The organism is Aquibium microcysteis, from assembly GCF_014495845.1.
In the GTDB taxonomy this organism is placed as follows: Bacteria; Pseudomonadota; Alphaproteobacteria; order Rhizobiales; family Rhizobiaceae; genus Aquibium; species Aquibium microcysteis.
The window spans coordinates 5784821-5839924 of record NZ_CP061080.1 but is presented as its reverse complement, the minus strand read 5'-3'; the positions used below and the strand labels follow the sequence as shown (position 1 = coordinate 5839924).

At 69.9% G+C, this 55104-nt stretch carries 58 protein-coding genes and 3 pseudogenes (2 of these 61 only partly in view); 12 read left to right on the top strand and 49 right to left on the bottom strand.

Translation table 11 applies throughout. From position 1 onward, the window contains the following. The 18 genes from IAI54_RS27530 to IAI54_RS27445 all read right to left on the bottom strand — a co-directional run. Positions 1 to 97 carry the beginning of a hypothetical protein gene (locus tag IAI54_RS27530; protein ID WP_187970211.1) on the bottom strand. 203 nt of this gene lie to the left of the window's left edge, so the window shows 97 of its 300 coding nt (coding positions 1–97); the start codon lies at positions 95 to 97; its stop codon lies off the left edge, out of view. Between the two features lie 73 nt (positions 98 to 170). Then, entirely contained in the window at positions 171 to 407 is a 237-nt protein-coding gene (locus IAI54_RS27525; RefSeq protein WP_187970210.1) for a hypothetical protein, read from the bottom strand. A gap of 83 nt (positions 408 to 490) precedes the next feature. Beyond that, the gene (locus IAI54_RS27520; RefSeq protein WP_187970209.1) at positions 491 to 4393 is read right to left on the bottom strand and encodes a baseplate multidomain protein megatron; all 3903 of its coding nucleotides are present in this window, start codon (positions 4391 to 4393) and stop codon (positions 491 to 493) included. A gap of 3 nt (positions 4394 to 4396) precedes the next feature. After that, positions 4397 to 4840, bottom strand: a complete 444-nt coding sequence (locus IAI54_RS27515; protein ID WP_187970208.1) for an NlpC/P60 family protein — start codon at positions 4838 to 4840, stop codon at positions 4397 to 4399. Between the two features lie 7 nt (positions 4841 to 4847). Beyond that, entirely contained in the window at positions 4848 to 5738 is an 891-nt protein-coding gene (locus IAI54_RS27510; protein WP_187970207.1) for a DUF2163 domain-containing protein, read from the bottom strand. Then, a complete protein-coding gene (locus IAI54_RS27505) occupies positions 5735 to 6385 on the bottom strand; it encodes a DUF2460 domain-containing protein (RefSeq protein WP_187970206.1) in 651 nt (216 codons plus the stop codon). The genes IAI54_RS27510 and IAI54_RS27505 overlap by 4 nt, the downstream gene beginning before the upstream one ends. 40 nt (positions 6386 to 6425) lie before the next feature. Continuing rightward, on the bottom strand, positions 6426 to 7001 hold the full coding sequence (locus IAI54_RS27500) for a phage tail tape measure protein (protein WP_187970205.1): 576 nt from the start codon (positions 6999 to 7001) through the stop codon (positions 6426 to 6428). A gap of 90 nt (positions 7002 to 7091) precedes the next feature. Then, complete coding sequence (locus IAI54_RS27495; protein ID WP_235679186.1) at positions 7092 to 7262, bottom strand: rcc01693 family protein; 171 nt, start codon at positions 7260 to 7262, stop codon at positions 7092 to 7094. A gap of 53 nt (positions 7263 to 7315) precedes the next feature. Next, positions 7316 to 7714: a gene transfer agent family protein gene (locus tag IAI54_RS27490; protein WP_187970204.1), complete on the bottom strand. Its 399-nt coding sequence runs from the start codon at positions 7712 to 7714 to the stop codon at positions 7316 to 7318. Continuing rightward, the gene (locus tag IAI54_RS27485; protein WP_187970203.1) at positions 7711 to 8121 is read right to left on the bottom strand and encodes a phage major tail protein, TP901-1 family; all 411 of its coding nucleotides are present in this window, start codon (positions 8119 to 8121) and stop codon (positions 7711 to 7713) included. Before IAI54_RS27485 ends, IAI54_RS27490 begins: the two co-directional genes overlap by 4 nt. A 295-nt stretch (positions 8122 to 8416) precedes the next feature. Then, the gene (locus IAI54_RS27480) at positions 8417 to 8986 is read right to left on the bottom strand and encodes an acyltransferase (RefSeq protein WP_210321189.1); all 570 of its coding nucleotides are present in this window, start codon (positions 8984 to 8986) and stop codon (positions 8417 to 8419) included. Positions 8987 to 9130: 144 nt separating this feature from the next. Beyond that, positions 9131 to 9835, bottom strand: a complete 705-nt coding sequence (locus IAI54_RS27475) for a hypothetical protein (protein WP_187970201.1) — start codon at positions 9833 to 9835, stop codon at positions 9131 to 9133. A gap of 154 nt (positions 9836 to 9989) precedes the next feature. After that, complete coding sequence (locus tag IAI54_RS27470; protein WP_187970200.1) at positions 9990 to 10397, bottom strand: DUF3168 domain-containing protein; 408 nt, start codon at positions 10395 to 10397, stop codon at positions 9990 to 9992. Then, on the bottom strand, positions 10378 to 10569 hold the full coding sequence (locus IAI54_RS27465) for a hypothetical protein (RefSeq protein WP_187970199.1): 192 nt from the start codon (positions 10567 to 10569) through the stop codon (positions 10378 to 10380). The genes IAI54_RS27470 and IAI54_RS27465 overlap by 20 nt, the downstream gene beginning before the upstream one ends. Continuing rightward, complete coding sequence (locus IAI54_RS27460) at positions 10566 to 10901, bottom strand: phage head closure protein (RefSeq protein ID WP_187970198.1); 336 nt, start codon at positions 10899 to 10901, stop codon at positions 10566 to 10568. The genes IAI54_RS27465 and IAI54_RS27460 overlap by 4 nt, the downstream gene beginning before the upstream one ends. Beyond that, the gene (locus tag IAI54_RS27455) at positions 10901 to 11470 is read right to left on the bottom strand and encodes a head-tail connector protein (protein ID WP_187970197.1); all 570 of its coding nucleotides are present in this window, start codon (positions 11468 to 11470) and stop codon (positions 10901 to 10903) included. The genes IAI54_RS27460 and IAI54_RS27455 overlap by 1 nt, the downstream gene beginning before the upstream one ends. 251 nt (positions 11471 to 11721) lie before the next feature. After that, positions 11722 to 12972 carry a phage major capsid protein gene (locus tag IAI54_RS27450; protein ID WP_187970196.1) on the bottom strand — a complete coding sequence of 417 codons (1251 nt, stop codon included), beginning with the start codon at positions 12970 to 12972 and terminating at the stop codon, positions 11722 to 11724. A gap of 25 nt (positions 12973 to 12997) precedes the next feature. Beyond that, positions 12998 to 13567, bottom strand: a complete 570-nt coding sequence (locus IAI54_RS27445) for an HK97 family phage prohead protease (protein WP_235679185.1) — start codon at positions 13565 to 13567, stop codon at positions 12998 to 13000. Positions 13568 to 13843: 276 nt separating this feature from the next. On the opposite strand from IAI54_RS27445, the gene IAI54_RS27440 reads away from it, so the two are divergent. After that, a complete protein-coding gene (locus IAI54_RS27440; protein ID WP_187970195.1) occupies positions 13844 to 14041 on the top strand; it encodes a hypothetical protein in 198 nt (65 codons plus the stop codon). Between the two features lie 106 nt (positions 14042 to 14147). Here IAI54_RS27440 and IAI54_RS27435 read toward each other — a convergent pair whose 3' ends face one another. The 6 genes and pseudogenes from IAI54_RS27435 to IAI54_RS27410 form a co-directional block, all read right to left on the bottom strand. Continuing rightward, entirely contained in the window at positions 14148 to 14471 is a 324-nt protein-coding gene (locus IAI54_RS27435) for a DUF6107 family protein (RefSeq protein ID WP_187970194.1), read from the bottom strand. Between the two features lie 125 nt (positions 14472 to 14596). After that, a pseudogene (locus IAI54_RS27430) lies at positions 14597 to 15739 on the bottom strand (phage portal protein); the annotation flags it as partial. A gap of 98 nt (positions 15740 to 15837) precedes the next feature. Further along, complete coding sequence (locus tag IAI54_RS27425; protein ID WP_187970192.1) at positions 15838 to 17166, bottom strand: DNA-packaging protein; 1329 nt, start codon at positions 17164 to 17166, stop codon at positions 15838 to 15840. Beyond that, a complete protein-coding gene (locus IAI54_RS27420) occupies positions 17087 to 17734 on the bottom strand; it encodes a hypothetical protein (protein WP_187970191.1) in 648 nt (215 codons plus the stop codon). The genes IAI54_RS27425 and IAI54_RS27420 overlap by 80 nt, the downstream gene beginning before the upstream one ends. A 289-nt stretch (positions 17735 to 18023) precedes the next feature. Beyond that, entirely contained in the window at positions 18024 to 19076 is a 1053-nt protein-coding gene (locus IAI54_RS27415; protein ID WP_187970190.1) for a sensor histidine kinase, read from the bottom strand. After that, entirely contained in the window at positions 19060 to 20568 is a 1509-nt protein-coding gene (locus IAI54_RS27410; protein ID WP_187970189.1) for an ATPase domain-containing protein, read from the bottom strand. Before IAI54_RS27410 ends, IAI54_RS27415 begins: the two co-directional genes overlap by 17 nt. Before the next feature lie 466 nt (positions 20569 to 21034). Here IAI54_RS27410 and IAI54_RS27405 point away from each other — a divergent pair, with 466 nt between their 5' ends. The 6 genes from IAI54_RS27405 (at position 21035) to IAI54_RS27380 (ending at position 26206) form a co-directional block, all read left to right on the top strand. Next, on the top strand, positions 21035 to 21283 hold the full coding sequence (locus tag IAI54_RS27405; protein ID WP_187970188.1) for a hypothetical protein: 249 nt from the start codon (positions 21035 to 21037) through the stop codon (positions 21281 to 21283). A gap of 173 nt (positions 21284 to 21456) precedes the next feature. Beyond that, entirely contained in the window at positions 21457 to 21885 is a 429-nt protein-coding gene (locus IAI54_RS27400) for a hypothetical protein (RefSeq protein ID WP_187970187.1), read from the top strand. 174 nt (positions 21886 to 22059) lie between these two features. Beyond that, a complete protein-coding gene (locus IAI54_RS27395) occupies positions 22060 to 24213 on the top strand; it encodes a transglycosylase domain-containing protein (RefSeq protein WP_187970186.1) in 2154 nt (717 codons plus the stop codon). 46 nt (positions 24214 to 24259) lie between these two features. Beyond that, positions 24260 to 24841 carry a DUF1214 domain-containing protein gene (locus tag IAI54_RS27390; RefSeq protein ID WP_187970185.1) on the top strand — a complete coding sequence of 194 codons (582 nt, stop codon included), beginning with the start codon at positions 24260 to 24262 and terminating at the stop codon, positions 24839 to 24841. Then, positions 24838 to 25380: a DUF1254 domain-containing protein gene (locus IAI54_RS27385; protein ID WP_187970184.1), complete on the top strand. Its 543-nt coding sequence runs from the start codon at positions 24838 to 24840 to the stop codon at positions 25378 to 25380. Before IAI54_RS27390 ends, IAI54_RS27385 begins: the two co-directional genes overlap by 4 nt. Before the next feature lie 130 nt (positions 25381 to 25510). Next, entirely contained in the window at positions 25511 to 26206 is a 696-nt protein-coding gene (locus tag IAI54_RS27380; RefSeq protein ID WP_187970183.1) for a DUF1013 domain-containing protein, read from the top strand. 22 nt (positions 26207 to 26228) lie between these two features. Here IAI54_RS27380 and IAI54_RS27375 read toward each other — a convergent pair whose 3' ends face one another. Then, positions 26229 to 26420 carry a hypothetical protein gene (locus IAI54_RS27375; RefSeq protein WP_187970182.1) on the bottom strand — a complete coding sequence of 64 codons (192 nt, stop codon included), beginning with the start codon at positions 26418 to 26420 and terminating at the stop codon, positions 26229 to 26231. Between the two features lie 195 nt (positions 26421 to 26615). Between IAI54_RS27375 and IAI54_RS27370 the strand changes: the two genes are divergently transcribed. Further along, entirely contained in the window at positions 26616 to 27860 is a 1245-nt protein-coding gene (locus IAI54_RS27370) for a DUF2336 domain-containing protein (protein WP_187970181.1), read from the top strand. A 225-nt stretch (positions 27861 to 28085) separates the two neighbouring features. Here the strand turns inward: IAI54_RS27370 and IAI54_RS27365 are convergent, their stop codons facing one another. The 11 genes and pseudogenes from IAI54_RS27365 to IAI54_RS27315 form a co-directional block, all read right to left on the bottom strand. Next, positions 28086 to 28433: a DUF1491 family protein gene (locus IAI54_RS27365; protein WP_187970180.1), complete on the bottom strand. Its 348-nt coding sequence runs from the start codon at positions 28431 to 28433 to the stop codon at positions 28086 to 28088. Between the two features lie 106 nt (positions 28434 to 28539). Beyond that, entirely contained in the window at positions 28540 to 29043 is a 504-nt protein-coding gene (locus IAI54_RS27360) for a TIGR00645 family protein (RefSeq protein ID WP_187970179.1), read from the bottom strand. A 213-nt stretch (positions 29044 to 29256) separates the two neighbouring features. Then, positions 29257 to 30210, bottom strand: a complete 954-nt coding sequence (locus IAI54_RS27355; RefSeq protein WP_187970178.1) for a DUF6635 family protein — start codon at positions 30208 to 30210, stop codon at positions 29257 to 29259. 60 nt (positions 30211 to 30270) lie between these two features. Further along, positions 30271 to 31326 carry a TerC family protein gene (locus IAI54_RS27350; protein WP_187970177.1) on the bottom strand — a complete coding sequence of 352 codons (1056 nt, stop codon included), beginning with the start codon at positions 31324 to 31326 and terminating at the stop codon, positions 30271 to 30273. A gap of 303 nt (positions 31327 to 31629) precedes the next feature. After that, positions 31630 to 33306 (bottom strand): ABC transporter permease, encoded by a 1677-nt coding sequence (locus IAI54_RS27345; protein WP_187970176.1) that lies wholly within the window; start codon positions 33304 to 33306, stop codon positions 31630 to 31632. A gap of 109 nt (positions 33307 to 33415) precedes the next feature. Then, the gene (locus IAI54_RS27340) at positions 33416 to 34402 is read right to left on the bottom strand and encodes an ABC transporter substrate-binding protein (RefSeq protein ID WP_187970175.1); all 987 of its coding nucleotides are present in this window, start codon (positions 34400 to 34402) and stop codon (positions 33416 to 33418) included. Positions 34403 to 34510: 108 nt separating this feature from the next. Further along, a complete protein-coding gene (locus IAI54_RS27335) occupies positions 34511 to 34942 on the bottom strand; it encodes a PIN domain-containing protein (RefSeq protein WP_187970174.1) in 432 nt (143 codons plus the stop codon). Continuing rightward, positions 34939 to 35240, bottom strand: a pseudogene (locus tag IAI54_RS27330) (hypothetical protein). The gene IAI54_RS27335 and the pseudogene IAI54_RS27330 overlap by 4 nt, the downstream one beginning before the upstream one ends. 67 nt (positions 35241 to 35307) lie before the next feature. Further along, positions 35308 to 38679 carry a caspase family protein gene (locus tag IAI54_RS27325; RefSeq protein ID WP_187970173.1) on the bottom strand — a complete coding sequence of 1124 codons (3372 nt, stop codon included), beginning with the start codon at positions 38677 to 38679 and terminating at the stop codon, positions 35308 to 35310. A 238-nt stretch (positions 38680 to 38917) separates the two neighbouring features. Next, positions 38918 to 39823 carry a peptidoglycan-binding domain-containing protein gene (locus IAI54_RS27320; protein ID WP_187970172.1) on the bottom strand — a complete coding sequence of 302 codons (906 nt, stop codon included), beginning with the start codon at positions 39821 to 39823 and terminating at the stop codon, positions 38918 to 38920. Further along, a complete protein-coding gene (locus IAI54_RS27315; RefSeq protein ID WP_187970171.1) occupies positions 39798 to 41588 on the bottom strand; it encodes a sensor histidine kinase in 1791 nt (596 codons plus the stop codon). Before IAI54_RS27315 ends, IAI54_RS27320 begins: the two co-directional genes overlap by 26 nt. Positions 41589 to 42026: 438 nt before the next feature. Between IAI54_RS27315 and IAI54_RS27310 the strand changes: the two genes are divergently transcribed. After that, entirely contained in the window at positions 42027 to 42329 is a 303-nt protein-coding gene (locus IAI54_RS27310) for a DUF5330 domain-containing protein (RefSeq protein ID WP_187970170.1), read from the top strand. A 180-nt stretch (positions 42330 to 42509) separates the two neighbouring features. Further along, positions 42510 to 42938, top strand: coding sequence for a SufE family protein (locus IAI54_RS27305; RefSeq protein WP_187970169.1), 429 nt, complete (start codon positions 42510 to 42512; stop codon positions 42936 to 42938). A gap of 109 nt (positions 42939 to 43047) precedes the next feature. On the opposite strand, the gene IAI54_RS27300 is transcribed toward IAI54_RS27305, so the two are convergent. Next, complete coding sequence (locus IAI54_RS27300) at positions 43048 to 43854, bottom strand: DUF6456 domain-containing protein (RefSeq protein WP_235679184.1); 807 nt, start codon at positions 43852 to 43854, stop codon at positions 43048 to 43050. Beyond that, a complete protein-coding gene (locus tag IAI54_RS27295) occupies positions 43851 to 44156 on the bottom strand; it encodes a helix-turn-helix domain-containing protein (RefSeq protein WP_187970168.1) in 306 nt (101 codons plus the stop codon). Before IAI54_RS27295 ends, IAI54_RS27300 begins: the two co-directional genes overlap by 4 nt. 499 nt (positions 44157 to 44655) lie before the next feature. Between IAI54_RS27295 and IAI54_RS29355 the strand changes: the two are divergent. After that, a pseudogene (locus IAI54_RS29355) lies at positions 44656 to 44754 on the top strand (cytoplasmic protein); the annotation flags it as partial. 97 nt (positions 44755 to 44851) lie between these two features. On the opposite strand, the gene IAI54_RS27290 reads toward IAI54_RS29355, so the two are convergent. The 9 genes from IAI54_RS27290 to IAI54_RS27250 all read right to left on the bottom strand — a co-directional run bounded on the left by IAI54_RS27290 (position 44852) and on the right by IAI54_RS27250 (position 52047). After that, entirely contained in the window at positions 44852 to 45280 is a 429-nt protein-coding gene (locus tag IAI54_RS27290) for a Ros/MucR family transcriptional regulator (RefSeq protein ID WP_187970167.1), read from the bottom strand. 299 nt (positions 45281 to 45579) lie between these two features. Continuing rightward, positions 45580 to 45930: a monovalent cation/H(+) antiporter subunit G gene (gene mnhG / locus IAI54_RS27285; RefSeq protein ID WP_187970166.1), complete on the bottom strand. Its 351-nt coding sequence runs from the start codon at positions 45928 to 45930 to the stop codon at positions 45580 to 45582. Then, positions 45927 to 46268, bottom strand: coding sequence for a cation:proton antiporter (locus tag IAI54_RS27280; protein WP_187970165.1), 342 nt, complete (start codon positions 46266 to 46268; stop codon positions 45927 to 45929). Before IAI54_RS27280 ends, mnhG begins: the two co-directional genes overlap by 4 nt. Then, positions 46265 to 46738 carry a Na+/H+ antiporter subunit E gene (locus tag IAI54_RS27275; RefSeq protein ID WP_187970164.1) on the bottom strand — a complete coding sequence of 158 codons (474 nt, stop codon included), beginning with the start codon at positions 46736 to 46738 and terminating at the stop codon, positions 46265 to 46267. Before IAI54_RS27275 ends, IAI54_RS27280 begins: the two co-directional genes overlap by 4 nt. After that, entirely contained in the window at positions 46735 to 48303 is a 1569-nt protein-coding gene (locus tag IAI54_RS27270) for a Na+/H+ antiporter subunit D (RefSeq protein WP_187970163.1), read from the bottom strand. Before IAI54_RS27270 ends, IAI54_RS27275 begins: the two co-directional genes overlap by 4 nt. A gap of 7 nt (positions 48304 to 48310) precedes the next feature. Then, the gene (locus IAI54_RS27265; protein ID WP_187970162.1) at positions 48311 to 48688 is read right to left on the bottom strand and encodes a Na+/H+ antiporter subunit C; all 378 of its coding nucleotides are present in this window, start codon (positions 48686 to 48688) and stop codon (positions 48311 to 48313) included. Beyond that, positions 48688 to 49107 carry a Na+/H+ antiporter subunit B gene (locus IAI54_RS27260; RefSeq protein WP_187970161.1) on the bottom strand — a complete coding sequence of 140 codons (420 nt, stop codon included), beginning with the start codon at positions 49105 to 49107 and terminating at the stop codon, positions 48688 to 48690. Before IAI54_RS27260 ends, IAI54_RS27265 begins: the two co-directional genes overlap by 1 nt. A gap of 1 nt (position 49108) precedes the next feature. After that, positions 49109 to 51454: a putative monovalent cation/H+ antiporter subunit A gene (locus IAI54_RS27255; protein ID WP_187970160.1), complete on the bottom strand. Its 2346-nt coding sequence runs from the start codon at positions 51452 to 51454 to the stop codon at positions 49109 to 49111. A 224-nt stretch (positions 51455 to 51678) separates the two neighbouring features. Continuing rightward, a complete protein-coding gene (locus IAI54_RS27250; RefSeq protein ID WP_187970159.1) occupies positions 51679 to 52047 on the bottom strand; it encodes an SH3 domain-containing protein in 369 nt (122 codons plus the stop codon). 107 nt (positions 52048 to 52154) lie between these two features. Here IAI54_RS27250 and IAI54_RS27245 point away from each other — a divergent pair, with 107 nt between their 5' ends. Then, positions 52155 to 54272, top strand: coding sequence for a S9 family peptidase (locus tag IAI54_RS27245; RefSeq protein ID WP_187970158.1), 2118 nt, complete (start codon positions 52155 to 52157; stop codon positions 54270 to 54272). A gap of 260 nt (positions 54273 to 54532) precedes the next feature. On the opposite strand, the gene IAI54_RS27240 is transcribed toward IAI54_RS27245, so the two are convergent. Continuing rightward, positions 54533 to 54760, bottom strand: a complete 228-nt coding sequence (locus IAI54_RS27240; RefSeq protein ID WP_187970157.1) for a DUF433 domain-containing protein — start codon at positions 54758 to 54760, stop codon at positions 54533 to 54535. Between the two features lie 133 nt (positions 54761 to 54893). Then, positions 54894 to 55104 carry the end of a cytochrome c gene (locus IAI54_RS27235; protein ID WP_187970156.1) on the bottom strand. 713 nt of this gene lie beyond the right edge of the window, so the window shows 211 of its 924 coding nt (coding positions 714–924); its start codon lies beyond the right edge, outside the window; its stop codon occupies positions 54894 to 54896.

Sequence of the window (55104 nt, the reverse complement as noted above, 5' to 3'; positions counted from 1 at the left end):
GCGGAGCCAGCGGCAGCTGCGCGTGTCCGGGCGTCGCCACCGCCAGAAGCATGAGCGCGGGCACGAGGCGCCGCAAGGGAGCAAGGTGATGTTTCATGCCGCCTTGATAGTCCGTCGCCTCTGAACGGGGCATGAATGGCCCGGTCCCGTGGTTCGTTTCGGCGACATCATCACCTCCCGCTTGCGCCGCCTGCCCGCGGCTGACCGATCCTGCTCGTCGCGACGATCCGACCCCACAGCGCGACGACGCCCGAAATGGCGGCCGCGACCTGCAGTATCGTATCCGTCGCGGCCGAATTGTCGAGGCCGGCGATCGGCAGGCCCAGCACGCCGCCCAACGTGGTCGCGATCGTGACGATCGAGGCCCAGACGGTACGCGAGAGATACCAGGGTTTCTGTTCGGTCATTGCACGTCTCCTGTTCTGGCTGGAAATCGGGAGCGTCCGGAGGCGCCATCGCAGCAGGCGGCGCATCGTTCTCGCGAAAGGTCTCATGGCAGTCCGACCGTGAGCGTCGCGGGCAGTCCCGCAAGGCCGCCCGGCCGCTTCCTCTGGCGCACGGTCACGACCGCCGGTCCGCCGCCGGGAAAATCCGCGGTGATCGCTGCTGAGTCCCATGTCCAGGCCGGCGCGGTCGTTTCGGCCGACCGCTTCATCGTGCCGCCCGACGTCCGCACCTCGACGAGATAGGCCTCCGCCTCCTCGCCCAGCGGGATCTCGTCGGCGTCCCAGCCGTCGGCACCGATCCGGCCGCGGCGGATCCAGGTCAGCGCGAGGTCGCCGCCGACGGTCCAGGTCGCGCGCAGGTGCACCGGAGACAGCGGCTGCGCCGCCCGCAATCCGCCGGTGGCCGTCTCGACCGCGAACACGTCGCTCTCCAGCTCCGCGCCCGCCGGCCCGACCCGCCAGTTGAGGGACAGCCCGGCTTCCGCGGGCTTCAGCCCCGCTGACGGCACCGCGCCATCCAGCAGCACGAAGGGCGCGCCTTCCGCGGCACCCGAACGCATCGCGTCCTCGGTTCCCAGCTGCCCGCGCAGCAGGCCGCGGAGCCGCCACTCTTCCGGCGCGACCTCCTCGGCCGTCGCGAACTGCACCACCTCCCAGGCCCCGCTCTGCGACAGGATCGCCGCCGCGTTGCCGCCATTGAGCTGCTGCAGCGCCGATATGCTCTGCAGCGCGCCACCGGAGAGGGAAACGTCGATCGTCGTACCCCGGTCGAACCGTCCGGCCACGCCGGGTCCCAGCGGCCCGGTCAGTTCGCCGAGCCGGGCCGCGTCCGGCAGCGTCGTCCGCTGCTCGAAGCCGCTGTCTTCGGGGGACACCTGCACGATCTGGCTGCGCCACGGTCTCGCCCAGGCGGCGATGCGCAGTTCCCGCCAGGGCTCGTCGATGCCAGACGTCAGCGGCAGGTCGATCAGGTGCAGCGCCGGCGCGGCGAGCGGCGGGGCGGTCTCGTGGGCGGCATCGCCGAGCGTGGGGGCGATGCGGGCGGGCGCGAGCCGGTCCACCCGCACGGCCTTCACCTGCCGCACCAGCCCTTCGTCGATCTCCGTCACCACCAGATCGTCCGCGCCGAAGGCGGCCGGCAGCCGCACCAGCGCGCCCGGACGCACCCGCCGCTCGCCCGCCGGAAGCGAAAACGCGATCTCCTCGCGCTCGCGCCAGCGCCGCTTCAGCCAGTCGGCCGCCAGCGCCTCCGCCACCGGCGGCTCCAGGCAGCCGGCAAATCCCAGCCGCTCCTGTCCGGGATCGGCCGCGCCGTCGCGCCGGCGCCGCGCCGAACCGGCCTCGTGGTCGCTCAAGGGGTCGCGGAAGGCGACGATCACCTCGCCGGGCAGCGCGTGGTCGGGCGCGCGCACTGCCGTCACCGTGGCGCCCTCGTCCGGCTGCACCAGCGCCTCGAGCGCCAGCGCGGGACCCGACGCCGCTCCTCGCCGCCGTGCCGACACGCGGCCGTCCTCGAAGCGCAGCGACAGCCCGAACAGGTCGGCGATGGGCTCGATCGCCGCGCGCGGCGAGGTCGGTTCGGATATGACGTAGCCGCTCGCCCAGGCGCTCGCGCCGTCCGTCTCGCCCGCGTCCAGGCCGTGGTCCGCCAGGATCGCCGCGACGAGGTCGCCGGACGACGGGTTGCCCAGCCTTCCGTTCAGCCAGTGGCCGGCGAGCCAGTTGCCGCCGTCGCCCCAGACGTCGGAAGCCAGCGGAAAGGCCGGGAAGGGCCGCGCGTCCCAGGCCCAGAGGTAGATCCGCTGCGGGTCGACCATGCGGCTGCCATAGACGGGCGAGAGCGGGTTCGCCTCCGGGGCGAAACCCGGCGCCGCGGGATTCCAGAAGGAGAGGTGCGCCTCGATGAAACGGCGCTGCGCGAGGTCGTCGCGCCCGCCATGGGAGAAATGCGGCAGGCCGCTCTCGCTCGACTTCGGATCGGAAAAGACGTTCGGCTGGTTCGGTCCCTTGTCGATCGCCGGACAGCCGAGTTCCGTCAGCCAGATCGGCTTGCCGCCCGGCGTCCAGGCGGTCGGGCCTGCCGCCTCCACGCCTCCGGGCCGGTCGAAATGCGGGTTCGCCCACCAGTTCCAGAGGTCCTTGAAGCGGAACACCCAGGCATTGCCATGGGCGCCGTCCGCGATCGGGGTGCGGATGCGTGCACGGCGGTCTGCGTCGTCGGCGTAGAACCAATCGTAGCCCTCGCCGCCGCTGAGCGCCGCCCGCAGTGCGGCCGGATCGCTCGGACCTGCGGCACCGTCCGGGTTCGAGCCGTCATGGTCGCCGTCGCGCCAGTCGGCGAGCGGCATGTAGGCGTCGATGCCGACCGCGTCGATCGCCCCGTGCGCCCACAGCGGGTCGAGGTGAAAGAAGACGCTGCCGGAGCCGTCCTGCGGCTGGTGCCCGAAATACTCGCTCCAGTCCGCGCCGTAGGTGAGCTTCGTTCCCGCCCCCAGCATCGCCCGCACGTCCGCCGCGAGGTCGCACAGCGCCTCGACCGCCGGGTAGCTGTCGGCCGCGCCGCGCACCGTCGTCAGCCCGCGCAGTTCCGAGCCGATCAGGAAGGCGTCGACGCCGCCGGCCAGCGCGGCCAGCTTCGCCTGGTGCAGCACGAAGCGGCGATAGCCCCAGTCGGCTCCGCCGCCGGAAAAGTGCACGTGCCCGCCGGCAAGCGAGAACTGCCCTGGCGTCGCCGTGCCGAAGAAGGCGTCCACCTGCGCGCGCGCCGTAGCCGTCCCATCGACGCTGCCCGGCCGGCCGGCCGCCGGATGGCAGGTGATGCGGCCGCGCCAGGGATAGGCCGCCTGTTCGGCCGCGCCATGCGGGTCGGGCAGGCCGTTGCCGGCCGGCACGTCCATCATCACGAAGGGATAGAGCGTGACGGCAAGGCCCCGCGCCTTCAGTTCCCCGATCGCCGCCACGATCGAGTCGTCCGACGGCGAACCGCCATAGGCCGCGCGCCCGCCGGCCTGCGAGACCACCGGCGCCGCATCGCCCGTCACGTCGCCGACCCGCCACCGGGCCGCGACGGCCGGCGCGTCCCGATCCGTCACCGCCGGACGGATGCGGCAGGCGCCCGCGCGCAGATCGTCGCCGAACCAGGCCACCACCAGGGCGATGTGCTTCAGGTTCGGGCATAGCGCCTGCAACTCGTCGAGCGAGGCGGAAAAGTCCGTCGCCGCATGCAGCACGTGCCGGTTGACGATCGTGTCCTCACCCTTGCGGCGCTTGTGGCGGACCGCTTGCGGCGCGTAGCCGAATTCGGTCGAGCCGGGGATCAGCACCATCGCCGATACTTTGTCGCCGAGCCCGCCCATGGGCCGGATCACCTCGAACTGCAGCTGCGGCAGCCGGTTGCCAAACGCGTCGAGCGGCAGCCGCTCGAACACGACATAGGCGGTGCCGCGATAGGCCGGCGCGTTGCCGATGCCCTGCTTCGCCTCGATCAGCGGATCGGGCAGCTGGTCTTCCGTACCCCGATGCAGCCGCAGCGTCACCGCGTCGAGGTCGAGTTCCCGGCCGTCGGCCCAGACCCGGCGGATGGCCGCTACCGGTCCCTCGCACAGCCCGAAGGCGGCATTGGCGAAATAGGAATAGCTCGTCACCTTCGGCCCGCCCTTCGAGCCCTGGCGGCTGGTCTCCCTCGCCTCCTCGAAGCGCGTCGCCCAGATCAGCGTCGCGCCCAGCCGCGCCGTGCCGTAGAGCCTCGGCATCGGCGCACCGTCCTCGGCCGTCAGCACCTGCGCGGAGCCGAGCCGCGGCCCCTCGATGCGCCGCGTCGAGTCGATCAGCGCCCGGTCGATCAGATAGCCGCCGATCGCGCCCGCCGCCGTGCCGATCGCGGCACCGGTCGCGCCGAGCAGGCCGCCCAGAGCGGCGCCGGCCGCCTGCAGGATGATGGTGGCCACGTCTCATTCCTCCGGTCTTTCGGGAAAGGCGAAGACGCCGGCGATGCGGCGGCGCCATTGCGGCACAAGCGGCGACACCGTCACCGCATGGCCTTCGTAGGCGTGGACGAACCGGTCCGGCGCGACCAGGATTCCGGCGTGCTTGGCCGCGTAGTGCGGCTTCCAGCGGAACACGAGCAGATCGCCGGGCACCATCGCGGCCAGCGGCTTCTCGGCGCAGTGCCGCCGCGCCGCCTCGATCAGCGGATCGCCCTTGCCCGCCTCGCTCCAGTCGCGCGCATAGACTCCGGGATCCTCCGGTTCGGCGGCATAGACCGCCCGCCACACGCCGCGCACGAGGCCCAGGCAGTCGCAGCCGACGCCCCTGCGCGTGCCCTGGTGGCGGTAGGGCGTGCCCGTCCAGGCGAGCGCCTCGGCAACGATCGCCTCGTCGATCGGTCGGGTCATGGCAGCCTCACGGCACCAGCGGCGCGCCGTCGAACACCTGGCCCTCGGTCGCGTAGCCATAGGCCGCGTCGTTGCCGGGCAGGTGCGGAAAGCCGCGGAAGTTCAGGTGGTTGGCGAATTTCGCCTTGCAGGTGGCAAAGCGCTTGTCGCAGCCCGCCACGACCGTGAAACCGTCGCCCGGCACCGGCAGGCCGGCGTCGTCGCGCCATAGCACGAGGTCGGTCCCCTCGCCCGAGACACGATGCGACAGCACCCGCACCGTCGCCCCGGTCGACGCCCCGCTCGTCGCCGTCAGCCGCCCTTCCGCGAACCAGCCGGAAGGAAACGCGTCGAGGCCGTCCACCCGGATCGTATCGGCCGAAACGAGCGCCGCGACGGTTCCGTCGGCGCTGAAGGCCGGATCGTCGAGGTCGACACCGCAGCGCTCGTCGCCCAGCTCCGCGTCGCAGGCGCGGCGGAACCAGCGTCCGCCGATCCGGTCGAGCGCCGCTTCCGGTCCGTCCAGTTCGGCCACGAAGCGGTTGTCGGCCCGCGTGATGCGCCCCACCGTCTGGGTGCGGATCGTCCCGGCCTGGTCCGGCGCGCGCCAGTTGACCAGCAGCGTCTCCACCGTCGCACCGTCCCAGCGGCCGGCGGCGATGTCGTCGGCGGTGATCGTCGCCGCGCTGATCGCGCCCTCGATCTCCACCGTGTCGGCAGCAAGCCCCAGCGTCTCGCGCGCCTCGCTCGCGGTGAAGCCGCTCTGCGGCTCGAAGGACGTGCCCGCCACCGTCAGCGGCCGGTCGTGGTCGGTGAACCCGCTGACGGTGCCGTCGCGCCGCGTCACCCGCCAGCAGTGGCTCAGGCTCGTCACCTCCCGCGCCAGATGCGCTGCGAGCGTTTCGGGGATGTCGCTCATGGCAGGATCTCGATCAGCGGAATCGTTGGGATCTGGCCGGCGCGGAAGCCTGCGAGGCTCACCGTCAGCCGCTCGGCATCGAAGCGCACGGGCACGTCGAAGGCAAAGCCCGCCGTCACCGCCGCTCCGCCGACCGGCACATGGCCGGCCACAAAGGTCACGCCGCCGGTCGTGTGGTCGACGCCGAACTGCGTCCCGGCCAGCTGCTCGATCCCCTCGACCGCGACCCGCACGCTGCCGGCCACCGGCTTGGCCACGGGCCTTCGATAGGCGTCGGCACCGTCCCCGTAGGTCTTCGACAGCTGGAAGACCGCAGACGTTCCGTCCCCGGTGCCGATCGGCTGGTCGGTCGCCGCCGGCGTCTCGTGCGGCCGGCACGACTTCATGTCGAACGGGTCGCGGAAGCGGAAGCCGTGCAGCGAGCCGCGCCGCGCCTCGAAGAAGGCGACGACGTCGTGCACGTCTTCGAGCGATCGCAGACCGGTCCCGGCATCGTAGCTTCGCCGCGAATCGGCAAAGCGGGCGTTGCGCCGCTCGTGCCCGGAGGTCAGGAGCACGATCTCGTTGCGCCGCGCCGGCCCGCCGGTCGCGCCGAAGGAGACGGCGACCGGGAACAGCACCTCGTGAAAGGCTTCGAATCCACTCATCGGCTGCTCCCCGCTTTCATGGCGCCGGCACCGTCCCGGCTCACAGCGTCCGCGCCCCGCGCGCCACGGCCCGCGCGATCATCCCGGTGATCTGCGCCTCCGACTTGCGGAAGGACGGCGCGTCCGGCGTCGAGACGTTGAAGACGACGCTCACCGGCGCGGCGCCGCCGCCCGCCGAGACTCCGAGCCGCCCGTCCGGTCCGCGCGACAGCGGCATGATCGCCTCGGCACCCGCCTCCCCCATCAGCCCGATGTTGCGGCCGGCGGGAAAGTAGGTCGGCGCGGACACGATGCCGCCGTCGGCGAAGGGCGTCATACGCCCCGGCACGCCGCCTTTCTCGAAGGGCAGCAGACCGGCCAGCCCGCCGAAGATCGACGAGACGGCCGAGCCCGCGAGGTTGCTCAGCGGTTGCAGGCCCTGGCTCAGCGCCATGCCGGCGAGGTTGAGCCCGATCCGGCGCAGCACGTCCTCCAGCGCCTTGCCCTGCACCACAGCGCTGGCGAACCCCTGCGTCAGCTGGCGTCCGAAGCTGTCGGACAGCGCGGTCAGGTTCGACAGGGCCCTGTCGACGGCACTGGTATCGATCTCGAACGAGATCTCCGGTCCCTCGGTCATGGTCGGTCCTCGCGATGGTCGGAAAGGGTGGGGAAATCGTCGATGGCGGCGGGATGAACGGGGGCGGGCGGCCTCCGGGTCGGGACCCCATCAGGCCCGCTCCGGCCCATCCGGAAAGCGCCGCATCAGCGCAGCGAGGTCGTCGCGCCGCGGTGCGCCATGCGTGCTCGCTCCGGGTCCGAGCGCCGCCGCCAGTTCGCGCGGCGTCATCGCCCAGAAGGCCTGCGGCGAAAGCCGCATCGCGCCGAGCCCCGCCGCCATCGCCGCCTCCCAGGGGAAGGGCTCGGGCGCCGGGATCGCCGTGCGCGATGCGGCTAGCGAGGGTTTGCGCCGGCGTCTCCGCCGAGGGCATCGCGACCGGCGGTGCCCGGCGCGCCTTCGTCGGCAGCGGCCGGCTTCGCCGCCCCGAAGGTTGCGGCGAGCAGGTCGGCGACGATCGCCGCGAAGCCCGCCGCGCCGCCCTCGGTCGTCATCGCCATGACGTCCTCGTCGGCCACGGCCGCACCGCCCCCGCGCAGGCCGGCCCCGATCACCCGGGCGATGTCGCGCGCCGACAGCCGGCCGGACGAAAAGCGCGCCACCAGCGCCGACAGGTCCTCGGCCGCGAAGGCGCCTTCGAGCTCGGCCAGCGCGCCCAGCGTCAGGCAGAGCCGCATGCGCCTGCCGTCCAGTTCGGCGACGATCTCGCCGCGTCTCGCATTGGCGTGGGTCATGCCGCGAACCCCAGCGGTCCGGCCGATTCCAGCGCGATCTCGAACGTCACCTCGCCGTCGTGGTTGCCGGAATATTCGAGCGCCGTGATCTGGAACGGCCCTTCCACGGTCCCGAAATCCGGGATCACGACCTGCCAGGCCGCGATCTCGCCGCCGAAGAAGCGCGTGCGGATCGCCGCATCGGAGGCCGCGTCCTTGAAGATGCCGGCGCCGCTGACCGACGCCCGCTGCACCCCCGAGCCTGCCAGCAGCTCGCGCCACCGACCGGCCGAGTCCGCGTCGGTCACGTCCGCCGTCTCGGCATTGAAGGCGAGCCGCTTCGACCGCAGCCCCGCCACGGTGACGAACCCGCCCGCGCCCGTCGTATCGAGCTTCAGCAACAGGTCCTTGCCCTTCTGCGCAACCATGCGCGCACTCCTTTCGTGGTGATGGATGGGAGGGGAGATCGTCGTAGCGAAGCGCCGGACGGCGATCCGCGGCACGGTCATCGAAGGCGCGCGCATTCCCCTCCCCCTTGCGGGGAGGGGTCAGGGGTGGGGGTGGCGGCCGATATACCCGACGCCTTGCATGGGGGCGCTGGCCTCAGGCGAAAGCCGCTGACAGCGCATGTACCGCAGGCCGCCGACGCGCGGGCAGCCGGAAATCGGGCGACTGCCCGGCATCGTCCTGCCCGGGGGGCCGCGACCGCCCCGGCCGGCACGGCTACGTCAGCGCCGGCTCCCGCGCCACCGTCAGGGACTTTTCAGCGGCCAGGAGCTTCCTGGACCGTTCCTTGATCCTTCGCGCCGGCGCACCGGCATAGATGCCCCAGGGATCGAGGCTGCGGTTCACCAGCGACAGAGCGCCGACCGCGCTGCCGTCGCCGATGCTGCAACCCGGCAGCACCACGGATCCCGAGCCGACGATCACGTGGCGGCCGATGCGGATGCAACCGGCCTTGGGGACGAGCAGGGCATGCGGCACGGTCGGGTTCGTCAGACATTCGCCGGAATAATCGTCGGAGACCGAGTACAACCGCACGGCCTGGGACAGACCGGAAAAGTCTTCCAGCACGACGCCTGCGCCGGCATAGATGTCGGCATGGGACGCGATGTGGACATAGCTGCCGATCCTGAGGCTTCCACCCGCGGCACTCAGCACGCAGAAAGCGTCGATGCGCACGTTCGAGCCGAATTCCATCCTCTCGACGTCGACGAGAATGGCCTTTTCGTGAACGCGAACGTTTGCGCCGACGGACCGAACCCCGAGATCGACGAGATCTTCCCTCTGCAAGTATCTCCCGCCGTAGACCTTCATCGCGTGCGTCCCCTCACACGCGAAAAACATATCAGACAACCCTGAGGTGCGCAAGATACTTCAAAATACCGGAGCGTTCCGACAATTACACGGCGCAGCCCTGCTGCCGGACCTGCACCCTCATGCACCCGGAATGCAGACCCCCTCATACCCCCGCCCGATGGCCGTACCCATCCTCGACGGACGGGCCGGCGGGCGGCAGGCGACGACGGTCAGGCCGCCGGGATTGCCGGGCAGCGACGACAGCGCGGCATCGCCCGGATCGAAGCGGGCGGTCTCGCCGGGGCCGATGGTGAAGCTCTGCGCGCAGGGGGCGGGGTTCACTTCGCCCGGCATGCACAGCCCCACGGTGATCGGCTCGTCGCAGACGTTCGTCGCCTCGCGCGGCTGCACCTGACCCTTCATGCCGCGCGTGCAATGATTCACGTCGTCGCGCAGAGACGGGCGCTGGTGGACGCCCGTCACCGCGTAGAGCAGCGGCGGCACCAGCACGGCCACCGCGCCGCCGATCAGCAGCCCCGCCCAGAGCGGCACACGCGTCGGCCTGGCCTTGCTGTTGGCGACGAACAGCACGGCGAAACCGGCCCAGGCCCCCAGGAACAGCTGGCCCGACGTCACGACAGGAAGAGCCGGCAGCCAGGCGGTCGCACGCCATGCATCGGCGAGAGCGTACAGTGCGGGTGTCGCGACATAGGCCCCGGCCGCGCCGATCAGCACGAGCATTACGATCGACAGACGCGGCTTCCTGGCCTGCTGGCGCAGCACGACGACCGACAGCGCCGTGACGATGCCGATCAGGACGGCGTTGGGAAGAAGCTCCGGCATGGCTGCTCTCCTTGGCCGGGCACGATGCTGCACCCGACGAAGACCTGCCACAGGATGACGCTATGCTCAACGCGGGCACGACTCGGCGAAATCTCCGGTTCGATCCGGAGGCGCCAGGACGGATCACGGGGATGACCGGGCCTGCCCGTGCCCCTTACAGCACCTCCACCAGCGCCCGGAACCGCGCCAGCCCGTGGTGCACCGCCAGATCCTCGTCGTAGCGAACCTCGGAGAACTCGAGCCGCATCGACACCAGCGCTGCACCATCGAGCGGCAGCGGACGGTCGTCGAGAAGGGCTTTGATGCGCTCCAGGATCGCGAGCGTCTCTGCCTTGCCCTGCGCCTTCGACCAGACGTGCAGCGAGAACAGCTGCTCGACGCCGCTCTCGGTGCCGGTGCTCCAGTCGTAGAGGCTGGTGCGGCCGAAGGTGACGTAGGGAAACGGCGTACTGGCCGGCACCCGGTCGAAGATGCGCGCTCCGCCCGTCAGCGCCGACAATTGCGCATCCTGCGACAGCGCGGCGAAGATCGCCTTCTGCAGTTCAAGCCCCGAGCCGCCCATCGCTCCCTCCCTTGCGGCGACGGCGGCGCCTGCGCGCCACCAGCCGCCGGACCGCCGCGTTGCGATCGCGCGGCTGCTGCAGGCCCGGATCGAACGCCTCCAGACGGTCGTGCGCCAGCGCCATCAGCGTACGCGAAAGCCCGTTCATCGTCACCCGCAACGCGATCTTCATCGTCCCTCCTCCCGCACGCGGCAGATCAGGAATCGCCCCGTTTCGTCCGGATCATGCACCGTTTCGATCGAGAACCGGCGGTCGCCGGCTGCGAAACGCATGCCGCTGCGCATGTCGGCGCGGGCGCGCAGCGTCACGACGTGCGTTACGATCGGCAGCGACTGGTCGGCTCCGAAGCGCGGCGCCGCCGCCACCGGCTCCAGCGCCGCGTGGACCGTGGCGAGGGCCGTCCAGCTTTGGGTGAAGCCGCCTGCGCCGTCGGGCACGGGCGTCATCGCCTCCAGCGTCAGAAGCCGACGCAGCCGGCCGGGATCGATCCGCCGGACGGGCATCACAGCCGCCGTCTCCGCCAGCCGTCGGTCAGGCGGCGGAACCCTTCGGGAATGGACACCGGCCGGTCATCCGTGCCCCATGCGGCGCGGAACTCGTACCAGTGCGCCACCAGGAGCAGCATGGCGCGCTTCAGCACGTCCGGCACGTCGGGACCCGCCTCGCCGAAGCCGGCCCGGAAATCGATCTCGACGCCATTGAGGGGCGCACCGGGCGCCGGCCTCGTCTCCACCCACAGCCGTGCCGGCCGCGACAGTCCGTCGAGCCGGTAGCCGGCCGGATCCATCACGGTCGCCTCGCCGTCGGCGCCGCGAAGGGTCACCGAAAGAACCTGCTTCACCGGATGGCGCGTCAGCGGCACGATGCCTCCGGCCGGCCAGGCGTCGAGTACGAGCCGCCAGTCCTGGTCGATCATGGCGACGCCGGTCTGCGTCTCCACCTCCTCGCGGGCGGCGCGGATCAGGCCGGCGAGCAGCTCGTCCTCGTCGTCGGCTGCGAGGCGCAGATGCGCCTTGCAGTCGGCGAGCGTCAGCGGCTCCGCGCCGGGCGGAACGGTTCGAATGAGCGCCATGGCGGCCATCTCCGGCTGGGTTCGTGGCAGAAGCGGACGGCGCCGCAGCGTCTTGCGGGCCGCGATCGCCTGATGGAACGAAGGCGACCCGCGCCGCCGCGAGTCGCCTCCGCCGTCGGGAGGACCAGGGAGCCTCGGCGATATCCGGGAGGCAGGACGACAGGGTTGCCCTTCGCGCCTCGCAGACGTCCCGAAGCCGGCGCACCCGGGGCGGTGCATGTCGCCCCGGGCGCCCTTCGACGCCGCGGTCCTCAGGCTGCGCCGAAGGTCAGGAGCTTGATCGCGTTGAAGTCCTGCACGCCGCCGCCGACGCGCTTGGTCGTGTAGAACAGCACGTAGGGCTTGACCGAATAGGGATCGCGCAGCACGCGCACGCCGGTGCGGTCGACCACCAGATAGCCGCGCGCGAAGTCGCCGAAGGCGATCGGCGCAGCGTTGGCGGCGATGTCGGGCATGTCCTCCGCCTCGACGAGCGGAAAGCCCATCAGCATCGCCCTGCCGCCCGGCTGGGCCGGCGGCTGCCAGAGGTAGTTGCCGTCGGCGTCCTTCAGCTTGCGGATCGTCGCCTGCGTGCGGCGGTTCATCACGAAGGCCGCGTTCTGGCGGTAGGCGGCCTTGAGCGCATAGACCAGGTCGATCAGGACGTCGGACGGATCGGATGCCGGCAGCGCGCCGGACACGCCGGTCGCGATGGTGCCGATCTTGCCCCATTCCCAGGCGCTCTCGGCCACGCGGGGATAGTTCAGGAAGCCCTGTGGCTTGTTGGTACCGTCGCCGTTGACGAAGGCGGCACCCTCCTGCTCGGCGAAGGCGGTCTCGATCTCGGCCGAGATCCAAAGGTCGAGGTCGACGGCGGCGTCCTCCAGCAGCGAGGCGGTCGCCGCCGGCATGGCATAGAGCTCGGCGGTCGGGAACTGCAGTTCCGCCAGCGTCGCCGACGCCGTCTGCGGGCGCGCCGCCGTCTCGGCGACCCAGCCGGTCGCCGGCCCGGTCAGCGAGTACGGCTTCTTCAGCACCGCGCCCGACACCGGCCGCACCGACGCGATGCCGCGGATCGGCGAGATCTGCGCTAGCCGCCTGCCGATCGCCGCCTCGAGCTCGTCGGGCACCAGGTAGCCGCCGTCCTGGCCGGAACCATAGGACATCGCCTTGGATTCCAGCCCGCGCAGATGGCGGTCGTCGCCGGAGCGGACATAAGCCTCGAAGGCCGACGCATGGTCGGATTTCATGGTCAGCCCGTCCGGCCGGCCGAGGATCGGCCGGTTGAGGCGCAGGATCGCCTGGTCCATGGCGCGCTTGTGCTCGTCCAGCGAACGCGCGATGCGGTCCACCTTCTCGGCGGTCACGACGTCGGGGGCGGCCTTGCGTTCCACCTCCGCGAGCCGCTGGTCGTTCGCCTCCTTGAAGGCCTCGAAAGCCGTCCAGACCTCCGAGAAGGCGGCGTTCAGCGCGCCGCTGCCGGACACGGCCTTGTTTTCCAGTCCTTCGTTCCATTCAACCATGTGAATGTCTCTCTATCGTTGGGTTTCAGTTGCGCGACGCGGCGAAGGCCGCGGCGCGGGTGATCGCTTCCATCGCTGCGGGCGTGGCCCCTGGTCCCCGCAACGGGGAAAGGCGCGCGCCCGTCAGCATCGGGAAGGTGACGATGGAGATCTCCCAGAGGTCCGCCTCCAGGATATGCCTCAGCCGCGTATGCGGGTCGGTCCGTGCTCGGACGGTGCGAAAGCCGATCGACAGCCCGTCGACCGCTCCGTCGAGGATCAGCGCGGCGAGCGCGCCTGCCGCGCCATCCGTCAGGCGGCCCTGGACGGCGAGGCCGCGGGCGTCCTCGCGCAGGCTGGTCCACACCCCTACCGGCCGCGCCGGGTCGTGCTGGAACAGCATGCGGATGCCGCCGGCACCGCGCTTCGAGAGCGCCGCAGCGAAGGCGCCCGCCTCCACCACGTCGCGCGACAGATCGGCCACGCCGAACAGGCTCGCATACCCGGCGATCCGCAGGCTTCCTCCCGCCGGGAAGGTCGTCGCCGGATGCGCCGCCGTCGCCGGCTCGTGTGCAGACACGCGCTTGCGCGCGATGGCCATCGCCTGTGTGGTCATCGGTCCTGCTCCCTGGAACTGGTCGGCCGGAGGGGATTTCCTCGGACCTTCGCGGAACGGTCGTGCAGCGCGTTGGCGAGGGCGGCACCCGGCGCGCCCGGCCCTGTCCGCCGCCCTTTCGCCCTGCACGCTCCGCGCACCGCAGGGATCCCTGCGAAAGTCGCATGGAGGGCGGCGATTCCCCCACTTGCACAGCATTGTTGGCAAGGAAACGATATGATATCGATCGGGGGTGTATCAGCGGCCTCGGCAACCGGGGCGAGAAGGCAAGGTCGCATGAGCTACCGTGACTGGTCCGCCGGATGGCGTCACTCGCGCATGTGCGGCGCCGCACTCGTGGGGACGGGCGTCATGGTCAGGCGGCTGCGTCTCGATACCGGACAGGTCCGTCCGGCCCATGTCCGCATCGCCGCCATCGGCGTCAGCCTGCTGATATGGATTCTGCTGATCGGTCTCGTCGTCTGGATCTGGTGAGCCGGCGCCGGCTGCGCCCGTCGGCAAGGCCGCATCGAGGCCCTGAATGGCACTGCCGCCGGGTGATGTCGTCGGCATGCCGCCGACGATCTGCCCGCGCGCTGCCTCAGCGGTCTTCCGGCCACCGGCCGCCGCGCCTGAACGCCCGCATCACGAAACCCAGCGCCCACCAGGCGGTGAGGCTCGCCGACGCCGCGCCGAGCAGCATGGTCTCGGCCGGACCGATCGCCCCCGCGATTCCCAGTTCGTCCACGATCTTCAGCCCCGCCGCGCCGCCGAACACCAGCCCGCAGGCCGTGCCGACGGCAAAGCGGACCGCCGCGTCGCGCCGCCCGCGCGGCAGGATGTAGGCCAGCGAGATCGCCGACCCGGCGACGGCGCCGGCGCCCTTCGCCGCCCAGATCCAGGCGGTCTCCGAAAGTCCGGTCATGGACATGGTTCCGCCGTACCCTGACGGCTCGGCTCCTCGGCCGCGTCCGCCGCGCGCCGGTCGCCCGTCGCCATTCGCAGCTCCGCCTCCACCCCTCGCCACGCCCCGCTCCTGCTTGCGCCGCCATACCCGACCGCCTCGCGCTTCTCGTCGTCGCTGAGGAAGCCGGCCGCGGTGACGCGCTGCCACAGCGCTTCGCGTTCGGGAGCGAGCGCGCCGATCGCGTCGGCGTCGTACCAGAGCTTCAGCCGTCCCGACCGGTCGAGCAGACGCGACAGGGCGGCCAGCGTGCGGCCGGCCATCGGCAGCACGGTCAGGCGGAAGAAGGAGCGGTTGGCTTCCGCGTAGTTGGCATAGGTCGCGTCCCCCGGAATGCCGAGCAGCATGGGCGGCACGCCGAGCGCCAGCGCGATGTCCCGGGCCGCGCCGTTGCGGGCTTCGGTGAAGTCCATGTCGCGCGGGGTCAGCCCCATCGCCTTCCAGTCCAGCCCGCCGTCGAGCAGCAGCGGCCGGCCGGCGCGGGTAGCGCCCGTATGAGCGTCCAGCTCCGCCTTCAGCCGGTCGAACTGCTCGTCGGTGAGGCTGCCGCCATCCTTCGGCGCATAGATCAGCGCGCCGGACGGCCGGGCCGAATTGTCGAGCAGCGCCTTGTTCCAGCCGGCGGCGGCGTTGTGGGTATCGAGGGCGGCCATCGCCGCCTCCAGCGGCGGGAAGCCGCGGTGCTCGTCGAGCGGATGGAACAGCGCCAGATGCAGTGCGGTGCCGTCGGGGCCGAGCGCGATGCGGCGGCGGCTGCCGGCCGCCTGGTACTCCAGCGCCTGCGGCCAGCCGGCGCCGTCGCAGGCCAGGGTCACCTGGTCCGGCCGCAGGAGATGCATCTCCGTCGATCCGTGCAGCCCGGAGCTCAACTCGACAAAGGCATTGCCGGCGATCAGCAGATGGCCGTGCAGGGCTTCGAGGAATTCGGCTCCCGACTGGCGCGCATTCGGCCGCGCCATCAGCGCGAGCGCCGGATGGTCGGCGCGCTCGCGTCCGTCTTCGTAGGCCAGCAGCTGCAGCCCGGCCACGGCCTCCGCCACGAGTTTGACGGCCCGGTGGGCGACCGGATTGCTCATGTAGCCCTCGCGGGCGAGGCCGGCATAGTCGCGTCGCGTCCAGCGCGCCTCTCCGGCCACGTGCAGCGCCACGAAGCCGGCCGTCTGCTTGTGCTCCGGGGCGCCTGCACGCGCGGTCGTCCGCGGGCGTGCCCACGGCCAGGTCAGTCGCATGGTGGTCTCCGCTCGTCGTTGGATTGGTCGCCGGGATCGCGGGCTCCGTCGCCGGCAGGGCTGCGGGGCGCGAGGGTCCGGAAGGGTTGCAGGCTCGGCTAGAGCGTTCTCACGCGAGGCTCGCTGCCGTGCAGCATCAGCTCGGTGATCGCCCACACCAGCGCGTCGAGCCGGTCGGGCGATCGGCCCGACGACAGCCCGTCTGCTGCGAAATCGCACATCTCGTCCTCCAGCGCCGGAAAGCGCGCGGCGTGGCGAACGCGCCCCTGCTCGTAGAGTGCGGCCACCGGTTCGGCGCGCATCCACTTGCCGCGGCTGGCGCGGACGCTGCGCACCGGCACGGTCGCATCGACGCCGCGGATCACCGCCGCCACCATGTCTCCGCCCTGGTTCACCTCCGCCACCAGACAGTCCGCCTCGAGTTCGCGGTAGAGCGCCACCGCACGCGCGGCCCAGCCCTGCGGCGTCAGCCCCTGCACCGTGGCATCGGCCAGAACCAGTGCCACGCCCGGGGCGACCATTCCCGCGGCCACGATGCCGCAGGCGTCCGAGCTGCGCCGCGAGCCGGCCGGCGGGTCCACCGCCACGACGATCCGCGACAGCGGGCGGCGGGCAAGCTCCGGCGCCAGCGCCGCCTCCACCTGCGCCCGCACCCAGAGGGCGTCGGGGCGGTCGGCGATCACCTCGCCCTCCAGTTCCTGGCGGCCGAGGACGGTGCCGCCGTAGCGGGCCTCGACGGCGGCCAGGAAGCCGGCGGCGAGGTTGCGGGCGTTGTCGCGCGTCGTCATGCGGGTCAGTTCGAAGCTCGGGTCGGCCATCAGCCGGCGCACCAGCTTGGCCGGCCGGGGCGTGGTGGTGACGAGCTGCAGCGGCAGCCGTCCGAGACGCAGGCCGAACTGCAGCATGTCGAAGGTCGCGTCCATGTTCTTCCATTTGGCCAGCTCGTCGCACCAGGCCGCCGCGAACTGCGGCCCGCGCAGGCTGTCGGGATCCTCGGCCGAGAAGATCTGCGCCACCGCGCCGGAGCGGTCCCAGACCAGCCTCCGCCGCGACGGCTCGAAGCGCGGCCGGTCCTCTCGCGCGATGGTGCGGATGCCGGAGGGACCCTCGATCATCACCTCGCGCACGTCCGTCAGCGTCTCGCCCACCAGGGCCAGCGACGCGTAACGCTCGAGCGCATAGGGCGACAGGCCGCGGGCCACGCCCTGAACCCATTCGGCGCCGAGCCGCGTCTTGCCGGCGCCGCGGCCGCCGATCACGATCCAGCCGGCGCGCGCATTCGCAGAAAGCCGCCACAGCGGATATTGCTCGTGCCTGGCCTGTCCCGCCCAGCTCTCCAGGTAACGCCTAGGCGTCGTCCTGCGGACGAAAGCCGGCGGCGAGGAGCCGGCGAGCTTCGAGCGCAGCCAGGTCGACGATGCGTTCATTGACGTCGCGGACGTATCGGGCGAGGTCTTCGTCACTGGTGGTCTCTTCTTCCTGCTCGCGTTCTCGTGCGCGCGCTTCCCAGCGTTCGATCATGCCGGCGAAGGCCGAAAGGCCGTCGATCTCCTTCTTGTCCAGCCCTGCCCCGCTGCGCTCGGCGCGTTCGACCAGCGCCGCCAGTTGGCCGATCACGAAGGCGCTCGCACCGGCGATCACCGAGGCTGCGTCTTGCGTGGCGGGCGGCGGCAGCGCCGGCACGTCGGCTCGCATTGCCGGCGTCGCGGCGGCGGCGCCGCCCGGGCCACGACCCGGCAGGGGGATGACGCGATGTCCGCGGGCTCCGCCGGCCCGGTCCGTCTCCGCGGCGCCCGCCGCCGGCTCCGCCCCGGAGGACGCGGCAGCCCGCTCCTGCCATTCACCTTCGGCAGCGCTCGCGGCGATGATCTGGTCCGGCAGCGCCTTCCCCCGCGACGGGCTCCCGTCGATGCACTGCCAGTTCTCGGCCACCGCCCGCGCGCGGACGACATCGCCATCGACGTCCATCGCCGCTGCCACCAGGCTCACCGTCAAGGGCGCGCCCTCGCAGAGCGCGCGTGCCGCCATCCACTGCGGCACCGTTCCGCGTGTCATGACCTCTCCCGACATGTCCCGATATCTGCCCGCCGACAGCGGCCCGAACCACCCCGCCTTGCAGCCCGGGCGGCGCTCTTCAGGCGCAATTCTTCGACGATGACGAATACCTACAGGATCACCGTGACGCCGTCAAGGACTTTTTTCCTAGTTCATGTATGAGCGGGCTATGGGGACAGCTGGTCGGAGGAAACCGGGTCCGTCGGCGTTCGGCGTTCCAACGCCCGCTTCAGCCGGCCACGCCATGCGTCAGCGCGCGCAGCGGTGCCGAGAACGTCAGCACCAACCCCTTCTCCGCATAGGTGCTCGACACTTCGCCGATCGCCCCGAGGCTCGCCCTGATCAGCCGCGTGCCGAAGCCCGCGCTGCCGGCGCGCGGCGGCGGCTGGTCGTTGATCTCTGCCCAGCGGAAGTCGAACAGCGGCTCGCCGCCATCGCCTTCCACGGCCCAGACGATGTCGATCGCGCCGGACGAACGGCTGAGCGCACCGTATTTCATCGCATTCGTCGCCAGTTCGTGCACCACCAGCGCGAAGGTCAGCGCCGCCTGCGGCGAGAAGTCGACGTCCGGTCCGTGGAGGCGCAGGCGGCCCTCCTCCACCATGTGGACGGAGAGCGTCGCGTCGAGCAGCAGGCGGAAGTCGGAGCGCTGGAAGTCGGTCGACAGCAGCAGGTCGTGTGCGCGGGCCAGCGCCGCGAAGCGCTCCACCAGGAGCCGCTCCACGTCTTCCAGCCCGCCGGCGCGGCGCAACGTCTGCGAGGCGATCGACTGCAGCACCGCGATCGTGTTCTTCACGCGGTGGGCGAGTTCGCGCGTCATCAGGCGCTGGCGCTGCGCGGCCGCCTCCAGTTCCAGGAGATGATCGCGCACCTGGTACTGCCGGCGCCGCCCGTTGAGCGCCCAGCGCACCGCGCTGACGAGGCTCTGGGAGCTCATCGGCCGTTCCAGCGTGATCATGTTGACGATCTCGACCGGCACGAGGCGCCGCAGTTGCATCTGCTCCGACATCGACTGCCGCCGGCTGACGATGAAGATGAAAGGATAGGCCGACCAGGCAGGCTGCGCCTCGATGGCGGTGACGAGGCCGCCCCAGTCGCCGCGCGCGGCGGCATCCTCGGTCATCAGGATCGCGCCGGTCTCGTCGCCCAGCGTCTCCGCCAGGGCCGCGAGCGAGGCGATGGGGCGGCCCGTCAACCCGTGCGCCGCCAGCGTGGCGCGGATGTTCTCGGCATCCCTGCCCGATGGCGCCAGGATGTGCACCGTCTCACTCAGCGGCTGCATCCGACCGGTGTTCCATCAGCCTGTCCTCGTCGCCCACGAATTGCGGCGTGCCGGTGAGGACGCCGCTGAACTCGGTCAGCCCGTTGCCGACCCGGATGCCGCCGCGGTCGATGAGCAGTTCGCGGATGACGTCCTCGTGCGCGCCGCCGCGGTTCTTCAGGACCGACATCGCCTTGCGGATGCGCCCCTTGGCCTCGAAGAAGCGGAACAGCACCACCACGTCGGCGATGTAGGAGATGTTGACGTGGCTGCTCGTCATCGAGCCCACCAGCCCCGCCTGCGGGTTGATCAGCAGCGTCAGCACCCCCTCCTGGCTCAGATAGGACAGCAGCTCGTGCAGTTGCAGCAGCAGCTGCTTCTCCTGCGGCATGGAGGTCAGGTAGCCGTTCATGCTGTCGAGCACGATCACGCGCACGCCGCGCTCCTGCACCTCCCGCCGGACCATCCAGGCGAAATGGCCCGGCGTGATGTCGGCCGGGTCCACCTGCACGATCTTCAGCAGCCCGTTCTCCAGGTAGGGCTGCGGGTCCTGGCTCATCGCCCTGGCGCGCGCGATCAGCGTGCCGACGCGCTCGTCGAACTCGTAGACCGTCGCCGGCTCGCCGCGGGCGCAGGCGGCGAGCGCGTAGCTGAAGGCCACGGTCGTCTTGCCGCTGCCGGCAGGGCCGGTCAGGAGAACGCTCGTCCCGCGCAGCGGCCCGCCCTCCATCAGTCCGTCCAGCGCGGCGTTGCCGCTGCTGACCGGTTCGCCGGCGAAAGGCTTGCCGTGCTGCGCGGCGATCAGGCTCGGATACACCCGCAGCTCGCCGGTCTCGATGGTCATGTCGTGATAGCCGGCCGAGAAGCGGATGCCGCGCATCTTCTGCACCTGGCAGCGGCGCCGCGCCGCGCCGAAGTCCAGCGTGTCGCGCTCCAGCGTGACCACGCCGTGGGCGATCGAGTGCAGGTGGTTGTCGCGCCCGCCGCCGGTCGTGGTCATGTCGTCGACCAGCAGCACGGTGATGGCCTTGCCGGAGAAGTACTGCTTCAGGCCCAGCACCTGGCGCCGGTAGCGCAGCGAATCCTGCGCCAGCAGCCGCAGCTCCGACAGGCTGTCGAAGACCAGCCGCGTCGGCCGCACGGCCTCCACCCGCGCCATGATCAGGTCGACGGTGGCCGACAGTTCCACCTCCCACGGGTGCAGGATCGTCTGCTCCCGCCCGTCGCCCAGAATGTCCTGCACCGCCGAAAGCTCGAACAGCTCGATGCTGTCGAGGTTCCAGCCATGCGACAGGGCGATCGCCGACAGTTCGTCGCGGGTTTCCGACAGGGTGATATACAGGCACCGCTCGCCGCGCGCCGCGCCCTCGAACAGGAACTGCAGCGCCAGCGTGGTCTTGCCCGAGCCGGGCGTGCCTTCGACGAGATAGACCCTGGCAGGCGTCAGGCCGCCGCCGAGGACGACGTCCAGACCTTCGGTGCCGGTGGAGATGCGCGGGTCGCGAGTATTCATCGTGTCGGGAACATCGGGCTTCGTAGCGGGAACATCGGGGTTCGGCATGTGTTTGGACGGCGCGATGAGGCTGCTCCGTGCGGGATGCGGGATCGGTTCACGCGGAACCGGCGCGCCGGTCCCGATCCATCGCATAATGCCCGCGGCCGCCCCGGAGTTCCCATGCCGACGCCGCGGGCGGAAGCCTGACGCGGCAGGGGTTCACCCCCGCGCCCTCCTCATCGCGTCCATCACCGCCACCGTCTCACGCTCACGCGTCACGCGTCTGGACGCGCAGCTGGCTCATGATCCTCCCGAAGCGCCGCCATGGGAGCAGATTGCAACGGGAGGTGGATGCAGGGGCGGTGCAGGCCGCGGGGGCCGGGCGAGAGGCCCCCGCCGGCCGGACCTGCGCCGGTGCCGAAGTGCCGCGTGAACCCTTCGTTAACCATGGCCTGAGAAGCTCGGGGCGCAACGAGGCGCCACGATGGCCATACTCTTTCCCTTTCCCGAGCGGACGGCGGGCGGCGGGCCGAAAACCCTGTCCGAAGGTGGCACTCTCGTCGCCATGAAGGGCGTCCGGCTGGAACGGACGATCGAAACCGTCGCCTTCCTGAGGTCGCTGCCCGACCAGTCCTATCTCGACCGGTTCAATCGCGCCCGTCCCGTGGAGAACGATCGCTCGGCGGAGCGTCACCACGCCCGGTTTCCCGACGAACGCCCCGAGCGGGGATGACGAAGGCGCGGCGACGAGCCCTCTGAGCCTGCATTGCCCCGCCGCGGACGACGGTCGCCCGCGCGCGCCGTTGTACGGACGGCGGGGCGACGTCGCCGCCGGTCGTTGATAAATCGTTAAGAGCGCGTTAACCGTGTCTGAGTCGGCCTTCGGAATCAGTCGGGAAGCGCGTCATGGCAGAAATCATCCGGCTCCCGATCGTCCACAGGGACGACGTCTCCGCGCAAGTCGACGTCCGCAGCGACGACTACGCCGTAAAGGCCTCGTCTCCCTCGGACGGTGTATTCTGGGTCCGGATCGAGCTTCCCGTTCGGGACGAAGTGGTCGTTTCCGATTTCAATCCCGGCAAGCTCGGAGACGAGGTGTTGATCGCGGCGCTGCTGCGCGCGGTCGAGGGAATGGCGTCCGGCGCGAACACCTTCCTGTTCAAGGACGTGGCGCCCGGACCCGCCAATCCGCGCAGCGGCCTGCTGATCGCTGCCGCCCGGACCCGCATCGAGAAGGCCGCGGAGCGGCTGGCGCGACAGCGGCGGCGGACAGTCCATCGCGTCTCCCTCGAGGAGCATCGTGGTAAAGTGAACGTGCGCGTCCAGCTTTCCTGAGACGAACGCCCCGGCCGGACCAGTCCGGCGTCTCGTTGATCCGGCGTTGTAGTCTGACGTTCCATCCCCCCTCTTGCCCCGTCCTGCCGTCCGGTGCATGAATGGCGGCCGCCCGAAATCCGCCCGCATCCCGGCACAGAACCCGTTTCCAGGGACGTCGAACCGCCACAGGCCATGGAAAACCCGTTCGAACCGAAAGATCCGCGGACGCCGCGTGCCGCCAGGCTGCTCGAGATCGACGCCTGGCTCGATTCCACCCTCTATGACGCCGGCTTCTTCCTGCGCGACCGCTGGGAGCGCATCACCGTGTTCTTCCGGCGCTTCCGCGTCTACGGCCTGCAGCGGGCGGTGGTGGAAGTGGCCTCGGAAGGGCTGACGCTCGGAGCCGCCGGCTCGGTGGTGCTGCTGGCGCTCGCCATCCCGGCCTTCGAGGAGACGGCCGGCAACTGGCGCGCCCAGGCCGATTTCGCCGTCACCTTCCTCGACCGCAACGGCGCCGAGATCGGCCAGCGCGGGCTGATCCAGCGCGACTCCGTGCCGGTGGACGAGATGCCCGACGTGGTGGTCAAGGCGGTGCTGGCCACCGAGGACCGGCGCTTCTTCGCGCACTGGGGCATCGACTTCCTCGGCCTCGCGCGCGCCATGACCGAGAACGTGCGGGCGAATTCCGTCGTGCAGGGCGGGTCCACCATCACCCAGCAGCTGGCCAAGAACCTGTTCCTGACCAACGAGCGCACGCTGGAGCGCAAGGTCAAGGAGGCGTTCCTGGCGGTCTGGCTGGAGATGAACCTCTCCAAGAAGGAGATCCTGCAGCTCTATCTCGACCGCGCCTACATGGGCGGCGGCACCTTCGGCATCACGGCCGCGACCGACTTCTACTTCGGCAAGGGCATCAAGGACGTGACGCTGGCGGAGGCGGCCATGCTCGCGGGCCTGTTCAAGGCACCGGCCCGCTACGCGCCGCACATCGATCTGCCGGCGGCGCGCGCCCGCGCCAACCAGGTGCTGACCAACATGGTGGAAGCCGGCTTCCTCACCGAGGGGCAGGTCCTGGCCGCACGCCGGCAGCCGGCCGCCGTGGTGGACCGCGACGGCGCCAAGAATCCCGACTATTTCCTCGACTGGGCCTTCGAGGAGGTCAAGCGCATCGCCCAGCGCATGCCCGGCCACTCGCTCGTCGCGCGCACGACGCTCGATCTCGGCATCCAGGCGGCGGCGGAGGAGGCGCTCGAATTCCACCTGCGCCAGCACGGCAAGGAATACGGCGTCAGGCAGGGCGCCATCGTCGTCCTCGACCACGACGGATCGGTGCGGGCGCTGGTGGGCGGGCGCGACTACGGGCTGTCGCAGTTCAACCGCGCCACCTCGGCGCAGCGCCAGACCGGCTCCTCCTTCAAGCCCTACGTCTATGCCGCCGCGATGGAAAAGGGGTTCACGCCCGACAGCGTCATCTCCGACGCGCCCATCACCTGGGGTGCCTGGTCGCCCAAGAACTACACGCGCGGCTATTCCGGCCGCATGACGCTCTCGACCGCGTTGATCAAGTCGATCAACACGGTGCCGGTCCGGCTCGCCAAGGAGCACCTGACGATCCCGCCGATCAAGAAGCTCGCCGAGGAGATGGGGGTGGAAAGCCCGGTCTTCTCCGACAAGACGATGGTGCTGGGCACCTCGGGCATGACCGTCATGGACCAGGCGACGGGCTATGCCGTCTTCGCCAATGGCGGCTTTGCCGGCACGCGGCACGGCATCGTGCAGCTCGCCACCCATTCCGGCGAGGTCGTGTGGGACTGGCGCCGCGACGCGCCGCCGCCCAGGCGCGTGCTGTCGGAGCAGGCGGTGCGGTCCATGAACGAGATCCTCGTCCAGATTCCCGAGATCGGCACGGCCCGCCGCGCCGCGCTCCAGGGCATCCGCAGCGCCGGCAAGACCGGCACGACCCAGGCCTACAAGGATGCCTGGTACGTCGGTTTCACGGGCAACTACACCGCCGCCGTCTGGCTCGGAAACGACGAGTTCACGCCCACCCGCAACATGACCGGCGGCTCGCTGCCGGCCAAGACCTGGCAGCGGCTGATGACCTATGCCCACCAGAACGTCGAGCTGAAGCCCATCCCCTACATCGAGAAGCCGTTCCTCGACGAGAAGGGAAACCAGACCGAGGCTCCCGTCGTCGCGGCCGCGACGCCCGATGCAGACGAGGCCGGCGAGCGTCCGCCCGTCCTGTCGGAGCGGACCGCCGCGCTGCTGCGCTCCATGTCGGACCTCTTCCGCGATTCGCCGAAACTGTCGGCGGCCGGCGGCGGCGAAACCCTCTCCTCGCTTTGACCGGCGGCCCGTCGATGCGCAGCACGCCCGCCGGATGGTCCGACCGATGATTCGGTTCGTCGCCTCCGTCGGCCTCGTCTTCCTTCTGGCGATCGGTGGCGGCGCCGCCTCGGTGCATGTCGCGCTCGACCGGCTGGCCGGCTTCGACGGGCTGGCGGTCGGTCCATGGACCGCCTTCCCGAGCCGGGGCACGCCGGATGCGGATCCCTATTCCAAGGCCCGCTTCTCGCGCAATGCGGAGCTGCCGCTCGGCAAGGCCGAGGGCCTCGCCTTCGTGGCCTCCGCCGATTCGGCGGGAGAGCCGCTGCGGCGCGCCTGCAGCTACCGGATCGAGGGCAGGCTTCCCGCGGCGCGGTTCTGGACGCTCTATCCGTCGGATGCGGAAGCCGGGCCGCTGCCGGCCCGGAAGCTGCGGTGGCCGGGGCTTCATTCGATGCAGGTCCTGCGGCGGGCCGACAATACCTTCGAGATCGTGGCGAGCCCCGCTCCGCATCCGGGCAACTGGCTCGCCACCGGCGGCGACGGCACGATGAACCTCGTGCTCACGCTTTACGATGCACCCGCGCTCGGTAATCCGGATGCCGCGGAGGTTGAACTGCCCCTGATCTACCGGACCGGCTGCGAATGACGCGGGCCTTCCACATCCTGATCCTCGGCGTCGTCGGGGCGGCCATCGTCCACATCGCCATCCTCCTCCTGCTGCCGGTGCTGTCAGGGCGCGACGCCTGGGCGCGGCTGGCCACGCAGGGCGACCTGCGCCAGCCCGTCCGGCTGGAATCGCCCGTCGAGGGCTCCCCGGTGCCGCTCGCCGATCCGTTCTTCCTCGGCGGAGGCTGCCGCTTCGACCTGCACCAGCACGGCGTCCTGCATGTCACCGCCGGCGCCGGCGCCCCGTTCTGGTCGGTGTCGGTCTACGACCGGCGCGGCTACAATCTCTACTCCTTCAACGACCGGACGGCGGCGGGCGGACGTCTCGATCTGGCCATCGCCACCTCCGCGCAGCTGACGGAACTGCGCCGCGAGCTTCCCGAAGCGCTGGCGCGCTCGATCTTCGTGGAGGTGGACAATCCGCAGGGGATCGTCGTGGTGCGCGCTTTCCGGCCCGATCCCACCTTCGAGACGGTGGTGGAGAAGTTCCTCGGATCGATCGCCTGTGAAGCAGTGTGACGGACGATAAACCGTCTTTCGTTGCGAAACGGCACAGGACGCTGTATAGACGGCGCGATTTCCCATTATCGGTGGCTTAGTCCCACCGCCCGCGCAGGGACGCGGGCGAACGAAGAGGAGTATCTTCATCATGGCCAACCAGCTCTTGATGCCCAAGGCGACCGCCGTCTGGCTCGTCGACAACACAGCCATGTCCTTCGACCAGATCGCCTTCTTCTGCCACCTCCATCCGCTGGAGGTTCGGGCCATCGCCGACGGCGAGTCCGCGCAGGGCATCAAGGGTCAGGATCCGGTGATGACCGGACAGCTGACGCGCGAGGAGATCGCCAAGGCGGAGGCCGATCCGAACTACCGGCCGCGGCTGTCGGAGCCGAAGGTCCGCATCCCCGAATCGAAGCGGAAGGGCCCGCGCTACACGCCGCTGTCGAAGCGCCAAGACCGGCCGAACGCCATTCTGTGGCTGGTCCGCAACCATCCCGAACTGAAGGACGCGCAGATCTCGCGCCTCGTCGGCACCACCAAGTCGACCATCGAGCAGATCCGCGAGCGCAAGCACTGGAACTCGGCCAACCTCGCGCCGATGGATCCGGTGACGCTCGGCCTCTGCTCGCAGATCGACCTCGACCTCGAAGTGCAGCGCGCCTCGCGCGGGCTTCCGCCGCAGGCGCCGGCGGGCGACACGCTGCTGCCTGCCTCGATGACCGAGACGCTCGAGGTGCGGCGGCCCGCCGAGCCGGAGGGCGAGAAGGAACTCGACGCGAGCGCCGTCTTCGCCAAGCTCACCTCGCTGAAGCGCACCCGCACCGACGACGAGGACGAGGACTGACCGTTTCGCCGACGAGGCGCGTTCAGCCCGGCTCGCCCGTCCCCTTGCGTGCTGCCGCACGGCCGTCCTGCCGCGCGCCGCGCGCGGGTGGCAGCGGCGCCACGCGCTCGTAGCGAACGCCCGGGAAGATGACGATGGCGGCCGGTCCCTGCGGCCGCGGGCGCGTGCCGCGCGATGACGCGCTGGCCGGCATGAAGGTCAGGATGTTGGTCATGGCTCCGGCGATCCCTGGTCGATGAACGCGGGTACGCTTACGAACGATGCGCCGTCACACTGCCGCCCACAGGGTTAACAGCTCGCTAACACATTGCCGCTAATGCTGTCGGTTGGAAGCGCCGGAGGGGATGGGGCGGCATGCCGCCTTGCCCGACGGCCGGCGCAGCGTTCGTGTCAGGCGTCAGGCGTAGCTGTGTCATCGGTTTTCCGGGAGATCGCGATTCGCACCGAGAGCGGCAAGTCGGACCGGCTGTTCCGCGCCGCGGTTTCGGCCTTCACGTCGCTCACGCGGCCGTCGCGGCGCGAGATCGCGCAGCTCGCCCAGCTCACTTTGCCGCTCATCGACCGCACCTCCATCGAAGCGCGCCGCTTCGCCTGCGCGGTCCTGTCGGACTCGCGCCACGCGCCCGCCGATCTCGTCCATCGCCTGTGCGAGGAGCCGGTGGAGATCTGCGCGCCGCTCCTGATCCGGTCGCCGCTCCTGTCCAATGCCGATCTCGTGCGGATCATCGGGACCAGGGGCGCCGCGCATGCCCGCGTGATCGCCCGCCGCGGCGACCTGCATCCGGCGATCGCCGCTCTGGTCCATGCGCTGGTGCGCGCCGCCGGGCAGGACGAGGCCGCACGCAACGAATCCGTCGCACCCCCCTCCCCCGCGGCACCCGGCACGCCTGCCGCCGTGCGTCCCGCCCGCCCGGCCATGCCCCCCGCCGCGGTGCCCGCGGCCCCGGCTGCCGCCCGGGGGCAGGCCGCCCCGGCCGCCACCGTCGCCCGTCCCGCAACTCCGGCCGCCCCTCCCGCGATGCCCGCCGCCGCGGCAGCGCCCGCGGCGTCCGTCGCAGCCTCCGCCGGGGAATCCCCTGTCCTTGGCCTGCTCGATCAGGCGGGGACCGGATCCGCTCCGGGTTCGGCCGCGAGCCTGCTGCCGGAGGCCGTCCGCGACGCGGCGGAGGCGGTGCGACGCGAGCTGCGCGCGATCATGGCCGGCCAGCGGCCGCGCCGGACGTCGACGCCCCGCTCCGCCGAGAGGCTGGCGCACGAGGACGACTACCAGCGGCTGAAGGCGACGCTGCTCTCGGGCAGCGCGCTGGCCTTTCGCGACGCTCTGGCGCAGGCACTCGGCATCGGCGCCGAAACGGCGCGGTCGATCGCCGCCTCGCGCAGCTATGACGACCTGATCGCCGCCTTCCGCCACATCGACCTGTCGGAGGAGGAGGCCTTCCTGCTCGTCTGCGCGGCCTGCCCGGAACGCTTCTCGCGCACCAGCGCGATCCGCCTCTTCCTCGAACGCTACCGCGCCTTCCCGGCGGCTGCGGCCACCGGCATCGTGCTCGCCTGGCGCACCGACCGTCTGTCGCCCCGCTCCACTCCGGTCCGCGCCGGCGGCCAGGCCTCCGTCCACCCGCTGCCGCCCCGCGGCGACGTCCGGGCATCCTAGGCCCGTCCGCGATCTCCGCGCCCACCCTCTTCCCCGGGCAGGGGGTCCGAAGAACGGCAGGCGAATCGTGACGGTGAGGGTGCTGCCTGCCGCCGCGCAGCGGCGGGAGGATCAGGGCAAGCGCAGGGACGGGATCGTCGTGCCGGGAGTTCTCCAGGTGCGCGCCGGGGCATGCATCGCGTCTGTTCCGGGCACGGTTGCTCGGCCCCGGCCCAGGGGCCGCGCTCAGTCCGCCACCAGCTCCACCAGTTCCCCCGCCGGCGTCGCGGTGTCCAGTTCCACGAACCAGACGTCGCCGTCGAACCGCGCCTCGCGCTCGATGCGCCCCGCCAGCGCCTCGTCGTCGAGGCCTTCGGCCACGACCGAGAATCGCCTGCCCGAGCCGCCCTCCTCTGCGTAGTCCGTCTGCGGCGCCGGCCCGACCAGCCGGGACGTCCCGTCGCGCCCGCGAAACACCAGGAACACCGCCCCCGCCTCCGCCGCGCCCTTGCGCATCACCGCCGCGAACCCGCCGGCATTGAACACACGGCGCGTCAGCGCCGAGACGAAGAAATCGGAGGTCAGGCGTGGCACGGCGGGTCGGTCTCCTGCGACGGCGTTGCGCTCTGCAGAGGGCGGGCGCGGACGGCCGACGCCGGACGGCAGGGCGACGGCGGCACTGCCGCCGCTCTCCTCGCGCTCAGCCCTTCAGCCTGTTCATGATCTGCTCGAGGAACCCGAGCAGCAGGGCGGACGCCACGAAGGCGAGGTGCATCAGGGTCGCCCACATCAGCTGCGCCGTCGTGTACTGCTGGGTGTTGAGGAATATCTGGAGCAGGTGGATCGAGGAGATCGCGACGATCGAGGAGGCCACCTTGATCTTGAGGCTGCCCGCGTCCAGCTTGCCCAGCCACGAGATCTCCCCGTTCTCGGCGCCGTCGAAACGGCTGACGAAGTTTTCGTAGCCCGAGATCATGACCATGACGATCAGGCTCGCCACCAGCGCCGCATCGATCAGTCCGAGCATCGCGAGGATCATCTCCGCCTCGTCGAGGACGAAGACCTCCAATGCCACCTTCGAGAGCTTGTAGAGGAACGACACGGCATAGATGCCGAGCGCCACCGCCAGCCCCACGTAGAAGACGACGAGGATCCAGCGGGCCGAGAGGATCAGCCGCTCGACGAGCAGTTCCATGGACTTCATCGACGGTCTCCGTCCGTGTTCGTCGGGGCAACGCCGCGACGTCCGCAGGACGAGGCGGCGGGCGGGCGCGTCCCGGCCGTGTCGCGGACGGACCAGTCCCTCTCCGCCGGCCGTTCCGGCCGGCGCCCTCGCGCCTGCTCTTAGGCGATCCGCGCCCGGCGGGCAACGTCCGGCGTGCGGCGGAAGACCTGCCGGAGCCGGGCCGTGACGGAGTCAGCCCTTGAGCGCCTTCACCAGCGACAGGGCGGCATCCCACAGGTCGAAGACGCGCGCCATGAAGTGCTCCCGGGCGACGAAAGGCCTGCCACCCGCACCGCACAGTTCCGCCTCCACGGTGTCGATCAGGCGCAGCAGGCGGCGGCGATGAATGCCGAGCAGGGCCTGGAGCGGATCGGCCAGCAGGCCGGCGAAGGTGGTGACCAGGGCCCCGAGCGACATCAGGCAGGCCAGGCTTGCCGCGACCAGCCAGGGGTCCGTCCTGGCTGGGAAGACGCCGTACCACAGGCCGCCGAGCATCTCGCCGAGCGGGAAGGCGGCGACGGCGGTGCTGCGCGCCAGCGCCTCCGCGACGCCGGGCGCGATCGAGATCATGCCGGGCGTCAGCGCATGGAACAGCGCCGCGCCGGCGATCAGCGTGAGCAGGGCCGTCGTCAGTTCCGCGACAGCCGAACGGGTCCCGCTGTACTCCGCGATCGCTTCGGCGATGCGGTCGGCGCGCAACCGGGCCTCCTGCGGTTCCGGCAGGCCATCGAAGGTCGCGGCGAGTTCCGGCGCCGCGAGGATCGCCGGTGCGAGGCCATGCCTCCGTATGTCGACGGCGTGCTGCGACGTTCCGATGCCCAGCAGGTTCTGCAGGATCGCCGTCTCGAGCCGGGCCGAGACGTCTGTCCGGAGCAGGATGCGGCGGCTCCTGAGCCAGCCGGCCGCCCGTTCGAACCGCAGGGCCGCACATGTCCATCCCGTCAGCCGGACGAGCACGAGGACGGGCGAAAGGAAGACGTTCGCCGGTGTCCGCACGACGTCGGGACCGAGCGCGGCGCGGTGCAGCCGGACTGTACCCGGCCACAGGAAGGTCCTGCCGACGAATGCCGGCACGCGCGCTCGGGCGTCATCGGCCGACCAGCGATCCGGCGCCTTCACTCCCTCGACCCCGTCGCGCACCGTCACGAGGCTCCGCCTCCGCCGTCTAATGCTTCGGACCCCGGCGGGCCGCCGGAGCTCGGCCGGTCAGGGCCGGCCACGGCCCTCTTCGGCCGCGGTCAGGACCTTGCCGTGGCCATGAACGGGCGCGGCCGGCTCCGGCTGCGCTTCGACCGGCATCGCTGCGCCGGTCTTCCACAGGGAGAAGGCGACGCCGGCGCCGAGGATCGCGAAGGTGATGCCGAGCGACCATTCCGGCGGGAACTTCTCCCAGCCCATCAGGTCGGCGACGAAGATCTTGGAGCCGATGAAGACCAGCAGCACCGACAGCGCATATTTCAGGTAGGCGAAGCGATGCAGGATCGCCGCCAGCGCGAAGTAGAGCGCGCGCAGGCCGAGGATGGCGAAGATGTTGGAGGTGTAGACGATGTAGGGGTCGGTGGTGATGGTGAAGACGGCCGGCACCGAATCGACCGCGAAAACCAGGTCGGCGATCTCGATCAAGATCAGCGCCAGGAAAAGCGGAGTCGCGTAGCGCACAAGCCGACCGGTCGCGGGATCCGGCTTCTTCACGAAGAAGTCGTGGCCATGCAGATCCTCGGTGACGCGCAGTCGCCGCTTCAGGAAGCGGATGAGGCCGTTCTCCTCGATCTTGTGCTCCTTGTCGGCCACGAACAGCATCTTGATGCCGGTGAAGATCAGGAAGGCGGCGAAGAGATAGAGCACCCAGTGGTACTGGTCGACGATCGTGGCGCCGAGGCCGATCATGATGCCGCGCAGCACGATCACGCCGAGGATGCCCCAGAACAGCACCCGGTGCTGGTATTCGCGCGGGATGGCGAAGAAGCTGAAGATCAGCGCGATCACGAAGATGTTGTCCATCGCCAGCGTCTTCTCGACCACGAAGGCGGTGAGATACTGCGCCGTCGCCGTCGCATCCATCTGCCACCAGATGAAGGCCGAGAACGACAGCCCGAGCACGATGTACATCGCCGAGAGCCGCAGGCTCTCCGCCACGCCGATCTCGTGGTCGTCCTTGTGCAGGACGCCGAGATCGAAGGCCAGCAGCGCCATGACGAGACCGAGGAAGAGCAGCCACATCCACAGCGGCTTCCCGAGAAACAGTACGAGCAGGATTTCCACGACACGACCCTTCTTGCATGGTTGCGTCGGCGACACGCCCGTCTGTCTGGAAAAGGAACCGGGCACGGCACCGAGAGAACTCGATGCGGTCCGACATCACGATGGAGTTCCATCGCCAGAGGGGCCCGGTCCGCGGGCGGTAGATCGTGCGCGCGGCCCCGCCGTTCAACCCCGAAGCGGAAAAATGATCGGTCAGCCGCGGCGCGTCGGGCACGCGCGGCACGGGCGCATCGCACGGGGCGCACCGCCCTCGCTCTCGCCGCGGTGTCGGTTCGACAGTGGACCGCCGCCCCGGTCTCTCCCCTACCGGCCCCCGCCGCACAGCTGCCGCCAGGGCAGCGCGTCGTCCGGGAACCGGCGGCCCATCGCCTCGAGCGCCAGCATGAGCGCGGCGACGATCGCCGTCGCCACGGTGGCGAGGGCCGCGGCTTCGGCGCCGAGCCCGGCATCCTCGAGGTTGAGGAGCGCCACGCCCAGCGTCTCCGTGCCGGCCGACCAGAGCAGCGCCGAGATGGTGAGTTCGTTGAAGGCGAGCAGGAAGGCCATCAGGCCGCCCGCCACCACCGCCGGAAGCATGATCGGCAGGATGATCGTGGCGAGCCGCCTGCCGAGGCCGGCGCCGTCGATCAGCGCCGCCTCCTCGACGTCGCGCTCCAGCGACGAGACGGCCGCCAGCACCGGCTTCAGCGCCACCGCAAGGAAGGAGGCGAGATAGGCGAAGACGATGATGAAGCCGGTGCCGTAGATCGAGAGGCCGACGACGGGCAGCGGATGGACGAAGAGCAGGATGCAGGCGATGGCCACGACGACGCCCGGCAGCGCGTAGGGCATCTCCACCACCGGCAGGATCGCCATGCGCGCGAAGGCCAGCCGCCGGTCGAGCGCGTAGGCGGCCAGCAGCGACAGCGCCGCCAGAAGCAGAGCCGCCCCGCCGGCATAGGTCAGCGAATTGACGAAGGCGCGCCGGATCAGCGTCTGGTCCCACATCGTCCGGGTGTATTGCGCGAAGGTCAGCGTGTCCCAGCGCAGCGCCACGCCATAGGCCGGCACCAGCGACTTCGCGGCGAGCGACGCCAGCGGCAGCAGGATCGTCGCGGCAAGGACCAGCCACAGCAGCACCGCGGCGCAAAGCGTGGCCACGCGGCGGTGGACGAAGGGTTCGAGCCCGCGCTCCATGTCGGTGCGCACACCGCGGCGCGTGGTCGCCCATGTGGAGGCGAGGACGGCCACGCCCGCGATCAGCGCGATCAGCAGCGAGACCAGTGCGGCGTCGTCGATGGCGCCGCGGCCGAAGCTCGCGAGTTGCCGGTAGACCATGGTGGGCAAAGTCGTCACGCCGACCGGCAGTCCGAGCAGCGCCGGAATGCCGAAATTGCCGACGCCCGCCACGAAGGCAAGCAGCACGGCCGACAGCACGTGCGGCCGGATCACCGGCAGGACGACCTCTGCGACGATGGCGGGCGGTCGGGCGCCATCGAGCCGAGCGGCTTCGACCAGCGCCATCGGCACGCGCACGAGGCCCGACGCGAGCACGATGGCGACGAGCGGCGCGTGGTGCAGCCCCATCACCAGGATGATGCCGCCAAAGCCCAGCATCGGGTTGGCGGTGCCGGGCGGCGGGGCGAGCCCCAGCGCGCCGAGGATCGGCGAAGAGGGACCGGCCAGCGTCTTGAAGGCGAGCGCCGAGACCTGCGGCGATACCATCAGCGAGAGCACGAACAGAAAGGCCAGCGCGCGCCGGGTCGGCAGCGCCATCGTCGCCAGCACCAGCGCGACGGCCCCGCCCAGCGCCAGCGCCAGCAGCGTCGAGCCGGCCGCGACGATCAGGCTGTTTCCCGTCGCGCGCATCACCGGCGCCCCGGTGAGCAGGCCGATCGCGGCCGCCGGATCGGAGACCAGGACGCTGCCGGCGGCCAGCACCAGCTGGACCACCGGCAGGAGGCAGAAGACCAGCACGGCCGCGACGACGAGGGCGGACATCGGGCCGCCCTCGCGGTCGGACCAGATGAGCGCGCCGCCCTGCCCCGGACGGCGTCGCGATGCGAAGAGACGGGTCGTCACGCGCGTCGCGCGCCGTCGCGGGGCGCGGTCAGTTCTGGCCGAACAGGCCGGCGAAGGTCGCCTTGTCGGCCTCGGCCGATTCCAGCGCCTTCGCCGGATCGAGCGGCAGGATCGCCACGTCGGCCCGGGCGGGGAAGCCGGCGGGCACGGCGACGTCCGGATGGGCGGGCATGTAGCCCTGGGCGGCGGCCATCTCCTGGCCCTCGCGCGAGATCAGGAAGTCGACGAAGGCCTTGGCGGCCTCCGCGTTCTTCGTTCCGGCCATGATCGCGACCGGCTCGGAAATCGCCGAGACGCCCTCGGTCGGGAAGACGAATTCCACCGGCGCGCCTTTCGCCTTCTCGCGGATCGGCATGAACTCGACGATCATGCCGTAGAGCTTCTCGCCGCCCGCGACGGCCTGCAGCACGCCGCCATTGCCGCCCGACGCCTGCGCGCCGTTCTCGGCCAGCTGCTTGTAGTAGTCCCAGCCCTCCGCCAGGTTGGCCACGAGCGCCTGCGTGTGGATCAGCGCCGCGCCCGAGGTCAGCGGCGACGGCATCGCCACCTGGCCCCTGGCCTCCTCCTTCAGGAGATCGTTCCACGACGTGGGCTTCATCGGCGCGGCGGTGTTGTAGACGATGCCGGTGGTGATCAGCTTGGTGGGGAACCACATCCGCTCCGGATCCTGGATCGTCGGATCGTAGGCCGCGACGTCGGCGTCCGGATAGGCCATCAGCCGGCCGGCCTTCGCCATGTCCTCCATGGTCACGCTGTCGGCGATCAGAAGCAGGTCGGCCGGCGAGGCGCCGGCATCGAGTTCGGCCTGCAGGCGGGCCATCAGCTTCGTCGTGCCGTCGCGCACGAAGGTCACCGTCACGCCGGGGTGCTTGGCCATGAAGGCGTCGACCGTCTGCTGGGCATCGTTGTTCGGCTGGCTGGTGTAGAGGGTCAGGCTGCCCTCGACCGCCGACGCGCCCGTCGCCGCGCCCAGCAGGGCCACGCCCGCCACGAAAGCCTTCAGGATCGTCTTCATCGCATGCTCCTTGGAACCGGGAAACTCCGGCCCCGCCTAGTCATGCCGTGTTACGACCCGATGACAGAGCGCGACGGGGTGCCGGCGCACCTCGTTCCGTCGCCCGCCTCACCCCTCCGGGCGAAGCGGATTGACGATCGGAAGGCCCGCGAAGTCCCGCTCGTTGTCCGTCACCATCAGGCACCCGTTCGCCTGCGCGGTCGCGGCCAGAACCATGTCGAGTGCGCTGCGCGGGCGTCCGCTGGCCCTTCCTTCGGCCATGAGGCCTGCCCACGCCAGGGCGGCCCCCTCGTCGAAGGAGAGGATGCGTCCCGAAAACAGCGCCTGCGGACCGTCCGGGCCGGAGAACCAGGCATCGAGCGCGTCCCTCCTGCGCCCGTGCGGCAGGTCGAGTATGCCGCGTCTGATCTCGGCCACCGTCAGCGAGGCGATGAAGAGGTCGGCGTCCTGCCGCGCGGCCATCCATTCGAGAAGGAAGGGTGACGGTTGCGGCTTGACCACGTTGCTGATGATGTTGGTGTCCGGCAGATAGCGCGTCAAAGATCGACCTCGCGTCCCTCCTCGCGCGCGCGCGTCAGGTCGAGGTCGGCGCCGACGAGCGGCGAGCGGCGCAGCGCCGCGAGGATGCCGCCTGGTCGGGGCGGCTCGCCGGACACCAGGGCCTTCACCGCCCTGCGCGCCTCGTCGGCTTCCGGTCCATCCTCGGTCAGGTGTCGCGCCAGGGAGCGGATCAGGTCGCGGTCACCGTCGAGCGCCGTCACTTCGAACCGGCGCACCCCGCGCTGCGCGAGGCGGCGCGGTAATTCTGGATCGCCCGCTTCTGAGAAGCCTTGCCCATGATCGGCCTCCTGTCTATCCGGATATATAGCCGCGGAACGCCGCTCCAACAAGTCGCCCGCCCCCCCTCAATACAGCGGCACAGGCCCCACGAAGCCCGACTGGGCGATCCACGGCGTCTGCTTGGCGTCGGTGGCCCGCACCACCTCGGCCTTCACCTGCGCGTAGAGCTCGTCCAGTTCGACGACGCCGTTGCCGTCGAGGTCGGTGTTGGGGCTGCGGAGGGCGGCGACCACGGCGCCGGTGAAGGCGCCGCCGCGAAGGCCGGCGCTCTCGTAGCTGAACTGGCGGCCCTTCGAGGCGGCGAGCACGCCGATCGGCCGGTCCTTACGCAGCAGCGCATCGACCGCGTCGTCGTTGCTCGGCGCACCCGCCGCGCCCGAGTGGCAGGCGTCGAGGAACACCATCACCCGGCCGGGCAGCGCCGCCAGCCGGCCGGCGAGCGCGTCGAAGGCGATCGCCGTCGACGACAGGTCGGCGAGACGCGTCCGGCGATGCGCGAGGTGCAGCCGGCCGTTGGCGTCGGTCAGGCCGTGGCCGGCGACGTGCAGGAACAGCGTGTCCTCGGGCCTCATGCGCGCGGCGATGGCGTCGAGCCGCGCGGCGAGCGCGGTCGCCAGGTCGGGTTCGTCGGCCAGCACCTCCGTCGCGACGTCGCCGTAGCGCCCGGGTTCGGCAAAGGCCGCCGCGAAGGCCTGCGCGTCGGCAACGGCGAAGCGGAGCGGCGAGATGCCCGGATCGTCGAAACGGTCGGTGCCGACCGCCAGCACGAAGAGGCGGCCGGCAGCCGGTCCGTCCACGGCCGCCGCCACGGGACGCGCCGGAGCGGCCGGCCGGGGCAGCGTGATGGTCCGGCTCGACAGGCCCTTCCGATCGGTCGCCTGAACGGCGAACCAGCGCGTCTCGGGCAGCGCCGGCAGCTCGATCTCCAGCTCTGCGCGGTCGCCCGTGAGCGACGTCCGGGATATCCGCATCCCGTCGCGGAACACAGCCAGTCCCGCCAGGCCGCCCGAAGCCTGGAGACGCAGGCGGGCACGGCCTTCGTCCTGCGATACGAGATCGACCTGCGGCGGCCGGCCGATCGCCGGCGGCGCCTCGAGGGCGGCCCGCCGCCCGAGACGGGCCTCGACCAGGCGCTCGGTCTTCAGCGGCGCGGCCAGGTTCTGGAGCGAATAGAGCACCGGATCGCCGGGAAACTTCACCTGGACGTAGCGGGCGCCTTCCGGAGTCGACTGGTAGCGCAGGTCGGTGTCCATGACCACCAGCTCGTCGTCGACGTAGAGCCCCGACAGCGTCTGCGTGCCGTCGGCGAGCGCATGGACGTAGAAGCGTCCGTCCCGGTCCAGCTGCAGCACGTGCGCGCCGTCGTCGAGCAGGCCGATGAGGTCGATGTCCTCTGCCGACGAGGGCGAGTGGATGGTGGCGACCACGTCCATCGTCACGGCATCGACGACGAGGATCCGCCGGTCGCGGCCCGCGATCGCCAGCAGGCCGGGCGACAGCGGCTGCACGACGAGCGGTGCTTCGGCGAAGAGCGGCAGTCGTCCTTTCAGAGCCGGTTCGGCATCGCCCTCCTCCTCGCCGAAAGCATTGTCGGAAAGGAACAGGTAGGGGTGCCCCGACAGGAGTTCGGCGCGCTGGCCGTCGCGGTCGTGGCGCAGGAACGTCACCAGCCCGTAGGCGGCCGACGAGGAGCCCATGCGGCAGACGCGCTGGTGGACGATCGACACGCCGCCTGCCGCAGGCAGCGTCCAGACGTAGGCTTCGGTGTCGATGCAACTGTCGAAACGCTCCTCCAGCAGCGCGGTCGCCTCGCGGGCGCAGAGCGTGCGCGCCTCGTCGAGCGTCAGCCGCCGCGCCACCATCGCCGGCATCGCCGCCCAGCAGTTCTGGGGACGGCCGGCGAGCGCGCGCAGGTTCTCCATGATCGGCTCGCCGTCCTCGTCGTAATAATCCAGCTCGTCCCAGGACGGATCGTCCTCCGGCAGGTCCAGCGCATCGTACTGCTCGTCGGTCAGCGGCGGCACCAGCCGCGGGGCGGGGCGCAGCACCACGCCGAACTCGGCGAGACGCACCAGGGCGCGGCGTTGCGCGCCGATCGCGACCGTCGTCGCCAGCGCCTTGGCGCCGCGGGTGAGACCGCCGCCGTCGAGGCTCGGCGCCGGAGCCCCGCCCGCATCCGCGCGCCGCTGCACGCGGTGGGTCGCGACCGCCTCGCGCGGATCGTCGCCTTCGGGGTTGTAGAGCACCCAGCTGCGCGCGTCGGGCGACGCGAGATCGGGAATTTCGGACAGACCCGGCCCCTCCAGGCCGAAGCCCGGCACGGCGGGCGGGCCGTCGGCATCATAGTCGAAGCGCAGGCTGCGCGCCGGGTCGACCAGATCGACGACGTCGTAGGTATCGCCGGTCGGCCCGTGCCCGAGCTTCAGGACGCCGTCGGCGGCGCGCAGTTCGACGACGCCGCCGTTCTCGAAGGTGCAGCCGCCGCAGCCATGCGCGTTGGCGAAGGGTTCCCGATCGTCATGCAGCATCTGCCGGAACGTCACCGCTCCGGCGCCGACGTTGCCGACGAACAGCAGGCTGTCGTTCCAGGCCCAGTGCAGCGCATGCAGGAAACCGCTTCGCGATCCGCCGCCGCCGTCGAGTTCGAGCACCGGACGCTCGGCATAGAGGTCGACGACGACGAGGTCGCTGCGCAGATGCGAGTAGCCGTCCTCCACCTCGATCGTCGGACCGACCGCGTGCACGTAGCGCGAACCGGGCGAGAAGTTGGGTTCGAAGCCCGGCCCGGCATAGACGAGCGCTCCGGTCTGCGCGTTCAGCACGCGGAAGGACTGCGCACGGACCTCGAGCAGGAAGCGGCCGTCGTTGGACAGGATGGTCTCGGTCGGCTCCTCCACGTCGAAGGGGTCCTGGACGACCACGCGCGGGCGCCCCGCCGCAAGCTCCAGCGCCAGCGGCTCGCCGGCGGCCACCGCCGGCTCGCCCGCCCATTTCAGGAACACGGGGACGTAGGCGATCGCCCAGTCGAGCGTGAACCCGCCCGTCACGTAGGGCAGGATCTCGAGCTGTCCCGCCTGATGGTCGGCATCGTGCAGCGGGATGAAGACCCGCATCCGGTCGGCGGCGAAACCCAGGCCGAAAGGCGCCGGCGCCCCCGGTTCGAGCGCCATGAAGCCGCTGCCCGAGAACCGCACCTCGCGCGGCATGGCCAGCACCAGATAGCGGGCGCCTGGGCATTCGGAAGCCGCATCGAAGGGGTCGGACCACGCCACCGTCAGCGGTGCGCCGCTCGTCGGCGCGTCGGTCAGGATCCGAAACGGCGGAACGTCGGCCGAGGGCATCCGGCAGCCGGAAGACGGGGTCTGGGCCACGGCCGCGGCGGGAGGCTGGAACAGGCCGGCGAGCATCGCAAGCAGCGGTACGAACATGCGCAGCATGAAACGGCTTCCCTCCCGGATACGGCCGGCGTCGAAGAGACGGCGCCTGCGCGCTTTCTGTCAACCTGCCGGTACGGACCGGCGCCTGCAAGAAACGTCGGGAATGTCGATGGAATTATGTCGGCCCGGAGCCTTTCGGCGACGGGCCTGCCGCGCGCGGTACCCGGTGCGGCGAGGCCGCGGACTTGCGCGACCTTCCGGGATGCTTCGGTCGTCCTCCCGGCTGGCCCTCGCGACCTCAGTTGGTCAGGCCGATCTCCTGCATCTTGGCGAGCAGCCTTCCGTCCGGCTCGCCGGTCACCGGCAGGCGGAAAAGCGACTGGAACTCGCGGATGGCGGCGCGGGTCTTCTCGCCCATCACCCCGTCGATCTCGATGCCCTCGTTGCCGAAGGCACGCAGGCCGGCCTGGATCCGCACAACGTCGGCCTGCACGGCGGCTGCCGCGCGCACGTCCTGCAGCATCTCGGTCGCGGCGGCCACGTCGCGCGGACGAGGCAGCGGGGCGGCGGCGGGGACGGTCGCATGAGCCTGTGCGGGCGCGGCCGCGACGCCCGCCGCGGGAGCTGCCGCCGGTTGCGGTTCGGGAGGTGCGGCATGCGTCCGGCGCTCGCTGCCGATGCCCAATGCGTCGAGCAGCCGGTCGTCGATCTCGCCCGTCGCCGGCATGCCGACCGTCTTCTGATAGCCGGCGATGGCGGCGCGGGTCTGCGGACCCATCAGCCCGTCGACCGTGCCGCGATAGAGGCCCAAACCCTCCAGCGCGATCTGGACGCGCATCGTGCGCTCCTGCACCGGCTGTGGCGCCGCCGGCACTGCCGCGACGGGTTCCGGTATCGGCGGAACCGAATTCGTCACTTCGGCCGACGGCGGCTGCATCACCGGTTCGGGCCGCGCCACCGGCAGCGGTGCGGGCAGTTCGGCGGGCCGCTCGACGAGGAAGCGGGTTTCCATCAGCGGGCCGGGATGGCGGTAGGGCTGGTTCCAGAGCGCATTTGCCGAAACGTAGAACAGCACCACCAGGAAGGCCGTGGAGGAACCGACGAGGACCGGGTTCTCCGCGATCGCGGCGCCGGATGCCGTGGCGGCTGCGCCGATCAGTCCGGCGAGAGGTGACAACTCACGCTGACTGGCGGATCGCTTCATCGGCTGACGTCCTCGGCTTGGCGGCTGGCGGGATGGCGACGATTTCGGCATCGAAGAGGTCCTGATGTCTCGGCGGCTTGCGGATCGGCAGCGTGACGGTGACGATCGTCCCCTCGCCCGGCGCGCTGTCGATGGTCATCGAGCCGTCCTGCAGCTCGACGAGGCCCTTCACCAGCGACAGGCCGAGGCCCGTGCCCTCGTACTGCCGGGTGTAGTCGTTGAGAACCTGGACGAAGGGCCGTCCGATTCGGGAAAGGTCTTCGGCGCTGATGCCGATGCCCGTGTCGGCGACCGAGATCGTCACGCGGCGCGTGTCGCGGGCGGCGGTGACCTTCACCCGGCCGCCCTCGGGCGTGAATTTCACGGCATTGGACAGCAGGTTGATCAGGATCTGCTGGATGGCCCGCCGGTCGGCGAAGAGATCGCCGGAGGCGGCGGCGAGGTCCTGCTCCAGCGTCACGCCCTTCGCCCGCGCCTGGCACGAGACCATCGACAGCGAGCTGTCGACGGCGTCGGCGAAGCGGAAGGTCTCCGGGACGATCGGGTAGGTTCCGGACTCGATGCGGGCGACGTCGAGGATCGAGTTGACGATGGACAGCAGGTGCTGGCCCGATTCGCGCACGAGGCCGACATAGTCCCGCTGCCGGTCGGAGGCCAGCGGACCCGCCATGCCGCTCGCCAGCATGTCGGAGAAGCCGATGATGGCGTTCAGCGGCGTGCGCAGCTCGTGACTGACGGTGGCCAGGAAACGCGCCTTGCCCAGCTCGGCGCGACGGTTGGCCTCGGCCAGCGCCTCGCGCAGCCCGGTGAGTTCGGTATTGTCGCGCAGGATCGCCACGAAGCCGGCATCGGAAGGGCCCTGCGCCATCAGGTCGAGCACGAAGGCGCGGTAGCCGCCGTCGCGACGCTGGCCGTCGGCGGGCAGGCGAAGCCGCAGTTCGACCCCGCGGTGGCAGGCGCCCTCGCGCAGGTCGGCCAGCGCGGTCAGCCAGGCGATCCGGTCGGCGACGTGGATCCGCTCGATGAGGCCGGTACCGAGCAGGAACTCGGGCTCGAGCCTCAGCAGCGACCGGGCGCTGTCGGTGCAGTCGACGACGTCGCCGCCGCGCCCCATCCGCAGCGTCACCGCCGGCATCAGAGTCTCGATCGGCGGCAGCGGCTCGCGTTCCGGCGCCTCCTCGACGTCGGCCGAGAGCGCGGCGCGGCGCAGCCACAGCGTCATGCCGTAGGCGATCGGCAGCAGCCAGTGCGCACCGGTCGCGGGCTGCACTGTCTCGGGCATGAGCAGCGACAGCGCGACCGCCCCGGTCACCGCGGCGGCCATGGCCGCAAGGCCGGCACGCAGGGCTGCGCGGCTACGCAGCGCCAGCCAGGGCTCCAGCACCAGCGGCAGCCAGGCGAGAAAGAGCGGCGACGCGACGCCGCCGGCGCGGTGGATGATGATCGCGACGGGCACCGTGGCACAGGCGAGCAGCAGCGGAGCGGCGACGGTGCGCCGTCCGGTCTGCGCCACCGCCACCGCGGCGGTCCAGCCGATCACGCAGACGATGCAGATGGCCGCGAGCGCGATGGAGAGGCCCGCGTCCGCAGACAGGACCTGTGCGAAAGCGCCGCCGACGAAAAAGGGACCGGCAAGGGCCACGCCGAGCAGGCGCCTCTGCAGGTCACGCTCGCCCTTGTCGGCGATCGAAGGGTGAACGAGCCGGGCGCAGGCCTGCCCAAGCCGCGAACATCCCTCGCTCGTTCCAGTCGGAAGCTTACTCAACACCACGCGCTCGCTGACGCCCGTTCGACGGACTTTCGTTCAGCCCGAAACTCGCATTCCCGGTTTAATGAATGAATAAGGCACGGCATGAGCGGGGGGCGGGAACCGGTGGAAAACCGGTCCGGCGCGCGCCGGTCGCCGCAAGCTTCGGTTGATGGTTAACGAAGCGTGACCGCGGGACGGATCGCCGCGGCGCCGCGTTCGCTGCCACCCGCCGGTACTTTCCCATCGATTTCAGAGGGTTGTCTGGTAAAGGACGGGTTGCTGAAATGGGCGGCATTCGTCTCGATTCCGCCAGGAGCGCGAACCGCTCGGATTTGCATCCAATTTGAGGAAAACTTCGCCGTCCGCTGCAATCGGGCGTTGGGCCATGCGATATAGGAAGGTGGGGAGGCCCGCGACGTCACATGCGGGCCATGAACGACGGGACGCGAGGCAATGGGTTTCCTGATCCGCACGAGCTTCTGGTTTTCACTGGTTCTGCTGTTCCTGCCGATCGCGCCGGAAGAGGGGACCGAGACGGTGAGCCCGCTTGCGGCGCTGGTGGCCGCGCGCGATGCCATCGGCGACGTCAGCGGCATGTGCGAGCGCGAGCCGCAGGTCTGCGAGACGGGACGCGCCGCTCTGGCCACCATCGGCGTCAAGGCACGCGAGAGCGCGCGGATCGCCTACCAGATGCTCGAAGACGAACCCGCCGAAAACGACGCCATCACCACCGGCGGGGTCAAGCCCGCCGACTGACGCCAGCGGCGCGGAAGACGCCGTTTCGATCGACTGCAGCTTCGATGGTGCGCCGCATGCACGGGCCTCGTGCATGCGGCGTTTTCCCGATGCGTCGCAACCGTCCGAATTCGTCGGCCGGGCGGTTCAACAGATCCCCGATCCGCTCTATATGCGGGGCAACAGGGACGCAGACGCATCATGGCCGCCGACATCCAGTCCATCATCGACGACTTCGCCTTCATCGACGACTGGGAGGATCGCTACCGGTACGTCATCGACCTCGGCCGCGACCTGCCGCCCTTCCCGGAGAGTGACCGGACCGAGGAGAACCGCGTCCCCGGCTGCGTCAGCCAGGTCTGGCTGACGACGAGACGCGGCAGCGGCGACGATCCGGTCGTCGAGTTCTCGGGCGATTCGGATGCCCATATCGTGCGGGGCCTCGTCGCGCTCATGCTGGCGCTCTATTCGGGCCGCAAGGCGAGCGAGATCGTCGCCACCGACGCCGAGGCCGTGCTGGCCGGACTCGGCCTCGACGAGCACCTGACTCCGCAGCGGTCCAACGGGCTGCGTTCGATGGTCAAGCGCATCCGCACCGACGCCCGCATGGCGCTGGCCGACCCCGCCTGAGACAGGGCGCCGTCTCGACCCGCAAGCGGCCGCACCGGTTGCGAACGACCCACGGCATCGGCAGGCGCGGGCGGCGGTAGCGTCGCGCGAACCGCCCTTCCCGCGCATGTCAGCTCCGTGCCGACTTCGGCCGGTAGTCCCGCGTTCCCCAGTGGAGGATACGGCGCGGCCTGGGGGCAGGCTCGGGCGCATAGTGGCGCGCGAGCGCCGAGAGCGCGGCGCGGAGCATCACCTTGGCCGATCGCACCGGCCAGCCCCGCTCCAGTTCCACCGTCTCCAGCCCCTTCAGGAAGCAGCAGACATCGATCAGCAGGTCGGCGAATTCGGGTCCGACCTCCTGGAGGGCGCGGTCGACGCGGTTGCGTGCCGCGAGCGCGGCGTCCGTCAGGTCGGATTTGCTGCCTCCCGGTCCTCCGGCGCCCCCGCCGCCCAGCGCTGCCCAGTTGATGCCCAGGCGCGGCATCAGCAGACCGCGGTCGAAATCGCTGCGCAGGCGCTCCCCCGCACGAAACTGCCTGTCCTCGAGGAAGGGACGCCCGCCCCGGTCCTTGATGCGCGACAGCTTTGCCAGAGGCGACTCCGTGAGGTTCACGGCCACCGTCTGCGGTCCCTCCTCGGTCTCGACGGTCGCGGCGCCCACCTCCGCGTGCTGAAGCAGGAAGGGCCGCTCCGCCGCCCTGGCCCGGACATAGGCCGATCGGCCCGTCTCCGTCAGGCGAAGCATGCCGTCGCCCGTCCGCTGCAGGAAGCCCGCTTCCGCCAGCGTCTCCAGCGCCGTCATTTCCACCTGGATGGCGCCCAGGCGCTCCGACCGGAGCCGGACCCGCCCGCGCAAGGCCGCCTCTTCGACCCGGGCGTCGCCGCCCGCCAGAAAGCGCAGGATGCGCAGCCTCACCTTGTCGGTCGCCCGTTTCATCGGCGGTACTCCAGGCTGCGAAGCGCCGCGCCGGCGACACGTTCGGCAAGCGCCACGATGGCATCGAAGTCGGCGTCGTCGCGCATGTCCTCGATCAGATGACAGGCATGCAGCACGGTGGTGCGCTCGCGGGCGAAGCCGCGGCCTACGTCCGACATCGACAGGCCCATCACCACATGCGTCACGTACATGGCGATCTGCCGCACCCGCGTGACGCTCGTGGTCGTCCGACCCGGCTGGCGCAGTTCGCGGCCGCTCACGTTGAACAGCGCCGCGGTGATGTCGATGACGCAGTCGCACACGAAGACGGCTCGCTCTTCCGATCGCTGCGATGAAGACGGGCGCGGGTCCTGCCTTTCGCTGGCCGGGTGGCCTGGCGGTGCGGCGTCGGGGCTGTGACGGATCTGGCTGGCGGCTGACGATGGCACGGAACACTTCCCCCTGGTGCTAGGAATATGTTCCTCTTATACAGAAACGGCCGCGAGGTGTGAACAAAAGCGCAACCCGCACGCGCGCAGTTTTCTTCTACAGTTTTGAAATTGCTGGCTTTCTCGAATCCGTTTCGATTTTTTCGCGCGGAATCTTTCCCCACCCCCGACAGCCGCACCGATCATTGCGCCTCCAGTTCATGCACCGGAGGCACCCGTGACGACATTTGCAGAAGACGCGAGAAGACACCGCGAGCGCAAGGCGCTCGAGACGAGGAATGCGGCGGTCAGGGCCGCGTTCTTCCTGATGACCGGGATCGAGATCGCTTCCGCCCTGGCGTTGGACGAGGAGGCGCGGGCTGCCGTCAGGGTTCGGCTCGAGCGGCTGATCGAGCGGGAGCGGCTTCGCGGCGCGGCGCGGCACTGGAGCTACGACCTCAACCGCCACATCGCGCTCAAGCAGGCGCTGGACCAGTTCACGACCGAAGCGAATCGCCCGGGCCGCAAACGAAAAGACGGCGGCGCCGGGAGGCGCCGCCGTCAGATCCGGAACGAGCCGTCGGGTCGGGTCAGCGCGCAGCCTTGCGCTTGCGACCGAGCCCCATCTTCTTCGCAAGCTGGGAACGAGCGGCCGCGTAGTTCGGCGCGACCATCGGGTAGGACGCGTCGAGGCCCCACTTCTCGCGGTACTGATCCGGCGTGAGACCGTAGTGGGTCATCAGGTGGCGCTTCAGCGACTTGAATTTCTTGCCGTCCTCGAGACAGATGATGAAGTCGTCGTGGACGGACTTCTTCGGGCTGACCGCAGGCTTCGGCTTTTCGGCAGGCGCCATTTCGGTCGCCGTGCCGACCCGGCCGAGCGCGGCATGGATGTCGGCGATCAGGTTCGGCAATTCCGAAACGGGAACGGGATTGTTGCTGACGTAGGCAGCAACGACGTCGGCAGTCAGCTCGATGAGCATGTTGCCCTGAGTCAGGTTCGACTCCGAAATTTCCATATTGGTCAGGCCCCAGTGAGTTGGCTAGTGGATTGGGATCGGCGTTCTAAGCACCGCTGCGTCTGAGAACAGCGAATTCGCCGCTGCACGACTCGCCATTCCTGTCGTTAAATGAGCCCCTGAAGTCTTCAAGTCAATTCTGTCTGCGGGAAATTACGAAAAAATAATGTAACAAATCGGTTTAGTGGTCTCTCAAACCTCTGATCTGCAACCGGCGCGAGACGAGCATAGCATCCAAAAATATTATCAGCCCGATTTTTTCCGTGATCACCAGCCCGTCTGGTCTGACCACGTCCGGTTCATTCGACTTTGTCTCCGGCGCGTGGCGGCATCTCGTCGTGAACTGAGCCTTCCCAGAGCGGGTACCCGGCGGCATAGGCGGCCTTGGCCAGAAGATGGGCTGAAATCGGGGCGGTGAGCAGAAAGAAGACGACGCCGGCGAGGGCGCGGGAGGCGACGGCGGTGTCGTCGGTATAGACGGCCACGGCGATCAGCATGACGCATGCCCCGAGCGTTCCCGCCTTCGAGGCGGCGTGCATGCGGGTGTAGAATTCCGGCAGCCGGAGCAGGCCGACCGACGCCACCAGCGCGAAGGCCGCGCCGATGACGATCAGGACGCCGGTCAGGTAGTTGGTGATGATGTCGGTCACAGCTTCACCTCCGGGTTGCTCGGTGCCGTCTCGCCTTCGGCCGCGTTCTTCTCCAGTGAATTGCCGCGGCTGAGCACGAAGCGGGCGAAGGCCACGGTCGCCAGGAAACCGACGAGGCCGAGGGCGATGGCGACGTCGATGTAGAGCGTGATTCCGCTGCGGATGCCGATGACGGCGATGAAGCCGAGCGCCACGGCCACCAGCATGTCCAGCGCCACGATCCGGTCGGGCAGCGTGGGGCCGCGCACGACGCGGTAGACCGTGACCAGGAAGGACAGGCACAGCAGGGCGAGCGCGACGGTCACCGCCCCGGCCAGGAAGGTTTCGCTGCCGCTCACCGGAAGGCCTCCATGATCTTGCGCTCGAAGCCGGTGGCGATGTCCATGCGCGCCTGGTCGGGGTCGGAACAGTCGAGTGCGTGGATGTAGAGGATCCGCCGGTCATCCGAGACGTCGACCGAAAGGGTGCCGGGCGTCAGCGTGATCAGGTTGGCGAGCAGGGTGATCTCGAAGTCGCGGTCGACCTTCAGCGGATAGGCGAAGATCCCGGGCTTCAGCTTCATGTCCGGCGTCACCACCAGCACGGCGACGCGCCAGGCCGACAGGATGAGTTCGTAGACGAACAGCAAGGCGAGCGACAGCACGCGGCGGGCGCGGGCGAAATAGCCGAGCGACCCCACCTGCCCGCGAATGAGGTAGAGCGCGCCGGCGCCCAGCGCGAAGCCGAACAGGAAGTTGACGAAGGTGGCCGACCCGGTCACCACCATCCAGGCCAGCGCGAGCAGGATATTGGCGAGATAGAGCGTCATGATCCACCCTGCGCTGGGAACACCGAACCGATATAGGATGCGGGATCGGCAAGGCCCGCCGCCGCCGCCTCCGCGATGCGCAGGAAGGGCTCGGGCCACAGGCCGATCCAGACTGCGGGCACGAGAAGCACGAGCACGGTGCCGTAACCCGCGACGGGGTCGATCGGCCCCGTTGCGCCCGTCACCGCCGCGGCCTGCTCCGGACGCCAGAACGAAAGGGCGAAGACGCGGCCGAGCACGATGGTGGTCAGCACGCTGGACAACAGGATCGCAGCGGTCAGCCACCAGGCTTCGGCCGCGATCGCCGCCTTGACCAGGACGATCTTCGGCCAGAGGCCCGACAGCGGCGGCAGGCCGGCCGCTGCCAGCATCAGGGCCAGCATCATGGACGCCAGAAGCGGATGCGAGCGGTAGAGCCCGCCGAGTTCGTGCAGCGAGAAGCTGCCGCCCGCCTCGCGCATCAGGCCGGCGACGAGGTAGAGCGCCGTCATGACCAGGATCGAATGGATGGCGTAGAGCACGGTGCCCGAGAGCGCCGGCGGCGAGCCGATCGCCAGGCCGGCGAGCATCGTGCCGATGCCGGAGATCACGACGAAGCCGATGGTGCGCCTCACGTCCGTCTGCGCCAGTGCGCCGAGCACGCCGAGGATCATCGTCAGGATGGCCACCACCGCGATGACGTCCGACAGCACGGCGCGTTCGACGGGAAAGAGCGTCGTGAAGGTCCGCAGGAGCGCATAGATGCCGACCTTGGTGAGCAGGCCGCCGAACATCGCCGAGGTGACGATGCGCGGCGTGTGATACGAGGCCGGCAGCCAGAAGTTCAGCGGGAAGGCAGCCGCCTTCATGCCGAAGGCGAGCAGGTAGAGCGTGGCGATCGTCATCAGCGGACCGTCCTGCCGGAGGCCCTCGGCCTTGCGCGCGATGTCGGCCATGTTGAGCGTGCCGAAGACGCCGTAGAGATAGCCGGTCGTGATCAGGAACACCGTCGTGGCGATCAGGTTGAGCACGGCATATTTCACCGCCCCGTCGATCTGGCGACGCTCGGAGCCGAGGATCAGCAGGCCGAAGGACGAGATCACGAAGACCTCGAACCAGACGTAGAGGTTGAAGATGTCGCCGGTCAGGAAGGCGCCGTTCACGCCCGCGATCATCAGCAGAAGGAACGGATAGAAGCCGTAGCGCCGCCCGGTTGCGTCGATGTCGCGGAGCGCGAAGACGGCGGCGGCCGAGGCGGCGAAGGTGGCCGTGGTGGCGAAGGCCGCGCCCAGCATGTCGGCCTGGAAGGTGATGCCGTAAGGCGGCAGCCAGCGGCCCATCGTCATCACCTGCGTCCCCTCGCCCATCACCCGCCACAAAAGAACGAGGCAGGCGGCGAAGGTCGCGGCGAGCACGGCGAAGGCGACGGCGGCATGCAGGCGCGTCCGGTGGCGCACCATCAGAAGCAGCGCGCCGCCGAGGATCGGCAGCGCCACAGGGGCAATCACGGCCCAGTCGAGGAGGCTCGTCACGCCCTGGACGAAGGCGGCGCTGGTGTCCACCGGCACGGAGGTCTCGGCTGCCATGTCTGCCTCAGTATCCCAGCGGCGGAAGGCCTTCGCCCCGCGGCTCGGCGATGCGCATTTCGTCGGTGTCGTCGGTGCCGAGGTCCTGATAGGCGCGGTAGGCCAGCACCAGCAGGAAGGCGAAGAAGGAGAAGGAGATCACGATCGCGGTCAGGATCAGCGCCTGCGGCAGCGGGTTGGCCGTCACGCCGTCGAGCACCGTCTTTCCTTCGGCGATGATCGGCGGCACCTCCCGCAGCACCCGGCCGGCGGTGAAGATGGTCATGTTGACGGCATTGCCGAAGATGGCGATGCCGAGCAGCACGCGGATGATGTGCTTGGACAGCATCAGATAGATCGAGACGGCATAGAACAGGCCGACGAGCCCGGTGAGAGCGGTCTCCATCAGTCCTCCTCCCTTTCCTCGAGAGCGAGCGCGATCGAGGTGATCGCGCCGACGACCACGAAGTAGACGCCGAAGTCGAAGACCATGACCGAGGAGAGGTCGATGGTGACGCCGGGCAGGTAGACCTTGGTCCAGAGACCCGTCAGGAAGGGCACGCCCATCGCCAGCGACAGAAGACCCGACGCACCCGACAGGAACAGGCCGAAGCCGGCGATCGCCATCGGGTGGAAATACATCGCCCGGCGCACCGGCGCCACGCCGCATGCGATGCCGTAGATGGCGAAGGCCGAGGCCGCGATCAGGCCGCCGATGAAGCCGCCGCCCGGTTCGTTGTGGCCGCGCAGCAGCACGAACACGGAAAACAGCACCATCAGGCTGGCGAGGTAGGGTGCTGCGGTTCTGAAGATCACGGTCTGCATGTCAGGACCTCGCCTCCGGCGGATTGGACGGACGGGGCACCCGGATCCGGATGAGCGCGAGGATGGCGAGGCCGGTGATCATCACCACCGCGATCTCGCCCAGCGTGTCGAGGCCGCGGAAGTCCACGATGATGACGTTGACGATGTTGCGGCCATGCGCGATCACGTAGGAATAGGTGCTGAAGAACTCCGACAGCGTCGCGTCGAACGGCACCTGCGTCACCTTGAGCAGCAGCAGCGCAAAGCCGAGGCCGCAGGCGCCCGCGATCGCCATGTCCATCAGCTTCTCGCCCGACGGCCGGTGGTCGCTCGGGTGCAGCCGCAGCCGCGTCATCACGAGCGCCAGGATCACCACCGACAGCGTCTCCACCATGAACTGCGTGAAGGAGAGATCGGGCGCGCCGAGCAGCAGGAACAGCAGCGCCACCGCGAAGCCCTGGATGCCGAGCGACACGATCGCCGTCAGCCGGTCGGCCGCATAGACCACGGCGCCGAGGCCGATCACGGCGATGGCGAAGACCGTCCATTCGTAGAAGGTCAGATCGGGGACGGAGGGCACCGCCGGAAGTTCGTCGAAGGCCAGCATCGGCACCCAGACCGCGAGCCCGATCATGACGAAGGTGACGATCATGTAGACTTCGAGCCGGCCGTTCTGGATGACGCCCGTCACCGCATTGGCCAGCCGGATCAGGCCGCGGATCGCCTGGTCGAAGCCCTTGTCCGGTCCCCAGCCGATGGCGGACAGCACGCCGGCCATCGTCTCCCGCGCCCGATCGAGCACCAGGTAGATGACGATGCCGAGCGCGATGGTGACGAGCGAGAGCAGAAGCGCCAGGCTCGCATGCGGGATCACCGAAATGTAGATCTCCACCGGCGCACCGGCGACCGCCGCAGCCATCGGCTCGGACACGTAATGGTGCGAGACGCCCGAGAAGACCGCCGCCGCGAGACCCACGACGGCGAGCGTCAGCGGTCCGAGCCAGAGCAGCACCGGCCCTTCATGCGCGTGCTTGGGCGTCTCGACGGCCGCGCCGAGGAAGGGCTTCAGCGCCACCGCGAAGCCGATCACCAGCATCAGCGCATTGCCGACGATGGCAACGACGGTGAAGACGCCGTTCCAGCCGTCCGAGAAGTTCAGCGCCGCGTAGATCTCCTCCTTGGCGAGGAAGCCGAAGAAGGGCGGCAGCCCGCCCATCGACAGCGCGGCGAGCAGGGCTGCGGCGAAGGTGATCGGCATGGCCGAGCGCAGCCCGCCGAGGCGGCGCACGTCGCGCGTGCCGGCCTCGTGGTCGATCAGGCCGGCGACCATGAACAGCGCGCCCTTGAACATCGAATGCGCCACCAGATAGAGCACTGCCGCCTCGATCGCGATCTCCGATCCGAAGCCGGTCAGCATCACCAGCAGGCCGAGCGAGGCGACGGTCGTATAGGCGAGCATCAGCTTGAGGTCGGTCTGGCGGATGGCGAGCAGCGTGCCGACCAGGAGCGTCGTGCCGCCGAAGACCGGCAGGATCGTCTCCCACCACGCCGTGTCGCCCAGCACCGGGTTCAGCCGCATCAGCAGGTAGACGCCGGCCTTCACCATGGTGGCGGAGTGGAGATAGGCCGAGACGGGCGTCGGCGCCTCCATGGCGTTGGGCAGCCAGAAGTGGAACGGGAACTGGGCCGACTTGGTGAAGGCGCCGCCGAGCACCAGCACCAGCGCCAGCAGGTAGAAGGGAGCCGCGCGCAGCGCGTCGCCCGATGCGAGCAGGTCCGACAGCGTCCCCTGCCCCGTCGCCGCCCAGATGACCAGCAGCCCGGCCAGCAGCGACAGCCCGCCCAGCCCCGTCACCACCAGCGCCTGGATCGCCGCGCGCCGCGAGGCTTCGCGGGAATGGTCGAAGCCGATCAGCAGGAAGGACGTGATCGAGGTCAGTTCCCAGAAGACGAACAGCATCATGAAGGAGTCCGACAGGACCAGTCCCTGCATGGCGCCCATGAACATCAGGATGAAGGAAAAGAAGCGCCCCTGCTGCTCGTGCCCCTTCAGGTAGCCGCCGGCGTAGAGCACGATCAGCGTGCCGATGCCGGAGATCAGGAGCGCGAAGGTCAGCGACAATCCGTCGATGAACCAGGCGAAATCGACGCCGAGGCTCGGGATCCAGGAATAGCCGCCTCTGACGATCCTGCCGTCGGCGACGTCGCCGAGATAACCGAAGAAATGAACGAACAGGAACAGCGGCGCGAGCGCCAGCACCCAGGCCGCATTGTGCTTGAGGACGCGGGTCAGCCCGGGGGCAATCGCGGCGGCCAGGAACGGCAGGATCAGCGCAAGAAATGTAACCGACTGCGATCCGTCCGCCATCCAGAAGTCCCGTCCCCGCCATTGCTTGGGCCGCGCCGCGCGCGCCGGGGGACAGATAGCGTCTCGGTCTTGCCCCCGCAAGCAAATGCAGCGACGTCGCGACGTTTGTGCCCCGGATGGCCTTGCTCAAAACGATGCACGGGCCCCTCCGCCACGCCGATCCTCGACCGGCGACCGTGGGCAGATGACCTGGCACCGGTCAGGCCAGACCATCCGTGCAGCTTTCAGTGTGGCACGATGTACTTGCCGTAGACCCAGCCGGTGGCGAAATTGCCGTTCTGCGCGGGATCGTGCCAGACCTCGCACCAGCGATGGCGCACGGCCTGCGCCTTCTTCCAGTCGGGCTGGCCGGCGACGTCGTCGAGGTCGAGCCCGCCGGTGCAGCGCCCGGTCATCTGCAGCACCGTCCCGTTCGGATAGGCCGACTGGATCTGCGAGGTGCTCGCCGGATACTTGCGCACGTTCAGCACGTCGCCCCAGGCGACGTTGGCGACCTCCCAGGCATGGAAGACGGAGGCCTGCGCGCCGGCGGCGAGGCCGGCCGTCATGGCGAGGGCGGCGAAGGCGGATGCGAGGCGAAGCTGCGGTTTCATCGGCGTTTCTCTCCCAAAGCATTTGAACCGGCCCGGAGAATGACATAGCTGACGTGAACAGCCGCCCACCGATCCGTTCATTCTCCATTCAAGCAGGCGCCGCGCCCATGTCCAGGACGATTTCCTTCCCCGCGATCCCGGCGCCGTCCGCCGACAGGCGTCCGGTGCACGACACCCATCACGGCGTGACCCGCACCGACGACTACGCCTGGCTCCGGGCCGGCAACTGGCAGGAGGTGTTCCGCGATCCCTCCGTCCTCGACGCGGACATCCGGGCGCATCTCGAGGCGGAGAACGCCTATCAGCAGGCCATGCTCGCCGATCTCGAACCGCTGCGCAAACGGCTCTTTTCCGAGATGAAGGGCCGCATCAAGGAGGACGATTCATCCGTGCCGATGAAGGACGGTCCCTTCGCCTACGGCTCCTCCTACGTGATCGGCGGCGAACAGCCGCGCTATTTCCGCACGCCGCGCGACGGCGGTTCCGAGGAGCTGCTGCTCGATGGCGACGCGGAGGCGGCCGGCACCGCCTATTTCCGGATCGGCGGCACCGATCATTCCAGCGATCATGCCCGCCTTCTCTGGGCCTTCGACGACAAGGGCTCCGAGTTCTACACGCTCAAGGTGCGCGACGTCGCGTCGGGAACGGACCTGCCCGATCGCGTGCCCGACACCGGCGGCGGCGGGGTCTGGACGGCGGCGAACGACGGCTTCTTCTACACCCGCGTCGACCCCAACCACCGGCCCTCGAAGATCCTCCACCACGCGCTCGGCACCGACGCAGCCGACGACCGTCTCGTCTACGAGGAGACCGATCCCGGCTTTTTCATGAGTGTCGGCGGCACCCGCACCAACGACTGGATCCTCATCTCCATCAACGACCACGAGACGTCCGAGTACCGGCTCATCCCCGCCGCCGATCCGATGGCCGAGCCGAAAACCGTGCGGGCCCGCGAGCTCGGCGTGCAGTATGATCTCGAGGAGGGCGGCGACGTCTTCTTCATCCTCACCAATCTCGACGGCGCCAAGGACTTCAAGGTGATGACCGCGCCGGCCGCCGATCCGCGTCCGGAGAACTGGACCGACCTCGTCCCGCACGAGCCCGGCCGGCTGATCCTGGCGGTCATGGCCTTCCGCGACCACCTCGTCCGGCTCGAGCGCCGCGACGGCCTGCCGCGCATCGTCGTGCGCGAGCGGGCGAGCGGGGAGGAGCATGCGATCTTCTTCGACGAGGAGGCCTATTCGCTGGGGCTGATCGGCTCGCTCGAATACGACACCAGCGTCATCCGCTTCAGCTATTCCTCGATGACGACGCCCTCGCAGGTCTACGACTACGACATGGCGACGCGTGAGCGCACGCTCCTGAAGACGCAGGAAGTCCCCTCCGGCCACGACGCGGAGCACTACGTCACGCGCCGTCTGATGGCACCCTCGCATGATGGCGAACTGGTGCCGGTCTCGCTGCTCTACCACCGCGACACGCCGCTCGACGGCTCGGCGCCCTGCCTGCTCTACGGCTACGGCTCCTACGGCATCGCCATTCCCGCCGCCTTCAACACCAACATCCTGTCGCTCGCCGACCGCGGCCTCGTCTACGCCATCGCCCACACCCGCGGCGGCAAGGACAAGGGCTTCTCCTGGTACGAGGAGGGAAAGCGCGAGCGCAAGACGAACACGTTCCTCGATTTCATCGCGGTGGCGCGCCACCTCGTCGCCGAGGGCTACACCGCGCATGATCGCATCGTGGCGCAGGGCGGCTCGGCCGGCGGCATGCTCATGGGCGCCATCGCCAACATGGCGCCGGAGGCCTTCGGCGCGATCGTCGCCGAGGTTCCCTTCGTCGACGTGCTGACGACGATGCTCGACGAAACCCTGCCGCTCACCCCGCCGGAATGGCCGGAATGGGGCAATCCGATTGCCTCGGCCGCCGACTACGCCACCATCGCCGCCTATTCGCCCTACGACAACGTCGGCGAAAAACCCTACCCGCCGATCCTCGCCGTCTCGGGCCTGACCGACCCGCGCGTCACCTACTGGGAGCCCGCCAAATGGGTGGCCAGGCTGCGCGAACGGACGACCGGCGAAGGCCCGGTCCTCTTCCGCATCAACATGGAGGCCGGCCACGCCGGCGCCTCGGGCCGCTTCTCGCGTCTGGAAGAAATCGCCTACACCTACGCCTTCGCGCTGAAAGTGGCGGGGAAGGCGGAGGTTCCGCCGGCGATCTGACCCGGCGGCGATCGCGGCCTGGTCCGCGACCGTCCGACGATGCCGCCGATCATTGGCCGCTCGGCGAATGAGCAGTCCGCGTTTGCTCGTTCTGACAGACTGGCAATTGCGACATCGACCACACGTCATCCTCGGGCTTGTCCCGAGGATCTGTCGACTCTGGAACTCTAGGCATATCCGGCATTCCGGCGTTACGAGCAGACCCTGCGGAGTCTACAACCGAGGGGCAGATCCTCGGGACAAGCCCGAGGATGACCGCGTCACGCCGCAGTGACGATCCGCCTTTCGCGATCCGCTGCATAGGCCAGCGCGGCGCGAATGTCTTCACGCGTCAGGTCCGGATGATCGGCTAGGATTTCTTCGGCGGACATCCCGACGGCGAGCCAACCGAGAATGTCGGCGACCGCGATGCGCATTCCGCGAATGCAGGCGCGCCCTCCCCGCTTTCCGGGCTCCTGGGTGATGATGGATCGGTAATCGGTCTCCATCGTTGAAATCTACCACAATGGAGCCCGGGGCGCGAATGCCGTATCGAGAAGGGTCGGCAAGTGCCTTGTCGGAAGCTCTTTTTTCCCCGCTTCCGCAGAGCCACCTCAATCCAACGACTGCCCGTACCTTCTCCTACCGCGCCGGAAAGCCGTTCGGATGCCCCGGCACCGCCTTCAGGTACGCCGCGATCGCGGCGCGGTCCTCGGCGGGCAGCATGGCCATGTTCTTCTGCACGTCGACCATCGCGCCGCCGACGGTGTCGAAATCGGGCGTGAAGCCGCTTTCGAGGTAGTAGGCGATCTCGGAGGCCGACCAGGACAGGCCTTGCGGGGTGATGTTGGGG

Coding starts and splice junctions, on each gene's coding strand:
- IAI54_RS27410 (WP_187970189.1), bottom strand. CDS start 20,568: ATGAATACTCGCGACCCGCGCATCTCCACCGGCACCGAAGGTCTGGAC.
- IAI54_RS27515 (WP_187970208.1), bottom strand. CDS start 4,840: ATGACCCGACCGATCGACGAGGCGATCGTTGCCGAGGCGCTCGCCTGG.
- IAI54_RS27465 (WP_187970199.1), bottom strand. CDS start 10,569: ATGAAGATCGCGTTGCGGGTGACGATGAACGGGCTTTCGCGTACGCTG.
- IAI54_RS27270 (WP_187970163.1), bottom strand. CDS start 48,303: ATGGCAGCCGAGACCTCCGTGCCGGTGGACACCAGCGCCGCCTTCGTC.
- IAI54_RS27395 (WP_187970186.1), top strand. CDS start 22,060: ATGGAAAACCCGTTCGAACCGAAAGATCCGCGGACGCCGCGTGCCGCC.
- IAI54_RS27500 (WP_187970205.1), bottom strand. CDS start 7,001: ATGACCGAGGGACCGGAGATCTCGTTCGAGATCGATACCAGTGCCGTC.
- IAI54_RS27470 (WP_187970200.1), bottom strand. CDS start 10,397: ATGGGCGGCTCGGGGCTTGAACTGCAGAAGGCGATCTTCGCCGCGCTG.
- IAI54_RS27265 (WP_187970162.1), bottom strand. CDS start 48,688: ATGGAGACCGCTCTCACCGGGCTCGTCGGCCTGTTCTATGCCGTCTCG.
- IAI54_RS27250 (WP_187970159.1), bottom strand. CDS start 52,047: ATGAAACCGCAGCTTCGCCTCGCATCCGCCTTCGCCGCCCTCGCCATG.
- IAI54_RS27275 (WP_187970164.1), bottom strand. CDS start 46,738: ATGACGCTCTATCTCGCCAATATCCTGCTCGCGCTGGCCTGGATGGTG.
- IAI54_RS27510 (WP_187970207.1), bottom strand. CDS start 5,738: ATGAGCGACATCCCCGAAACGCTCGCAGCGCATCTGGCGCGGGAGGTG.
- IAI54_RS27240 (WP_187970157.1), bottom strand. CDS start 54,760: ATGGAGACCGATTACCGATCCATCATCACCCAGGAGCCCGGAAAGCGG.
- IAI54_RS27345 (WP_187970176.1), bottom strand. CDS start 33,306: ATGTCCGCCCTCGTCGTCGCGGCCGTGCTGGTCTTCTGCCTCCTGCCG.
- IAI54_RS27460 (WP_187970198.1), bottom strand. CDS start 10,901: ATGCCCGTCCGGCGGATCGATCCCGGCCGGCTGCGTCGGCTTCTGACG.
- IAI54_RS27260 (WP_187970161.1), bottom strand. CDS start 49,107: ATGCAGACCGTGATCTTCAGAACCGCAGCACCCTACCTCGCCAGCCTG.
- IAI54_RS27505 (WP_187970206.1), bottom strand. CDS start 6,385: ATGAGTGGATTCGAAGCCTTTCACGAGGTGCTGTTCCCGGTCGCCGTC.
- IAI54_RS27440 (WP_187970195.1), top strand. CDS start 13,844: ATGAGCTACCGTGACTGGTCCGCCGGATGGCGTCACTCGCGCATGTGC.
- IAI54_RS27425 (WP_187970192.1), bottom strand. CDS start 17,166: ATGAACGCATCGTCGACCTGGCTGCGCTCGAAGCTCGCCGGCTCCTCG.
- IAI54_RS27245 (WP_187970158.1), top strand. CDS start 52,155: ATGTCCAGGACGATTTCCTTCCCCGCGATCCCGGCGCCGTCCGCCGAC.
- IAI54_RS27495 (WP_235679186.1), bottom strand. CDS start 7,262: ATGGCGGCGGGGCTCGGCGCGATGCGGCTTTCGCCGCAGGCCTTCTGG.
- IAI54_RS27255 (WP_187970160.1), bottom strand. CDS start 51,454: ATGGCGGACGGATCGCAGTCGGTTACATTTCTTGCGCTGATCCTGCCG.
- IAI54_RS27325 (WP_187970173.1), bottom strand. CDS start 38,679: ATGCTGCGCATGTTCGTACCGCTGCTTGCGATGCTCGCCGGCCTGTTC.
- IAI54_RS27360 (WP_187970179.1), bottom strand. CDS start 29,043: ATGAAGTCCATGGAACTGCTCGTCGAGCGGCTGATCCTCTCGGCCCGC.
- IAI54_RS27475 (WP_187970201.1), bottom strand. CDS start 9,835: ATGCCGGAGCTTCTTCCCAACGCCGTCCTGATCGGCATCGTCACGGCG.
- IAI54_RS27305 (WP_187970169.1), top strand. CDS start 42,510: ATGGCCGCCGACATCCAGTCCATCATCGACGACTTCGCCTTCATCGAC.
- IAI54_RS27450 (WP_187970196.1), bottom strand. CDS start 12,972: ATGGTTGAATGGAACGAAGGACTGGAAAACAAGGCCGTGTCCGGCAGC.
- IAI54_RS27310 (WP_187970170.1), top strand. CDS start 42,027: ATGGGTTTCCTGATCCGCACGAGCTTCTGGTTTTCACTGGTTCTGCTG.
- IAI54_RS27400 (WP_187970187.1), top strand. CDS start 21,457: ATGGCAGAAATCATCCGGCTCCCGATCGTCCACAGGGACGACGTCTCC.
- IAI54_RS27435 (WP_187970194.1), bottom strand. CDS start 14,471: ATGACCGGACTTTCGGAGACCGCCTGGATCTGGGCGGCGAAGGGCGCC.
- IAI54_RS27380 (WP_187970183.1), top strand. CDS start 25,511: ATGGCCAACCAGCTCTTGATGCCCAAGGCGACCGCCGTCTGGCTCGTC.
- IAI54_RS27415 (WP_187970190.1), bottom strand. CDS start 19,076: ATGCAGCCGCTGAGTGAGACGGTGCACATCCTGGCGCCATCGGGCAGG.
- IAI54_RS27455 (WP_187970197.1), bottom strand. CDS start 11,470: ATGGCGCTCATTCGAACCGTTCCGCCCGGCGCGGAGCCGCTGACGCTC.
- IAI54_RS27385 (WP_187970184.1), top strand. CDS start 24,838: ATGACGCGGGCCTTCCACATCCTGATCCTCGGCGTCGTCGGGGCGGCC.
- IAI54_RS27320 (WP_187970172.1), bottom strand. CDS start 39,823: ATGAAGCGATCCGCCAGTCAGCGTGAGTTGTCACCTCTCGCCGGACTG.
- IAI54_RS27390 (WP_187970185.1), top strand. CDS start 24,260: ATGATTCGGTTCGTCGCCTCCGTCGGCCTCGTCTTCCTTCTGGCGATC.
- IAI54_RS27290 (WP_187970167.1), bottom strand. CDS start 45,280: ATGGAAATTTCGGAGTCGAACCTGACTCAGGGCAACATGCTCATCGAG.
- IAI54_RS27405 (WP_187970188.1), top strand. CDS start 21,035: ATGGCCATACTCTTTCCCTTTCCCGAGCGGACGGCGGGCGGCGGGCCG.
- IAI54_RS27340 (WP_187970175.1), bottom strand. CDS start 34,402: ATGAAGACGATCCTGAAGGCTTTCGTGGCGGGCGTGGCCCTGCTGGGC.
- IAI54_RS27300 (WP_235679184.1), bottom strand. CDS start 43,854: ATGAAACGGGCGACCGACAAGGTGAGGCTGCGCATCCTGCGCTTTCTG.
- IAI54_RS27490 (WP_187970204.1), bottom strand. CDS start 7,714: ATGACCCACGCCAATGCGAGACGCGGCGAGATCGTCGCCGAACTGGAC.
- IAI54_RS27445 (WP_235679185.1), bottom strand. CDS start 13,567: ATGACCACACAGGCGATGGCCATCGCGCGCAAGCGCGTGTCTGCACAC.
- IAI54_RS27375 (WP_187970182.1), bottom strand. CDS start 26,420: ATGACCAACATCCTGACCTTCATGCCGGCCAGCGCGTCATCGCGCGGC.
- IAI54_RS27525 (WP_187970210.1), bottom strand. CDS start 407: ATGACCGAACAGAAACCCTGGTATCTCTCGCGTACCGTCTGGGCCTCG.
- IAI54_RS27485 (WP_187970203.1), bottom strand. CDS start 8,121: ATGGTTGCGCAGAAGGGCAAGGACCTGTTGCTGAAGCTCGATACGACG.